Raw genomic sequence first — 56,365 nt, 5'->3', positions numbered from 1 at the left:
TGGACGCACGCGCGCTGGAGCGTGAGGAGCGGGAGCGTTGCGCGGCGGCCTGACCCAGGCCGGGCCCTCACCGGCCCGAGGCACCATCCAGGCGGCGATCACGGCGATGACCGTGCTCGCCGCCCTCGCCCTTTTCGCCTCCGCCTGCGGCACCGGCGGCACCGGCGCCCGGGACGAGGGGCCGGCCCACGCCGACTCGGTGGTGGGCGCCACGGCCTCGCCCTCGGCCGCCCCCACCGGCACCCCCGGCCGGGCGGAGGCCGTGCGGATCGTCAAGAGCGACCCGGCGGTCTCGGCGGAGGTCAAGAGCGAGCTGAAGCCCTGCGCGGGCGACGAGTACCCGGTCGACGTGTCGTACGGGCATCTCACCGCCGGCTCCGGCGACGACCTCATCGTCAACGTGCTCACCTGCGGCGACTTCGTCGGCGTCGGCTCCTACGTCTACCGGGAGGACGGCGACGGCTACGCGAACGTGTTCAAGGCGGAGGAGCCGCCCGTCTACGCGGAGATAGACCGCGGCGACCTGGTGGTGACCAAGCAGGTGTACGAGAAGGGGGACCCGGTCTCCAGTCCCTCCGGGGAGAACGTGGTCACGTACCGCTGGGTCGCGGGCCGCTTCCGCAAGGAGTACAGCTGGCACAACGACTACAGCAGCGTGGTCGGAGACGAGCCGACACCGGCGCCCACCACCGGCTGACCTGCGCCGGAGCGGCCGGTCGAGGAAAGTCCGGGTCGGCGTGAACCGATCGGGCCCCTCGATCCGATCATCTGGTGAAGGGGCGGGAGCGGTCGAGGACGGGCCGGAAGTGAACGCTCGGGGCGCTCCGCGCGTCCCCCCAATAGGCGCCCTGACAGCAGCCGGACAGGAACCCGACAGACGGACCGACGAGCGACAGGCGCCAGGCCCGCCGACACGCTCACGAGCACGCAGCACCAGCACCAGCACCAGCACCAGCACGCATACGAGCACGCAACGAGAACTGAGAGCACCGGGATGGCAGACCAGACCCACGTTCTGTTCGTCGAGGACGACGACGTCATCCGCGAGGCCACCCAGCTCGCCCTGGAGCGGGACGGCTTCGCGGTGACCGCGATGCCCGACGGCCTGTCCGGCCTGGAGGCGTTCCGCGCCGACCGCCCCGACATCGCGCTGCTGGACGTCATGGTCCCGGGCCTGGACGGCGTGAGCCTGTGCCGGCGCATCCGGGACGAGTCCACCGTGCCGGTGATCATGCTGTCCGCGCGTGCCGACTCCATCGACGTCGTCCTGGGGCTGGAGGCCGGCGCCGACGACTACGTCACCAAGCCGTTCGACGGCGCCGTCCTGGTCGCCAGGATCCGGGCCGTGCTGCGCCGGTTCGGCCACGCCGGCGGCGGCGACCGCGCCGAGCCCGACGACGCCCCGGCCGGCGGTGTGCTGACCTTCGGCGACCTGGAGGTCGACACGGAGGGCATGGAGGTGCGGCGGGCCGGGCAGCCGGTGGCGCTGACCCCGACCGAGATGCGCCTGCTGCTGGAGTTCTCCTCTGCTCCGGGCACCGTCCTGTCGCGCGACAAACTGCTGGAGCGGGTGTGGGACTACGGCTGGGGCGGCGACACGAGGGTCGTGGACGTCCATGTGCAGCGGCTGCGCACGAAGATCGGCCAGGACCGCATCGAGACGGTCCGCGGCTTCGGCTACAAGTTGAAGGCCTGAGCGGGGCGGGGACTGACGTATGCGGGGGATGATCCGGCACCTGGGTCCGGGGCGCGTGGAGGGCATGGGCCTGCGCACCGGGCTGCGGTGGAAGCTGAGCGCGGCGATCGCGCTGGTCGGCGCGCTGGTGGCCATCGCGCTCAGCCTGGTGGTGCACAACGCCGCGCGTGTCTCCATGCTGGACAACGCGCGCGACCTGGCCGACGAGCGCGTCCGGATCGCCCAGACCAACTACGAGAAGCTGGGACGGCCGAACTTCCCCAACATCAAGATCGACGACTCCGGCCTGCCGGACGCGCTGCGCGAGAAGGTCAGCGAGGGCCGCCGGGCGACGTTCGTCTCCGACCGCAGGGGCGGCGTGCCGGACATCTGGGCGGCCGTGCCGGTCAAGGGCGGGCACGTGCTGTCCCTGCACACCGGGTTCACCGACCGCAGCACGGACATCCTCAAGGACCTCGACCAGGCCCTGGTGATCGGCTCCATCGCGGTCGTCCTCGGCGGAAGCGCGGTCGGTGTGCTCATCGGCGGTCAGATGTCGCGCCGGCTGCGCAAGGCGGCGGCCGCGGCGAACCAGGTCGCCAGAGGCGAGGCGAACGTCCGCGTCCGTGACGCGATAGGCGGGGTCGTGCGGGACGAGACCGACGACCTGGCGAGCGCGGTCGACGCCATGGCGGACACCCTTCAGGAGCGGCTGGAGGCCGAGCGGCGGGTCACCGCGGACATCGCGCACGAACTGCGCACCCCGGTGACGGGGCTGCTGACGGCGGCCGAGCTGCTGCCGCCCGGCCGGCCGACCGAGCTGGTGCTGGACCGGGCCAAGGCCATGCGCACCCTCGTCGAGGACGTGCTGGAGGTGGCCCGTCTCGACGGCGCCTCGGAGCGGGCCGAACTACAGGACATCGTGCTCGGCGAGTTCGTGTCCCGCCGGGTGGCGGCCAAGGACCCGGACGTCGAGGTGCGGGTGGTGCACGAGTCGATGGTCACGACCGACCCGCGCCGCCTGGAGCGGGTGCTGTTCAACCTGCTGGCCAACGCGGCCCGGCACGGGAAGCCGCCCATCCAGGTCACCGTCGAGGGCCGGGTCATCCGGGTCCGCGACCACGGCCCCGGGTTCCCCGAGGACCTGCTCGCCGAGGGACCCAGCCGCTTCCGCACGGGCAGCCTCGACCGGGCGGGACACGGACACGGTCTCGGGCTCACCATCGCGGCCGGTCAGGCCCGCGTCCTGGGCGCCCGGCTCACCTTCCGCAACGTGCGGCCCGCGGGAGCACCGGAGCACATACCGTCCGAGGGCGCCGTGGCCGTCCTGTGGCTGCCCGAGCACGCCCCGACCAACACCGGAAGCTATCCGACGATGCCGTGACGGCCGTCGCCCCGGCGGTCCGCGCGGCCCCCGCGGCCCCCTGTCGTCACCGGTGACGCAGCGCCGGCGCCACCGCTGCCCGAGCCGCCACCGGCCCGCGGCCGCCCGAGTCGTCGGCGCCCGCGCCACCGCCCGAACCGCGGTGGATGCGGTCGGCGGCCTGGGCGGGGCGGAGCGGGAGGCGGCCGCCCGGCATGAGGAAGGCCCCCGGGGCGGACACCGCCGGAGGCCTTCGTTCAGGGCGAGGTCAGACCGCCTCGGCCATGGGCGGCGGGGCGACGGCCGGCCCGTCGGTGGCGTCGTCCGCCTTCTGCGGGCCCGCTCCCTTCAGCGGGACCTCCTTCACGAACACCGCCGCCGCCAGCGCGGCGATGGCCACCACGGCGCCCAGCAGGAACGCCGTGTGGGTGCCGGCCGACACCGCGTGCTGGTAGGCCTCCCGGGCGGCCGCGGGCAGCTTGGCCAGGCTGGCCGCGTCCAGCTGCGCGGACCGTTCGGTGATCTTCGAGCCCAGGGCGCCGGCCCGCTCGGACATCACGTCCTGGACCCGGTTGTTGAACAGCGCACCCATGATCGCGACACCGAAGGAGGAGCCGAGGGTGCGGAAGAGGGTGGTGGACGAGGACGCGACGCCCATGTCCTTCATCTCGACGCTGTTCTGCGCGACCAGCATCGTGATCTGCATCAGGCAGCCCATGCCGAGGCCGACCACGGCCATGAAGACGCCGGAGGTGAGGCGGCTGGTCCCGGTGTCCATCGTCGACAGCAGGTAGAGGCCGACCACCATCAGCACGCTGCCGACGACCGGGAAGATCTTGTACTTGCCGCTGTTCGTGGTCACCCGCCCGGCCACCATCGAGGTGACCAGCATCGCGCCGAGCATCGGCAGGAGCAGCAGCCCGGAGTTGGTCGCGGAGGCGCCCTGCACCGACTGCTGGTAGAGCGGCAGGAAGAGCGTGGCGCCGAACATCACGAAGCCGGTGATGAAGCCGATCAGCGACATCAGCGTGAAGTTGCGGCTGCGGAAGATGTGCAGCGGCACGATCGGTTCCGCGGCCCTGGTCTGCCAGAACACGAACCCGATGAGCGAGGCGACGCCGATGGCGACGAGTTCCATGATCCGCGCGGAGGTCCAGGCGTACTCCGAGCCGCCCCAGGTGGTGACGAGGACGATGGAGGTGATGCCGAGCGTCAGCAGACCGGCGCCCAGGTAGTCGATGCGCGCCTGCGACCGCTTGTTCGGCAGGTGCAGGACGACGCTGATCGCGGTCAGGGCCACCACGCCGAGCGGCAGGTTGATGTAGAAGGACCAGCGCCAGCCCCAGTTGTCGGTGATGGTGCCGCCGACCAGCGGTCCGCCGATCATCGCGAGCGCCATGACGCCGGCCATCATGCCCTGGTACTTGCCGCGCTCCCGCGGCGGGATCAGGTCGCCGATGATGGCCATGACGCCCACCATCAGACCGCCCGCGCCGAGGCCCTGGATCGCGCGGAACCCGATGAGCTCGCCCATGTTCTGGGCCATGCCGCTCAGCGCGGAGCCGATCAGGAAGATCACGATCGACGTCATGAAGGCGCCCTTGCGCCCGTACATGTCGCCGATCTTGCCCCAGATCGGGGTCGAGGCGGCGGTCGCCAGGGTGTACCCGGTCACCACCCACGAGAGGTGCTCGAGGCCGCCGAGTTCGCCGACGATCGTCGGCATCGCGGTGCCCACGATCATGTTGTCGAGCATCGCGAGCATCATCGTGATCATGAGTGCGAGCAGGACGACCCGCACGCTCTTCGGCTGTTTCTCCGCTTCGGTCTCTGGTGTCTTCGTGTCCGCCATCGTTCCCACTCCCCTGGGTCCCGCCCCGGCCGGCTACTTACTTGCCGCCCGGCTAGTTCACTACACTGGGAAGGTAGACCTGTCACTAGCCGGGCGTCAAGTAAGTTACGGGTGGAGAACTAGCCGGGCGGCAAGTAAGTTTTCGCGGGAGCCCTAGGAGTACGAGGATGGACCACACCATGGACGGCACCAAGCAGCAGCGTCGCGGCAACACCCGCCAGCGCATCCAGGACGTGGCCCTCGAACTCTTCGCCGAGCAGGGGTACGAGAAGACGTCCCTCCGCGAGATCGCGGAGCGCCTGGATGTCACCAAGGCCGCTCTGTACTACCACTTCAAGACCAAGGAAGAGATCATCGTCGGCATCTTCACGGATCTGACGAAGCCGATCGAGGACCTGATCGACTGGGGCAAGGAGCAGCCGCACACCCTGGAGACCAAGCACGAACTGGTGCGGCGCTACAGCAAGGCCCTCTCCGAGGCGGCGCCGCTCTTCCGCTTCATGCAGGAGAACCAGGCGACGGTGCGCGAACTCCAGATCGGCGACTCGTTCAAGGACCGCATGCGCGCCCTGCGCGACATCATCATGGATCCCGAGGCCCCCCTCACCGACCAGGTCCGCTGCGTGAGCGCCATCTTCACGCTGCACGCCGGGATGTTCTTCCTGAACGACCTCGACGGCGACCCCGAGGACAAGCGGGCAGCAGTCCTGGAGGTCGCCGTCGATCTGGTGACGCAGGCGCATCACGGCGGCTGATCGCGTCACGGGGGCGGACCGGCCGCGACGGCCGGTCGGTCGCGGGGGCCCGGGGGCGCGGCGCCGGGGCCGGTCGCCGGCCCGGGTCACGCCGCGCGGTCACCCGGGGGTCAGACCTTCACGCCCTTGGCGTGCAGGAAGGTGACCGGGTTGATCGCCGAACCGTAGTTGGGGGTCGTGCGGATCTCGAAGTGCAGGTGCGGACCGCTGGAGTTGCCGGTGTTGCCGGAGCGCGCGATCTCCTGGCCGGTCTTGACGACCTGGCCGACCTTCACCTCGATGCGCGAGAGGTGGGCGTACTGCGAGTACACACCGTTGGCGTGCTTGATCACGACGGCGTTGCCGTAGGCCGGGCCGTCGCCGGCGCCGTTGCCGCCGGTCTTGACCACGGTGCCGCCGTGCGCGGCCATGACCTTGGTGCCGCTCGGCACGGCGAAGTCCTGACCGCTGTGGGTGGACTGCCACATCTTGCCGGCCTGGGCGAACCCGGCGGACAGCGTGTACTTCTTCACCGGGTCTATCCAGGAGGCCGCGGAGACGGCCTTCTTGGCGGCGGCGGCGGGCGCCGCGGCGGGGGCGGCGGCGGACGCCACTCCGGTCCCCAGCACGACCGAGGCGCCCACTGCGGCGGCCCCGACGGCCACGCGGGTGCGGAGCTGGGACGTACGGGAAGAACGGAACGTGACGCGCTGGAACATCGAAGACCTCATGGGGACGGGGACATCGGAAACCACCTGGCGGGAAACCTCCGCCGAGGTGGCCATCCCTTGGTAACCCCGAGGTCCGCGGACCCCCAAACGTGTGATCTACGACGGAAGCTAGTACTTCACCGCAAAACTTCCCAGTCCTTGACAGAACGCCCGTTCCGGACACTTTCGACATCGGCCCGTGACGCCAGGCCTCCGCGAGCCCAGACCTCGGACCGTGGGTCCGATTTGCCCAAATATGGGCTGTGACTATCTCGCCTAGTAGAGCCCGAACCGCCTGTGCGGCATGTCACCGGCCGCCCCCTTCAAGGGACTTCGGAATGTGACGGCGGCTACTCCCGTATCCCGCAAGGGACTTGTGACCCCCGTCACGTCGCGTGCACGGGTCTGTGACCGGCCTCTCATCCCCCTCTACCGTCCAGTAACCCGCTGGTTCCCCTCAGGCCACCCTCAACGATGAGCATGCCCACGACACCGGCAGCGCAAGGACGCGAGAGGACCCCCACCCATGACCAGAGGCACCTGGACGCGCCGCACCGCCCTCACCGCCGTGACGGCCGCGGCCGTCACGGCGCTGGCCGTCCCGGCCGGCGCCCAGGCCGCGACGGCCACCGGCGCCACCGCCGTCTCCACCTCCACCACGGCCACCGCCTCCACGGCGGCCGCGAAGGACGTCGACTACGCCACCTGGCAGCAGGACTGCCAGGCCGTGATGAACCAGGCGCTGCCGGCCCTGAAGCAGCGCATCGCCGCGGCCCGGCCGGGCGAGAAGCAGGCGATCGTCTTCGACGTCGACAACACCACCCTGGAGACCGACTTCGGCTTCAGCTTCCCGCAGCCGGCCAACAAGCCCGTCCTGGACGTCGCGAAGTACGCCCAGGACCACGGCGTCTCCCTGTTCTTCGTCACCGCCCGCCCGGGCATCATCTCCGGGGTGACCGACTACAACCTCAAGAACGTCGGCTACAAGGTCTCCGGGCTCTACGTGCGCGGCTTCCTCGACCTCTTCAAGGACGTCGCCGCCTACAAGACCGCCCAGCGCGTGACCATCGAGTCCAAGGGCTACACGATCATCGCGAACGTCGGCAACAGCGCCACGGACCTCTCGGGCGGCCACGCCGAGACGACGTACAAGCTGCCGGACTACGACGGTCAGCTCTCCTGAGCCACCAGGGCATGCGAAAGGGGCCGGTGCTGGAAAGCACCGGCCCCTTTCTTCGGCTCGCCCCCGGGAGGGTCAGGCCTCCTTGCTCAGGTTCGGTCCGGCTCCGCCGGCGGCCTGCTCGATCGGCGGGACGTCGGGCAGTGCCGCCTTCTCCTCGCCGCGGAAGGTGAACGTCTGGGCGTCGCCCTCGCCCTCCGTGTCCACGACCACGATGTGGCCGGGGCGCAGCTCGCCGAAGAGGATCTTCTCCGAGAGCGAGTCCTCGACCTCGCGCTGGATGGTGCGACGCAGCGGACGCGCACCCAGCACCGGGTCGTAACCCTTCTTGGACAGCAGCTCCTTGGCGGACTGGGAGAGCTCGATGCCCATGTCCCGGTCCTTCAGACGCTCGTCCACCTTGCCGATCATCAGGTCGACGATCCGCAGGATGTCCGCCTGCGTGAGCTGCGGGAAGACGACCACGTCGTCGACCCGGTTGAGGAACTCGGGGCGGAAGTGCTGCTTGAGCTCGTCCGACACCTTGTTCTTCATGCGCTCGTAGTTGGTCTTCGAGTCGCCCGAGGCCGCGAAGCCCAGGTTGAAGCCCTTGGAGATGTCCCGGGTGCCGAGGTTGGTCGTCATGATGATGACCGTGTTCTTGAAGTCCACGACCCGGCCCTGGGAGTCGGTCAGGCGACCGTCCTCCAGGATCTGGAGCAGCGAGTTGAAGATGTCCGGGTGGGCCTTCTCGACCTCGTCGAAGAGGACGACGGAGAACGGCTTGCGACGGACCTTCTCGGTCAGCTGGCCGCCCTCTTCGTAGCCCACGTATCCGGGGGGCGAACCGAAGAGACGCGACACCGTGTGCTTCTCGCTGAACTCCGACATGTCGAGGGAGATCAGCGCGTCCTCGTCACCGAAGAGGAACTCGGCGAGCGCCTTGGACAGCTCGGTCTTACCGACACCGGACGGGCCGGCGAAGATGAACGAACCACCGGGACGCTTCGGGTCCTTGAGGCCCGCGCGCGTACGACGGATCGCCTTCGACAGCGCCTTGACGGCGTCGACCTGGCCGATGACCCGCTTGTGGAGCTCGTCCTCCATGCGCAGCAGACGCGAGGACTCCTCCTCGGTCAGCTTGAAGACCGGGATGCCGGTGGCCGTGGCGAGGACCTCGGCGATCAGCTCGCCGTCGACCTCGGCGACGACGTCCATGTCGCCGGCCTTCCACTCCTTCTCCCGCTTGGCCTTGGCGGCCAGGAGCTGCTTCTCCTTGTCACGCAGGGAGGCGGCCTTCTCGAAGTCCTGCGAGTCGATCGCGGACTCCTTGTCGCGGCGCACGCCGGCGATCTTCTCGTCGAACTCGCGCAGGTCCGGCGGAGCGGTCATCCGGCGGATGCGCATCCGGGAACCGGCCTCGTCGATCAGGTCGATCGCCTTGTCCGGCAGGAAGCGGTCCGAGATGTACCGGTCGGCCAGGGTGGCGGCCTGGACCAGCGCCTCGTCGGTGATCGAGACGCGGTGGTGCGCCTCGTACCGGTCGCGCAGACCCTTGAGGATCTCGATGGTGTGCGGCAGCGACGGCTCCGCGACCTGGATCGGCTGGAAGCGGCGCTCGAGGGCCGCGTCCTTCTCCAGGTGCTTGCGGTACTCGTCCAGCGTGGTGGCGCCGATGGTCTGGAGCTCACCGCGGGCCAGCATCGGCTTCAGGATCGAGGCGGCGTCGATCGCGCCCTCGGCGGCGCCCGCACCGACCAGCGTGTGGAGCTCGTCGATGAACAGGATGATGTCGCCGCGGGTGCGGATCTCCTTGAGGACCTTCTTCAGGCGCTCCTCGAAGTCACCGCGGTAGCGGGAGCCGGCGACCAGCGCGCCGAGGTCCAGGGTGTAGAGGTGCTTGTCCTTGAGGGTCTCGGGCACCTCGCCCTTGACGATGGCCTGGGCGAGGCCCTCGACGACGGCGGTCTTGCCGACGCCGGGCTCACCGATGAGCACCGGGTTGTTCTTGGTGCGGCGGGACAGCACCTGCATGACCCGCTCGATCTCCTTCTCGCGCCCGATGACCGGGTCGAGCTTGGACTCACGAGCGGCCTGGGTGAGGTTCCGGCCGAACTGGTCGAGGACCAGGGACGTCGAGGGCGTGCCCTCGGCAGGCCCGCCGGCGGTGGCGGTCTCCTTGCCCTGGTAACCGGAGAGCAGCTGGATGACCTGCTGCCGCACCCGGTTCAGATCTGCGCCCAGCTTGACCAGGACCTGGGCGGCGACGCCCTCGCCCTCGCGGATCAGGCCGAGCAGGATGTGCTCCGTGCCGATGTAGTTGTGGCCCAGCTGAAGGGCCTCGCGGAGCGACAGCTCCAGGACCTTCTTGGCACGGGGGGTGAAGGGGATGTGCCCGGACGGGGCCTGCTGCCCCTGCCCGATGATCTCCTCCACCTGCTGGCGGACCGCCTCGAGCGAAATCCCGAGGCTCTCAAGGGCCTTGGCGGCGACACCCTCACCCTCGTGGATCAGGCCCAGGAGGATGTGCTCGGTGCCGATGTAGTTGTGGTTGAGCATCCGGGCTTCTTCCTGAGCCAGGACGACAACCCGCCGCGCGCGGTCGGTGAACCTCTCGAACATCGTTAATCGCTCCTCAGAGCGGTCAGGCAGTGGGGGGAACTTCCCCTCCCTGTCCTTCCGCAGCTTAGTCCCGCAAGCGGGGACCGCTCATTCCAACTGCCGACACCGTCGATGGCCTCCTGACCCCGAACGCCGACATCTGCTCCAACCCGATGGTGCGAGACGATGTTCCCGCAGGCCAGGCAGATACCCCAGTCGCCAGTACGCCGATGGCGAACGTGAGACGGCCTTTCCTGCGTGTCGCCCCCTCCCACTAGGGATGTCTTACCCGCCGGGACTGACACTCCATGCCGTACGCCCCCGTTCCCTCCGCTACGGGCGAACAACCTTGCGTCTCCCCGCGCCCACACCCGGCCCCCCTGCCGGAACACCGTGCAGTCACAGGAACACCCAGCGTAACTTGCGGGCCTTTTCCGCGGTTGGACTTGGCATGGTTGGCTCAGTTCCCCCGGTCGCCCGCCCGGCCGCCGCCGCGATCACCGCGGTCCCCCTCCCCCGACGGCCGCCCGGACCGGAGGACGCGGCCCACCCGACCCGCTCGTCCGGCTCGTCCGGCTCGTCCGTTCCGGCCGGTTCCGACGACCGGATCCGCGGCTGGTACGAGAACGAACTGAGCTGGACGACCGTGCCCGGGTCGCCGGTACGACTTTCGGTGGGCGAACGCTTCGACGTGCTCGACGTGCCGGCCGAGGCCGGCTCCGCCGCCCTGCGGCGCCTGGCGCCGGGCTCGCCGGTGGCCGTGCGGGGCGACCGGATGCTGCTGCTGGTGGCGGCGGGCGGCGCGGACGAGGTGCCGGGAATCCTGCGCTGGCTGGAGTGGGGCGCGCTGCCGCTGGACCTGACGGCGATCGGCGCGGGCGGGACCGTCGAGGCGCCGCTGCCTCCCGCTCGTCCGCCGGGCCGTCCCCCGCGGCGCGTCGCGGGGCCGCGCCGCAGCGGGCCGGTGCAGGGGGCCGCTGTCTGGCTGCGGCCCCCCGTGGCAGGGCACGAGGTCGAGGCCTCGCTGCCGACGATGTCGGCGGTGGGGGGCGTTGGGGGCGCCCCCGATCTCGTACGGCTGGTGGACACGCTGGCGACGCATTGCCACCGTGTCCGGCTGCGGCACGCGTGCCCTCAGCCGTTGGCCTTCTCGTAGGCCTCGCGAATGGTCGCCGGAACACGGCCGCGGTCATTGACCTCGAAACCGTTCTCCTTGGCCCACGCGCGGATCTGTGCGGTGTCCTGGCTGCCGCCGGAAGCGGGGCGCGCCTTTCCGCGCCCGCCGGAAGCACGTCCGCCGGTACGACGGCCGCCCTTCACGTAGGGCTCGAGAAGTCCACGCAGCTTGTCGGCATTGGTGGTCGTGAGATCGATCTCGTACGTCTTGCCGTCCAGCGCGAACGTCACGGTCTCGTCCGCCTCGCCGCCGTCGAGGTCGTCGACAAGAAGGACCTGAACCTTCTGTGCCACCGGATTTCCTTTCATCGAAAACGTGAGGGCCGGGGGTCCGCGGCGTCCGCCGTTTAGCCGCACCCTGTTATATGCAGTACTGCACTACGTCGGAAAGCAAACCGCTTTTGCTGGGAAAACACAAACCCCTGGCAGAGACCCGCAGCCCGCTCCCCGCCCGGAAACGTGCGCGTTTCGGACATAGGGCACCCGGGCAAGGCGGGTCGGCCGGAATGGGCGGCGACGATCACAGATGCAGAAGCATCCGACTGTTGCCCAAGGTGTTCGGTTTCACTCGTTCGAGTCCGAGGAACTCGGCGACGCCCTCGTCATAGGAACGCAGGAGCTCGGCGTAGACATCGGTGTCGACCGGCGTCTCGCCGATCTCCACGAAGCCGTGCTTGGCGAAGAAGTCCACTTCGAAGGTCAGACAGAAAACACGGCGAACGCCGAGCCAGCGCGCGGTGTGGAGCAACTTCTCCAACAACTGGTGGCCCACGCCGGCGCCCTTGAGCCCGGGCTTCACGGCGAGAGTGCGCACTTCGGCCAGGTCTTCCCACATGACGTGCAGGGCGCCGCACCCGACCACCTCGGCGTTGTCGTCGCGTTCGGCGACCCAGAACTCCTGGATGTCCTCGTAAAGAGTCACCGTCGCTTTGTCGAGCAGGATGCCGCCGCGGACGTAGGCGTCAAGGAGACGGCGCACGGCGTCGACATCGCCGGTCCGGGCCCGCCGGACGGTGATGGCTTTAGCGGTGACTTCGACGTTCTCGGCCGATCGACTCTCTGCTGACATGTGCGGACGCTATCGCCCGCCGCCCTCCGATGCCGAGGCGGGGTTCTCCCCGGCGCCGCCGGTACTCGCCCCGCTCCCCCCGCGCGCGTCAGGCGCGGCAGCGGCGGGTTCGACGGGTTCGGGTTCGACGGGTTCGGGTTCGGGGCGTTCCGGTTCGGGTTCCCGGGCGCGTTCGGGTTCGGGTTCGCGTACGGGTTCGGCGGATTCCGGACCTTGGACGATGCGCACGGCGTCACGCAGCGCGCCGCGCTGTTCCTCGCTCATCATCCCGAAGAAGGCGACGAGAGCGGCGGCCGGGTTGTCGCTCTGGGACCAGGCGTCGTTCATCAGGGCGGCGGCGTAGGCGGCACGGGTGGAGACCGCCTCATATCGATAGGCCCGGCCTTCCGCTTCACGGCGCACCCAGCCCTTCTGATGGAGATTGTCCAAAACGGTCATCACCGTGGTGTACGCGATGGACCGTTCCTGCTGAAGGTCTTCCAGGACTTCTCGAACGGTCACCGGGCGGTTCCACTTCCACACCCGCGTCATGACCGTGTCTTCGAGTTCTCCCAATGGGCGAGGCACAGCTCAGAACAATAGTGGGAGATCCCGTCAATCGCGTCCCGGACGTGCACCATCGTCAGCAAACGCGAACAAAAAGGGCGTGCGGCTCCGAAAGGAGACGCACGCCCCGGGAGGCGGTGCCGGTGCGGCGGGCCGTCAGGCGTCCGGGCCGGCGGGAGCCTGACGGGCGCCCTCCGCCCGCGCGAGCGCGGCGTCGACGGCCGCGTCCTCCTTGGCCTTGTTGGCTCCGCCCTGGGTCTTCACGATCACCCTGATCAGGCCGACGAAGAACACGGCCATGACGACGGGAGGCACGAGCGCGGAGACGTAGTCCATGGATCCAGGGTAGCCAGCCGGGAGGCGGATCTTCGGCCGGGGTGCGGCCGGAGCGGCGGGGTCAGCCGACGGCCAGCGGCCGCTGACGGGAGTCGGCGGGCGGCGGGGTCGGCCTGCGTCGCGGGAAGACCTCGCCCGGCGTGGGAACCGGGCGTCGGGTCGGCTCGGGCCCGGGCTTGACGGGCACGGGCCCGGGGCCGGGCGCGGCCGGCTTCTCGGCGGGTTCCTTCCGCGGCCCGGGACCCGGCTTCTTCGCCGGCTCCCCGGTTCCCTCCCCCTCGGTCCCCGCGTCCGCGCCGACGGCCCTCCCGCCGGCCTTCTCGGCGGCGACGGCCGGGGCCGGGCCGCGGCGCGCGCCGGAGAGGCCCCCGGGAAGGGCCTGGAGGTGCGTACGGGACGCCGGGACGGTGGGGACGGCCGGGGCGGCCCGGCGGGCCGCGCGGCTCGCCAGACGGGCGCGTACGTCCCGCTCGGCGAGAATCTGGCAGCGCTCCAGGAGGGCGGCGGCCGTGGGGTTGCCGCGCAGGGCGCGCAGCGCGGCGAGGTCGTCCGGTTCGGGCAGGTGGCCGGTGGCCAGCACCTCCTCCAGGAGCGTCAGGTATCCGGCGACGGTGCCGGGGAGGGCTGCGCGGTAGCGGCCGAGGTCGGCCACCAGGAACGCCCGCAGCCGGGCGGCCTCGCCCATCGCCTCGTCGAGCGACTCGGCGAGGCGATGGCAGTCCTGGACGTCCTCGGCGGTGACGGGGCCGGGGTGGAGGGCGATGGCAAGGGCGCGGCGGAGCACACGCAGCTCCTCCGCGCCGAACGCCAGGCCGCCGCGGGATCCGTATGGCGTGGGCATGCGGCGACGATACGCGCTAATCAGACAAATAAGACATCGAGGTCGTGCGCGGCGCGCCCGGATCCGCCCTGGTGGCCCACCGCTCACCCCCTGATGGCCCACCGGCCGCCGCCCGCCCCGCGCGCGAACGGGCGCGCCGCCCGTCGGGGCGGCGCCCCGGCTCACATGCGCGAGACGTTGCGCTCGTACACCAGGCGCAGGCCGATCAGCGTCAGCCACGGCTCGTGCTCGTCGATCACCGAGGACTCGCCCAGCACCATCGGCGCCAGCCCGCCCGTCGCGATCACCGTGACCTCGTCGGGGTCGTCCGCCAGCTCGCGGGCCATCCGGGTCACCACGCCGTCGACCTGGCCGGCGAACCCGTAGACGATCCCGGACTGCATGGCCTCGACCGTGTTCTTGCCGATCACGCTCCGGGGCCGGGCCACCTCGATCTTGCGCAGCTGCGCGGCCTTGACGCCGAGCGCCTCCACGGAGATCTCGATGCCGGGGGCGATGACGCCGCCGACGTACTCCCCGCGCGCGCTGACCGCGTCGAACGTGGTGGCCGTGCCGAAGTCGACGACGATCGCCGGGCCGCCGTACAGCTCGTTCGCAGCCACGGCGTTGATGATGCGGTCGGCGCCGACCTCCTTGGGGTTGTCGAACAGGATCGGCACGCCCGTCTTCACGCCGGGCTCGACGAGGACGGCGGGCACGTCGCCGTAGTACCGGCGCGTCACCTCGCGCAGTTCGTGCAGCACCGAGGGGACGGTCGCGCAGATCGCGATCCCGTCGATGCCGTCGCCCAGCTCGTCCCCGAGCAGCGGGTGCATGCCCATCAGGCCCTGGAGGAGCACGGCGAGTTCGTCCGCGGTACGGCGCGGGTCGGTGGAGATGCGCCAGTGCTCGACGATGTCCTCACCGTCGAACAGGCCCAGCACGGTGTGCGTGTTGCCCACGTCGATCGTCAGCAGCATGGCCGGTTCCCGTTCCTACTCAGCCGCTCGCAGATCCAGACCGATGTCCAGGATCGGCGAGGAGTGCGTCAGCGCCCCGACGGCGAGGAAGTCCACGCCGGTGTCGGCGTACGCCTTGGCGTTGTCCAGGGTCAGCCGCCCCGACGCCTCCAGCAGGGCGCGCCCGCCGACGACGGCCACGGCCTCCTCGCACTCGCCGGGGGTGAAGTTGTCCAGCAGGATCAGGTCGGCGCCGGCGTCGATCACCTCGCGCAGCTGGTGCAGGGTGTCGACCTCGACCTCGATCGGCACGTCCGGGAAGGCCTCCCGGACGGCCTCGAAGGCCCGCGCGACGCCGCCCGCGGCGACCACGTGGTTGTCCTTGACCAGGGCCGCGTCGGACAGCGACATCCGGTGGTTGACGCCGCCGCCGCAGCGGACGGCGAACTTCTCCAGGGAGCGCAGGCCCGGGGTCGTCTTGCGGGTGTCGCGCACGCGTGCCCGGGTGCCCTCCAGGACGTCCGCCCACGCACGCGTGGCGGTGGCGATGCCGGAGAGCCGGCACAGCAGGTTGAGCGCGCTGCGCTCGGCGGTGAGGAGGTCACGCGTGCGCGTGGTGACCGACAGCAGCGGCTGCCCTGCCTCCACGCGGTCGCCGTCCTCGACGTGCCGCTCGACCTCGAACTCGTCGGTGCAGACGACCGAGACGACGGCCTCGGCGATCCTGAGGCCCGCGACGACGCCCGCCTCGCGCGCGGTGAAGTCGGCGGTGGCGACCGCCTCCTCGGGGATGGTCGCCACGGTCGTCACGTCGACGCCGTGCGCCAGGTCCTCGCCGATCGCGACGTTGGCGATGTCCTCCACCTCGACCGGGTCGAGGCCGGCGTCGGTCAGGAGCTGGGCGAGCGCGGGATCGAGCCCGCACTCCAGGTAGGCGTCGTGTCCCTCTCCGGTGGGTTCGGCGTCCGCGTCGGCGCCGCAGGCACAGCCGTCGCCGCAGCCGCCGCTCGGGACGAGGGGAAGGTCGGGGGTGCTCACGTCTGTCACTGCTCCTGGTGGTGCTGCCGGGTAGGGGGGAAGTCTGCGGTATCGGTGGTGTGTACGGCGAGCGTGCGGTCCGGATTCAGTCGTACGACGATGTGCCGGCGCCAGTTCGCGTCGTCGCGGTCGGCGTGGTCCTCGCGCCAGTGGCAGCCGCGGGTCTCCTCGCGCTGCCGGGCGGCGGCGACCAGGACGCGCGCGACGCACAGGAGGTTGGTGGCCTCCCAGGTGTCGACCCCGGGCTCGGCCGTCTTGCCGTTCTCGTCCAGGGCGTCGCGGGCCTCGGCGTGCAGCCGCTGGAGCTGTTCGGCGGCCTGGTGCAGGGACTCGGCGGAGCGCAGCACGCCCGCGCCGTCGGTCATGGCGCGCTGGATGGCGAACCGGGCCTCGGGGCCGAGCAGCGGGTGCGCCGGCGTCTCGGGGTGCTCGACGGGTGCGGGCACCCGCGCGCGGAGCGCGTCGTCCGCCCGGCTCGCGACGATGTCGGTCACGATGCGCTCGGCGTAGACGAGACCCTCCAGCAGGGAGTTCGACGCGAGCCGGTTCGCGCCGTGCACACCGGTGCAGGCGACCTCCCCACACGCGTAGAGCCCCGGCACGGTCGTCCGGCCGTGGGAGTCGGTGCGCACGCCTCCGGACGCGTAGTGGGCGGCGGGGGCGACCGGGACGGGTTCGGTGACCGGGTCGATGCCGTGGGCGCGGCAGGCGGCGAGGATCGTGGGGAAGCGGTGCTCCCACATGGCGGCGCCGAAGTGCCGGGCGTCGAGGAACATGTGCTCGGCGTCCTGCTCCTGCATGCGCCGCATGATGCCCTTGGCGACGATGTCCCGCGGCGCGAGTTCGGCGAGCTCGTGCTGTCCGACCATGAAGCGCACGCCGTCCGCGTCGACCAGGTGGGCGCCTTCGCCGCGCACGGCCTCGGAGACGAGGGGCTGCTGGCCCTCCGCGTCCGCGCCGAGGAACAGCACCGTCGGGTGGAACTGGACGAACTCCAGGTCGGAGACCTCCGCGCCCGCCCGCAGGGCGAGCGCCACCCCGTCGCCGGTGGACACCGACGGGTTGGTGGTGGCGGAGAACACCTGGCCCATGCCGCCGGTCGCGAGGACGACCGCGGGGGCGTGCACGGCCCCCACGCCGTCGTGCTGGCCCTCGCCCATGACGTGCAGGGTCACACCGGCCGTGCGGCCGTCGGCGTCCGTGAGGAGGTCCAGGACGAGCGCGTTCTCGATCGTGCGCATCCCCCGCGCGCGGACCGCCTCGACGAGCGCGCGGGAGATCTCCGCGCCGGTCGCGTCGCCGCCCGCGTGCGCGATGCGACGACGGTGGTGACCGCCCTCGCGGGTGAGCTCCAGGCCGCCTTCCTCGGACTCGTCGAAGTGGGCGCCGGTCGCGATCAGCCGGCGCACCGCGTCGGGGCCCTCGGTGACCAGGATGCGCACGGCGTCCTCGTCGCACAGGCCCGCGCCCGCCACCAGCGTGTCGTCCAGGTGCTGTTCGGGCGTGTCGCCGTCGCCCAGCGCCGCGGCGATGCCGCCCTGCGCCCAGCGCGTGGAGCCGTCGTCGAGGCGGGCCTTGGTGACGACGACCGTCGTCAGGCCCGCGGCCTCGCAGCGCAGGGCCGCGGTGAGACCGGCCACACCGGAGCCGACGACGACGACGTCGGCGTCGATGTTCCACCCGGGCGCGGGCGCGTGCAGTCGTATGCCTGTGCTGGTCACGAGGCGGCTCCGAAGGTGAGGGGGAGGTTGTCGATCAGCCGGGTCGAGCCGACCCGGGCGGCGACGGCGAGGACGGCCTCGCCGGTGAAGCCGTCCTCGATCTCGGTGAAGTCGGACGGGTCGACGAGCGCGAGGTAGTCCAGTCGCAGCGGCGGGACGAGCCGGGCCGCCTCGTCGAGGACCGTGCGGGCGGCCGCGCGGACGCCCGCGGGGTCGCCGGGAGCGGCCTTCGCGACGGCGTGCGCGTCGGCGGCCGCGCGGGACTCCCCGAGGGCGCTGAGCGCCTCGGCGCGCGCGTGGGAGGCGGGCACCTCACGCGCGCGGGCCCGCAGGGCCTCCTGCGCGGCGTGCCGGTCGCGGCCCGCGAACAGCGCCCGGGACAGGGCGAGCGCGGTGCGCCGCTCCTCGGCGGACAGGTAGCGGTTGCGGCTCGACAGAGCCAGCCCGTCCTCCTCGCGCACGGTCGGCACCGCGACGATCTCCACGCCGAAGTTCAGGTCCCTCACCATGCGGCGGATCAGGGCGAGCTGCTGGGCGTCCTTCTGCCCGAACAGCGCGGTGTCGGGGCGGGTGAGGTGCAGCAGCTTCGCGACGACCGTGAGCATGCCGTCGAAGTGGCCGGGGCGGGAGCCGCCTTCCAGGCGCTCGCCCATCGGCCCCGCGGTGATGCGGACCTGGGGCTCCCCGCCGGGGTAGACCTCGTCCACGGAGGGGGCGAACACGACGTCCGCGCCCGCCAGTTCGGCGATCTTCAGGTCGGCGTCGAGGGTGCGCGGGTAGCGGTCGAGGTCCTCGCCCTGGCCGAACTGGAGCGGGTTGACGAAGACCGTGACGACGACCTCGCCGTCCGGCCCGGCGAGGTCACGGGCGGTGCGCACGAGAGTGGCGTGTCCCTCGTGCAGGGCGCCCATCGTCATCACGACGGTCCGCCGGCCGCCACGCGCGCGGGCGCGCAGTTCGTCGGCGGTGCGCAGCAGGGCGGTGGTCATCCCGCTTCTCCTTCGGTGCCGTCCGTGCTGTCGGGGCCGTACGTGCCGTCGGGGCCGTGGGGGCCGTCCGTGCCGGTCGCGCCCGGCGCGCGGGGGGCACGGTGGGACGCCTCGGCGAGCACTTCCAGGAGGTCCTCGGCCAGTTCGGGCTTGAGCAGTCCGTGGGCGAGCGCGCGGTCGGCGGTCGCGCGGGCCATCGCCAGGTATCCGGCGACGGCCTGCGGCGCGTGCGCGCGCAGTTCCGCGACGTGCGCGGCGACCGTGCCGGCGTCCCCGCGCGCCACGGGGCCGGTGAGCGCGCCGTCGCCGGAGCGCAGGGCGTTGTCCAGGGCGGCTCCGAGGAGCGGGCCGAGCATGCGGTCGGGGGCCTCGACGCCGGCGACCCGCAGCAGCTCCATGGACTGGGCGACCAGGGTGACCAGGTGGTTGGCGCCCAGGGCGAGCGCCGCGTGATAGAGCGGGCGGCTCTCCTCGGCGATCCACTCCGGCTCGCCGCCCATCTCGATCACGAGTGCTTCGGCCGCCAGCCGCAGCTCCTCGGGGGCCGTGACGCCGAAGGAGCAGCCGGCCAGCCGCTGGACGTCCACCGGGGTGCCCGTGAACGTCATCGCCGGGTGCAGGGCCAGCGGGAGCGCACCCGCGCGCAGGGCGGGGTCGAGGACTTTCGCGCCGAAGCGCCCGGAGGTGTGCGCGAGGAGCTGGCCCGGCCGTACCGCCCCGGTCTCGGCGAGGCCCTCCACGAGCCCGGGCAGGGCGTCGTCGGGGACGGTGAGCAGCACCAGGTCCGCCCGCTGGAGGACTTCGGCGGGCGGCACCAGGGGCACGTCGGGCAGCAGGAGCGCGGCCCGCCGCCGGGAGGCGTCGGAGACGCCCGAGACGGCGACCGGCCGGTGCCCGGCGAGTTGCAGCGACGCGGCCAGGGCGGGCCCGACCCGGCCCGCGCCGACGACGCCGACGGCGAGCCGCGCGGGGCGGTCCCTGGGGTCTGGCTGTTGGGGTGTACTCACTCGACGGCGGCCTTCCGTTCCAGTCCGCTCCGGGTACCGGACGATTTCTCGTCATGTTAACGCGATCTGTTCCGGCGGAGCCCGGTTGTCCACAGGCTGTGGGTTTTCCCACCCGTTTCGACCGCCTTCCCCGACGGGCGCGCAGGCGGTGGGCGGCACACGCGTGTGCCCGCACCCCCGGGCACGGCATCATCCGGGGCATGACGAACACGTCGGAGCACAGCGAGGAACAGTCGGCACGGCAGCGCCTGCGCGAGCGCCGGGCGCTCGCCCACCGGAAGGCGGAGCGCGTGCTGTCGCGCGCCGGGTTCCAGTCCAGCCTGCGCGAGCGGCTCTCGGCGCTCCAGGAGGCCGCCCCGGAGGTCCACGACCTGGACGAACCGGCGGACGTCTACGGGGACGGGGTCGTGGAGGCCCTGGAGCGCAGGGTCGCCGGGCTGCTGGGGACGGAGGCCGCCGCGTTCTTCCCCACGGGCACGATGGCCCAGCAGGTCGCCCTGCGCTGCTGGGCGGGCCGCACCGGCGACCCGACCGTCGCGCTGCACGCGCTGGGCCATCCCGAGGTGTGGGAGCGGGGCGCTTTCGGCGTCGTGAGCGGCCTGCGCACGGTGCGGGTGACGCGCGAGCCCCGGCTGCCCACGGCCGAGGAGATACGCGCCTTCGACGAGCCCTTCGGCGCGCTCATGCTGGAGCTGCCCCTCAGGGAGGCCGGTTTCGTGCTCCCCACGTGGGAGGAGCTGACCGAGGTCGTGGAGGCGGCGCGCGAGCGCGACGCGGTGGTGCACTTCGACGGGGCGCGCCTGTGGGAGACCACCCACCACTTCGGCCGCACCCTGCGGGAGATCGCGGACCTGGCGGACAGCGTCTACGTGTCGTTCTACAAGTCCCTCGGCGGCTTCGGCGGCGCCGCCCTCGCGGGCCCGAAGACCCTGGCGGAGGAGGCGAAAGCCTGGCGGCACCGGTACGGCGGCGCCGTCTTCCAGCAGTTCCCCACCGCGCTGTCGGCCCTCGTCGGCCTGGAGCGCGAGCTCCCCCGGCTTCCGGAGTACGTGATCCACGCGCGGGAGGTGGCCGCCGCCCTGCGCGAGGGCCTCGCCGGAACGGACGTCCCCTGGGCGCGCGTGCACCCCGAGGTCCCGCACACGCACCAGTTCCAGGTCTGGCTGCCGTACGAGGCGGACGTGGCGGCCGAAGCGGCCGTCTCGCAGGCCGAGGAGACGCGGACGGCGCTGTTCGCCGGCGCCTGGGCCCACGGCGGGCCGGGGCTGTCCTTCACCGAGGTCACCGTCGGCGCCGCCGCCCTGAGCTGGACGGCGGACGACGTCAGGGCGGCCGCCGCGGACTTCGCGGCCCGGGTGGCCCGAGAGGCCCGGGCGCGCGGGGCCCGGTGACCGACCCGGGCCCCCGTAGCCGAGCGGTGGCGGCGGGGACGGTGTCCGTGGGGGCGGCGACGCGGACGGCGTTGTCGGTGGCCAGGTGCACCATGGGGGCATGAGTCTGAGCATCGACATCGCGGGGCTGCGGCCGGAGAGGGTCGCCGTCGTGCCCTCCCCCCTGGCCGAGCTCGGCATGGCGTTGCACGCGCTGGCCGAGCCGGGGCACCACCCCGGCCTACAGGGCTGGGTCACCTCCGTCACCGCCCGGCTCGACTCGCACCTGGCCGACCGGATGTGCGAGGCCGACTTCCTGTGGCGGACGACGTTCTCGGACCTCTTCCTGCCCTACGCGGGCGTCCCCGGCGGCACGCTCCCCGGAGCCACGCTCGCCGAGGAGCTCGACCTGCTGGACAAGCTGACGGACGAACAGTTCGTCGACTCCGCGCTGGAGTTCACCTGCGCTCCCGGCTACGACCTGCCGGGCCCCGCCCTGCTCTCCCACCCGGAGCTGTGCCGCCGCGCGCTCGACCTGGCCGCCACCCGCGGGCCGCGGCAGGTGCGGTTCACCCGGCGGCTGCTGGAGGACCCGCCACGCGTGCGTGGCTGGCTGCGGCAGTTCCTGGAGGACTGCGACGAGGCGTTCTTCGTCGACGTCTGGGCCCGGGTGCGCCCGCCGCTGGCCGCCGACGCCCGCCACAAGACGGATCTCCTGCGCCACAAGGGGCTGGCCGAGACGCTGGCCTCGGTGTCCTCGGCCGTGACCCTCGACGAGAGCGGCACCCGGATCGTCGTGGACAAACTGGTCCAGGGCCGCAGCTCCACCGGCGACGGCGGCCTGCTGCTCGTGCCGACGAGTCTGGGCTGGCCGCATCTCATGGTGCTGCACCGCTACGGCTGGCAGCCGGTGCTGCACTACCCGGTGGGCTCGCCCGAGCTGGCCTCGCCCCCGTCGGTGGAGCAGCTGACCCTGCGGATGACGGCCCTGTCCCACCCCGTCCGGATGCGCATCTGCCGACTGCTGGCCCGCAGCGCGTACACCACGACCGAGCTCGCCCAGGTGCACGGCAGGACGGCCCCCGAGATATCCCGGCACCTCGCCGTCCTGAAGAAGGCCGGCCTGGTCACCACGCGCCGGCGCGGCCGGTACGTCCTGCACCAGCTCGACGTGACGGTGGTGGCCCGGCTGGGCAGCGACTTCCTGGAAGGAATACTCCGCTGAGGCACGGCCGTCTCCCGGCCTCAGTCGAACCGGATGTGCCGTAGGCCCACGCCGGCCTGGCGCAGCCGTGTCCGCAGCGCGCCCTCCGTGTGGGGGCTCAGCGTCAGCCCCGCGAGGACGGCGATGCGGTCGGCCGTCCTCGGCACGGTCGTGTGGTCCGTCCACAGATGCTCGGCGAACTCCGGCTCCCGCAGCCGCTCCAGGCAGTGGTCGAGCCGCCGGACGGCCCAGGTCTCCCGGCGCAGGCCCCTCTTCCTGCCCACGGTGAACCCGAGGAGGTGCCCGAGGCCGCGCTCACGGAGCCTCCGCAGGACCGTCTCGCGTTCGGCCAGGAGAGTGAAGTGGCGCACGTCGTGGCCGAGTTCGCGCAGCCGGCCGACGGTCTCGTCGAAGTACCGGGGATCGGTGACGGTCATGGGGGCGATGACCACGCCCTCGTGGGCGCCGAGGGCCAGGTCGAGGACCTCGACGACGCCCTGCCGCCAGGCCGCCAGGTCCTGGAAGTCGCCGCGCAGGTCGGGCGGCAGCATCCGGCGCAGCCCGAACCCGGCGTGCTCGGGGTCGCAGACGACGCTGCCCGGCAGCCGGCGTCGTATCTCGTGTGCGGTCTGTGTCTTGCCGCCCCCGAAGGGGCCGTTGATCCACAGGAGCATGCGCAGACCCTAGTGGCCGCCGCTCCCGCGGGAGGCCCCTTCACGCCGGTTCACAGACCGCCCGCGCGGACGAGACCCGTCTCGTACGCCAGGACCACGACCTGGACCCGGTCGCGCAGTCCCAGCTTGGTCAGGATGCGCCCCACGTGGGTCTTCACGGTGGCTTCGGACAGCACCAGCCGGGCCGCGATCTCTCCGTTGGACAGCCCCTGGGCGACGAGCACCATGACCTCGCGTTCGCGCTCCGTCAGCCGCTCCAGCTCCTTGTGCCGGGGCTCCTTGCCGGTACTCGGCAGCATCGGCGCGAACCGGTCCAGCAGACGGCGGGTGGTGGACGGGGCGACCACCGCGTCGCCGCTGTGCACGGACCGGATGGCGGTGAGCAGCTCGCCCGGCGGGACGTCCTTGAGCATGAACCCGGAGGCGCCCGCCTTCAGCCCGGAGAACGCGTACTCGTCCAGGTCGAAGGTGGTCAGGATCAGCACCTTGGGCGCGTCGGGCTCGGCGCAGATGCGCCGGGTGGCCTCCACGCCGTCCAGCTTCGGCATGCGGACGTCCATCAGCACGACGTCGACCGCCGTGGAGCGCACCACCTGTAGGGCCTCGACGCCGTCGCCCGCCTCGGCCACGACCTCCATGTCCGGCTGGGCGGCGAGCACCATCCGGAACCCGGTGCGCAGCAGCACCTGGTCGTCGACGAGCATCACGCGGATCGTCATCGAGTCCTCTTCCGTTTGCTTCTGATCGTTGGCAGGGGTCGGGGGTCGGGGCCAGGGCGCGTGACAGGTGTCACCTGCGAGCGGGCGCGGGCGTCAGTGCGCCGGTTTGAGCGGCAGCAGGGCGCTGATGCGGAATCCTCCGCCGGGCCGCGGTCCCGCGTCCAGGGTGCCGCCCACCATGCCGACCCGTTCGCGCATGCCGATGAGACCGTGGCCCGCGCCGTCGACGCCGCCCTCCTCGTACAGCTCGTGCGGGGCGCCCTTGCCGTCGTCCTCCACGAGCAGGCCGAGACCGTCGTCGAAGTAGACGAGACGCACGCTCGCCCCGGCGTTCGGTCCGCCGTGCTTGCGGGTGTTCGTCAGCGCCTCCTGCACGATGCGGTACGCCGTCAGCTCGACGCCGCTGGGCAGGGGACGCGCGGTGCCCTCGACCTTGAAGTCCACCGGCAGACCCGAGCCCCGGCACTGCTCGACGAGGTCCTCGATCTGCTCGACGTCCGGCTGCGGCACGTACTCGCCGCTCTCCTGGTGTTCACCGGTGCGCAGCACGCCGAGCAGGCGGCGCATCTCGGCCAGCGCCTGACGGCCGGTGGAGGAGATCGTCTCCAGCGCCTTCCGCGCCTGGTCGGGCGCGGCGTCGAGGACGTAGGCGGCGCCGTCGGCCTGCACCACCATCACGGACACGTTGTGCGCGACGACGTCGTGCAGCTCGCGCGCGATCCGGGCGCGCTCGGCGGCGACCGCGACCTTCGACTGCGCCTCGCGCTCCTTCTCCAGGCGGGCCGCGCGCTCCTCCAACTGGGCGAAGTAGGCGCGACGGGTGCGCATGGAGTCGCCGAGCACCCAGGCCAGGGCGAACGGCACCGTCTGGAAGACGATGACCGCCACCTGGCCCGGCACGCTCGCGTTCTCGTGCGGCCAGCGCAGCTGCGCCAGGGTGGCCGCGCTCAACGCCATGACCAGGGCAAGGCGGGAGGCCCAGCGGGCGCCCGTCGCCGCGACCGTGTAGACGATCACCAGCAGCGCGAAGTCCGCCGCCGTCACGCCGACGTTCAGCACCAGCTGCGCCGTGCCGAGCACCGCGGCGAGCACGAGCATCTGCTCGGGCAGGCGCCGCCGCAACGCGATGACCAGGCACAGCAGGAAGACCACCGGCACCAGCAGCGCCATGGAGTCGGTGCCGCCCCGATCCTGCCCGGCTGTTCCGGCAGCGGCGGAGATCCCGAACAGGACGAGGGCCCAGAAGCCGTCGACCCTGGTCGGGTGTCTGCGGAGGAAGTCATAGAGGCGCTGCACGTGACCCAGCGTAGGGAAGCCCGATGCGTGCAGGGGTCAACCGGAGGGCCGATCCGGTCCCGGCGGGCGTACTCCGCAAGGTGGATGCCGTGATCACCTGTACGCCTAGTCTGACCGGATGGTGAGTCGACGGGCGGTGGACGACGTGACCGGAACGGGCCCGTGGCGTGGCTGGCGGGCGGCCATGCAGGACGCCCTGTACGGCCCGGAGCCGCGGACCGGCCGGGGGACGCGGAGCGGCGGCGGGGACTCGTCGCGCGGCCCTGAGGCACGGACGGGCGGGGGCTCGTGGAGCGGCGCGGAGGCGCCGGGCGAGGGCGGAGCTCGCGAGCGGGGCGGTTTCTACCGGCGGCCCGAGGGCCCGGCCGGGCACTTCCGTACGTCCGTGCACGCGTCGCCGCTGTTCGCCGGGGCCGTGGCACGCCTGCTCTGCCGGGTCGACGAGGCGCTGGGGAGGCCCCCGTCGCTCGACTTCGTCGACATGGCCGCCGGCCGGGGCGAGCTGGTCGCGGGCGTGCTGGCGGCGCTCCCCGCCGACGTCGCCGCCCGCACGCGCGCGTACGCCGTCGAGATCGCCGATCGCCCCGAGGGCCTCGCCCGCCGGATCGCGTGGCTGCCCGAGCCGCCTCGGGAGATCACCGGGCTGCTCTTCGCCAACGAGTGGCTGGACAACGTCCCCCTCGACGTCGCGCAGGTGGACCCCGCGGGCGTGCCACGTCTGGTGCTCGTCCGCGACGACGGGTCGGAGCGGCTCGGGGAGCCGGTCTCCGGCGCGCAGGCGCGGTGGCTCGCGCGGTGGTGGCCGCTGCCGGGCGAGGAAGGGCTGCGGGCGGAGATCGGGCTCCCGCGGGACACGGCGTGGGCGTCCGCGGTGGCGTGCGTCGTACGGGGGCTCGCGGTGGCCGTGGACTACGCGCATCGCGCCGACGCGCGGCCGCCGTTCGGGACGCTCACCGGCTTCCGGGAGGGGCGCGAGACGGCGCCCGTCCCGGACGGTTCCCGCGACATCACCGCCCACGTCGCCCTGGACGCGTGCGCGGCGGCGGGAGAGGCGTCCGCCGCGTCCCGCGCGCGGGTGCTCGGCCAACGCGACGCGCTGCGCGCCCTGGGCGTCAGCGGAGCGCGGCCCCCGCTCGCGCTCGCCGCCACGGACCCCTCGGGGTACCTGCGCGCCCTCGCGGGCGCCACGCAGGCCTCGGAGCTCACCGCGCGGGGTGGACTGGGCGACTTCGGCTGGCTGCTCCAGCCGGTGGGGATCGCGGACCCGCTCGACGCGGAACGCGACCAGGAGCCCGCCGCGGACCGGCCGCCCACGGACCGGCCTTCGCGGGACCGGCCGCCCGCGGACTGACGGCTACTTGTCGATGTCCCCCACCACGAAGAACATCGATCCCAGGATCGCCACCATGTCCGCGACCAGGGTGCCCGGGAGCAGCTCGGTGAGCGCCTGGATGTTGTTGTACGACGCCGAGCGCAGCTTCAGCCGGTACGGGGTCTTCTCGCCCTTGCTGACGAGGTAGTAGCCGTTGATGCCGAGAGGGTTCTCCGTCCACGCGTACGTGTGTCCCTCGGGCGCCTTGAGGACCTTCGGGAGCCGCTGGTTGATCGGGCCCGGCGGCAGGTCGACGAGTCGGTCCAGGCAGGCGTCCGCGAGGTCGAGCGCGTTGTGCGTCTGCTCCAGCAGGCACTCGAAACGCGCGAGGCAGTCGCCCTCGGTCCGGGTCACCACCTTCAGCGTGTCCCGCAGCTCCCCGTAGGCCAGGTACGGCTCGTCCCTGCGCAGGTCGAAGTCGACGCCCGAACCGCGCGCGATGGGACCGCTCACGCCGTACGCGTGCACGTGCTCCGGCGCCAGGACGCCCACGCCACGGGTGCGCCCGCGGAAGATCTCGTTGCCGAGCACCAGGTCGTCGTACACGTCCATCCGGGAGCGCACGGCGGCGACGGCCTCCCGCGCGCGGGACGTCCAGCCGGCCGGCAGGTCCTCCTTGAGGCCGCCGACGCGGTTGAACATGTAGTGCATGCGGCCGCCGGAGACCTCCTCCATGACGTTCTGGAGCACCTCGCGCTCGCGGAAGGCGTAGAAGACCGGCGTGATGCCGCCCAGCTCCAGGGGGTAGGACCCGAGGAACATCAGGTGGTTGAGCACCCTGTTCAGCTCGGCGAGCAGCGTGCGCGTCCACACGGCCCGCTCGGGGACCTCCATGCCGAGCATCCGCTCCACCGCGAGGACCACGCCCAGCTCGTTGGAGAACGCCGACAGCCAGTCGTGGCGGTTGGCCAGCATCACGATCTGGCGGTAGTCGCGTGCCTCGAACAGCTTCTCCGCGCCGCGGTGCATGTAGCCGATCACCGGCTCCGCGTGCCGGATGCGCTCGCCGTCCAGGACGAGCCGCAGCCGCAGCACGCCGTGCGTGGAGGGATGCTGGGGGCCGATGTTGAGCACCATGTCGGTGCTCTCCGCGGCACCGCCGATCCCGACCGTGGTCTCCGTCGTAGGAGTCATGGCGACAGTCTCCCCTACGTACGCTGACCCCATGGAGACGGGGAGCCCGGTCGGCCCGGGGAGCGGGGAGGCGACGGCGGTCGCACCGGTGTGGAGCGGACTGCCGCCTGGCCTGCTGCGGATGCGGCGGCTGTTGCTGGTGGTGTGGCTGGGGCTGGCGGCCGTCGCGGTGGGGCTGCCGCTGGGGCTGCTCGTCGGTCCCGCGTGGGCGGCGTTCGCGCTGCTGCCGCTGGCGGGAGTCGCCTGGGGCTGGGTGCTGCTCGGCCGCAACTGGCGCTCCTGGCGGTACGCCGAACGGGCCGACGACCTGCTGATCACTCGCGGGGTGCTCTGGCGCGAGGAGACCGTGGTGCCCTACGGGCGCATGCAGCTCGTCGAGGTCACCTCCGGGCCCCTCCAGCGGTACTTCGGGCTGGCCGGCGTCCAGCTGCACACCGCGGCCGCCGCGACCGACGCGGTCATCCCCGGCCTGGACCCGGCCGAGGCGGAACGCCTCCGCGACCGGCTCACCGCCCTCGGCGAGGCCCGATCGGCGGGCCTGTGACGACCCCGGACCTCGACGACGGCATACCGGAGGGCCCGGACGGGCCGGGCGGATCGGACGGACCGGGTGGCCTGGGCGATCCGCAACCGTCGGCGCTCCGTGAGCCGGGCGGACCCGGTGGCGCCGAGGTGACCGGTGGGGTCGAGGTGGCGCGTGAGAGTGAAGTGACGCGTGAGGGTGAGGTGCCAGGTGAGTCGGAGGTGGCCCAGGGGGTGCAGGTGACCGAGGGGGTCGAGGCGTCCGGGGACGCCGGCCCGGGACGGCCCGTCCTCGAGCGGCGGCTGCATCCCGTCACCCCCTTCCGGCGGGCCTGGGCGCCGATCGCGGTCCTCGTCGGCTGGGCGGTGCACGACCCGAACCAGGCGCAGGAGCAGCTGACCCGGCTGACCACGACCATGCTGCTGATCGCGCTGGCCGTCCTCGTTCCCGCGGCCTCCCTGTACGGCTTCCTGTCCTGGTGGTTCACCCACTTCGCGGTGACGGACAGCGAACTGCGCATCCGCACGGGCCTGCTGTTCCGGCGCGCCGCCCACATCCGGCTGGAACGCATCCAGGCGATCGACGTCGGCCGGCCGCTGCTGGCCCGGATCGCGGGCGTCGCGAAGCTCCGGCTCGACGTCGTCGGCGCCGAGAAGAAGGACGAACTGGCCTTCCTCGGCGAGGAGGAGGCCCGCGCGCTGCGGGCGGAGCTGCTCGCGCGGGCCGCCGGATTCGCGCCGGAGACCGCGCCCGAAGTGGGCGAGGCGCCCGCGCGCGAGCTGTTGCGGGTGCCGCCGCGCAAGCTCGCGGTCGCGTTGGCGCTGACCGGCGCGACCTGGGGAGCGCTGGCCGCCGCGCTGGTGGTGCCGCCGGTGCTGTGGCTGGCCACCCACAGCGTGTGGACGGTTCTGGCGACCGGCGTGCCGCTGCTCGGCGCGGCGGGCGCGACCAGCGCGGGCCGGTTCGCCGGGGAGTACGACTGGACGGTCGGCGAGTCGCCGGACGGCCTGCGCATCGACCGCGGGCTCCTGGACCGTACGCACGAGACGGTGCCGCCCGGGCGGGTGCAGACCGTGCGCATCGTCCAGCCGCTGCTGTGGCGGCGGCTCGGCTGGGTGCGCGTCGAGCTGGACGTGGCCGGCTCCGCCAACTCGGTGCTCGTGCCGGTCGCTCCGCGCGAGGCGGCGGAAGCCGTCGTCGCGCACGTGCTGCCGGGGGTGAGCGTCCCGGCCGAGGGCGCGCTGGTGCGGCCGCCGCGCCGGGCCGGACGATGCGCGCCCGTGTGGTGGCGGGGCTACGGGACCGCCGTCACCGACGCGGTGTTCGCCACCCGGCACGGGCTGCTGCGCCGGCGGCTCGCGCTCGTGCCGCACGCCAAGGTCCAGAGCGTGCGACTGACTCAGGGGCCCTGGCAGCGCCTCTGGGGGCTCGCGGACGTCCACGTGGACACGGGGGCCGGCAAGACCGTCACAGCCCGCCTGAGGGACGCACGGCAGGCGGCCGCGCTGCTCGCGGGCCAGGCCGAACGATCACGGACCGGACGCCTCGACGCCCGGCCCGACCGGTGGATGACCTGACCGGCTCCCGGCGGCCCGCGGAAGCGGTCAGGAGACGGCGCTGCGCAGGCTCTTGAGGTCGATGTGCTCCGTCTCGTCGTGCGCGGTCAGGTCGATCACCTGGCCCACTCCGCGCGCCGCCTCGTCCGCCGGCTTGAACTCCGCCTCGGACTCGGCCTTGTGCAGGGCGAGGGCCTCCTGGCCGACGACGTCGGCGAGGTCCTCGTTCTGCACCGCCTCCAGCGCGTCGGGCTCCGCGTCGCTCTTCGTGCCGAAGAAGTCGAAGCCGCCCTCGGCGGTCGGACGACGCACCGGCTCGGCGGCCGGGACGACGGCCACGGCGGTCGGCACGGCGAAGTGCCCGGAGGGACGCTGCACCGGAGCGGCGGGGCGCCGGACGACGGCGCCCGCCTCGGCGGCGGCAGGGGTCTCGACGGCGTGGGCGAGCCCGCGACCGGGGCCCGGGCCGGGATCGGGGTCCGGGTCGGGATCACGGTCGGGGTCGACGTCCGGGGCCGGCTCGGGGCGCGTGGCCGGGGCGCCGTCCGCCGCCGGAGCGGCCGCGCTCTCCAGCGGCCGGGCGGCGCGACCGGCCTCGTCCGGGGCCGCCCCGTCCTCGGGGAGCACCGCCTTCGCGGCCGGCTGCGTCGACGTCACGTCCGTCGAGGACGCCTCGTCGGCCGCAGGGTCCTCGTCCGACGGACGCGCGCCCTGCGACGCCTCACCGCCGTGGCTCTCGTCGGCCTCGGCCTCGACGTTCTCGGCGTCCGTGTCGGCGTCGTCCTGGGCGACCGGGCTGGGGGCGGCCACGCGCGTGTGCTCGTCGACCGCCTCGGGCTTCCCCTGCGCCTCGTCCTCCTGCGCGGCCTCCGTGGAGGACGTCCGCGCGGTCCCCTGGTCGGCGCCGCCCTCCGCGAGCCCGTCCTCGGGGCGGTCGCCGGGCTCCTCGTGGGACGGCTCCACGCCGTCGGCGTCCAGGCGCGCGAGGGCCGCCTGCGCCCGCAGGAACAGCTGGGAGCCCGCCGGCGAGAACACCGCCGACGTCCGCGCCGACTCCTGACCGGACTCACCGGACTCACCGGACTCACCGGACCCGGCGGAGTCGACGAGCGCAGAGGGCTTGGAGGACTCGGCGGACTCGGCAGGGCGGGAGGCCTCGGCGGACTCGGCCGACGCGCCGGAGCCGGACGCCTCGGAGACCGCGGCCGCCTCGGACGTCTCCGTCCTCCCGGTGGGCTCCGCGTCCTGCGGCCCGCGCGCGGCGGGCAGCGCGGGCGTCGGAGCCGCCTCTATCTCCAGCAGGCGGCGGCCCTCCAGGGCGCTGGCCCGCTCGGTCTCCGCGGTGGCGTAGCGGCGCAGCAGCGCCGCGTGCTCGTTGCGCAGACCGGCCAGTTCGGCTCGCTTGGACCGCAGCCGCTGCTCCAGCTTGACCCGGAGCTCACGCGACTCCTCGAGGTCGCTCTCCAACTCGGCGACACGTTCCTCGAAGCGCCACTCGTCACCGGCACGCGCGCGCGTGAGGTCGGCGACCTGCTTGCCGGCCTGCACGTCCCAATGGCGCATCACGACCGCGCCGACGACGGCCGTCGCCGCGGCGGCCGCCGCCAGCACGCGCAGTGCCGTCGCCTGCGTGAACACCCAGGGGCCGAGGGCGCAGACGAGGGAGACGCCTGCGATCGCCGAGGGGGGCAGCAGCCTGTGCAAAGGAGGGGAATGGCGGTGACGTCCTCGTGGCATGGCCAGAAACTTACCGCGCGTAGGCGATTGTTGGCGCGCCGCCCCACAAAAACACAGCCATAACGAAGCCTTCACATGGCATCAGGAATCAGGGTGGTCACCGAATTCGACAAGAAGCAAGATCATTCATCGTTCGGGGACGCGCCTCCGGAGCGCCCGGCGCCCCCGTTCGGGGCCGGGGAGGCGCGGCCGCCCTGGACCGACGGCCCCCGCCCCGAGCAGGGGATTGCTCCGCCCCTCCGCCGCCTCGCCGCCGGTCCGCCCGGCTCAACGGCCGCTCAGCCGACCGCTGATCCACTGCAGGGTCGGCGGAATCTCGCGCCGCCAGGTGTTGAAGTTGTGCCCGCCGCTATCCAGGATGATCGACGAGACCCGGGTCCGGCCGTTCGCCTTCGCCAGCCCTATGAACTTCTGCGTGGCCTTGTAGTTCGATTCTCCGACCTTGCTGCTGGTGACCAGCAGGGAGGTGGCGGGAGCGGAACGATTCTTCAGAAACCAGAGCAGATCCGACTCCTTGCGCAGGGTCTTGTCCCCGTGGAAGAGGTCTCCGGTGGTCGGGTCGATCGGCGCCTTGTAGTACGCCGACAGGCCCGCGGCCGCCGCATAGGCGTCGGGATGGTGCATCGCCAGCTTCAGCGCGCAGTACCCGCCCGTGGAGTCGCCGATGATGCCCCAACTGCCCGCCTTCTTCCCCACCCTGTAGTGGGCCGCCACGGCCTCCGGCAGGTCCTTGGCGAAGAACGTTTCGGTCTGCGGACCCCCCGGGATGTCCACGCACTCCGTGTCCCTCGGCGGCGCCACCGTGGGACGCAGCATCACCAGGATCATCGGCTGCATGCTGCCGTCCCTGGCCAGCTGCCGCGCGGTGCGCGGGTAGTGCAGCTTGTCCACGAGCGCCGCCGCCGTCCCCGGGTACCCCGTGAGGACCACGGCCGCGGGGAACGTCCGCGTGCGGTAGGCCGGCTCGAAGTACTCCGGCGGCAGGTACACGTACGCGGGCGTGGCGATGCGCGTCGTGCGCCCGCTGATGGCGACCTTCTGGACCTGCCCGGCGATCTGCGGCCGCGCACCGCTCCCGGCGTCCACCCGCCGCGTGTCGACGACCCTCAGCGGTCCCGCCGCGCCACCGCCCGCGGAGTGGTCGACGACCACGCCCGGCTCCGTCTCCTGACCGAACAGGTCCGCCCAGCTGGCGTAGAAACCGAACGCCTGATTGGCGGAGAGGCCGATGGACGCGAAGAGGGCCAATTGCGTGGCGAGCAGGAGCCCGACCCGCCCGCCGACGGCCTGCCAGCTCCGCCTGGCCAGCCGCGGCCACAGCCAGACGGTGCCGACGAACAGCAGTAAGGCGAACAGCACTGACAGCAGCAGCACTTTGTTGCTCGTGAGACCCATGCGGTGGTTTCCTGCCTGCTCTCCGTCCGGGACCACACCCGCTCCCCCCGACTCCTTCGCGAGGGCTTGTCCCGGATTTTCCTTCGCCTTTTCAGTGGCTTTGGAGAGACGAGTGAACCTCTCTCCTCAAGACACCGTCCTAGAGGGCGCAATGTCGCCGGATGCCCGAATAGGCGCCGGGTCCAAGGTCTCTCGCGGAACTACGGGATGCGATGTCTGTCACGGAAGATGCGGAAATGTCGGGCGGGGTTCCGCGCCGAACGAGCCGGGTGCGGCGGATAGTGCGAGGTCCGCGCCCTGAGGCCGTTCCCGCCCTCGTCGCCAGGGCCTGCGCCCTCGTGGGCCTGCTGGACGTCGCCGGGGGCGTCTTCCCGCGGTTCCGTCACAGCCGTATGCACACCTTCGCCGAGGTCCTCCCCGGCTCCTTCGGGCCGTTCGCCGCCGCGCTGTCGCTCAGCGCCGGCGTTCTCCTGCTGCTGCTGGCCCACGGCCTCAGGCGCGGCAAGCGGCGCGCCTGGCGGGCCGCCGTCGTGCTGCTGCCGGCCGGCGCGGTCGCCCAGTTCGTGTACCGCCACTCGATCCTGGGCGCGCTCATCTCGATCGCGCTGCTGGTGCCGTTGCTGCTGCACCGCGACCAGTTCGCGGCGCTGCCCGACCCGCGCAGCCGCTGGCGCGCGCTCGCCAACTTCATCCTCATGGGCGCCGGATCCCTCGGTCTGGGGCTGGTCATCGTCAGCGTCCACCCCAACCGCCTGATCGGCGACCCGAGCCTGGCCGACCGCATCACGCACGTCCTGTACGGCCTCTTCGGCTTCGAGGGACCGGTGGACTACCAGGGCAACACCTCCTGGACCGTCGCCTTCTCCCTGGGCGCGCTCGGCTGGATCACCGCGGTCACCACGATCTACCTCGCCTTCCGCCCCGAGCACCCGGCCGCCCGCCTCACCGAGGAGGACGAGACCCGGCTGCGGGCCCTGCTGGACAAGCACGGCCGCCGCGACTCCCTCGGCCACTTCGCGCTGCGCCGCGACAAGGCCGTCGTGTTCTCCCCCAGCGGCAAGGCCGCCGTCACCTACCGCGTGGTCTCCGGCGTGATGCTCGCCAGCGGCGACCCCATCGGCGACGTCGAGGCCTGGCCCGGCGCGATCGAGCGCTTCATGGACGAGGCCAAGGCCCACTCCTGGACCCCGGCCGTCATGGGCTGCTCGGAGACCGGCGGCGAGGTGTGGACCCGCGAGACCGGTCTGGACGCGCTCGAACTGGGCGACGAGGCGGTGGTGGACGTGGCGGATTTCTCCCTGGCCGGCCGCGCGATGCGCAACGTGCGCCAAATGGTCAAGCGCATCGAACGCGCCGGTTACGAAACCCGGGTCCGGCGCGTGGGTGACCTCGGCGAGGCCGAACTGGAGCGCGTCCGACGCGCCGCCGAGGACTGGCGCGGCACCGACACCGAGCGCGGCTTCTCCATGGCCCTGGGCCGCATCGGCGACCCGGGCGACGGCGACTGTCTGATCGCCACGGCCCACAAGAGCGACGAGGCGCCCGGCGAGTACGGCGACCTCAAGGCGATCCTGCACTTCGTGCCCTGGGGCCCGGACGGCGCCTCGCTGGACCTGATGCGCCGCGACCGCTCGGCCGACCCCGGCATGAACGAACTGCTGATCGTCGCCGCCCTCCAGGCGGCGCCCAAGTTCGGCATCACGCGCGTGTCGCTGAACTTCGCCATGTTCCGCTCGGCCCTGGCCCGCGGCGAGAAGATCGGCGCCGGCCCGGTGCTGCGCGCCTGGCGCGGTCTGCTGGTGTTCCTCTCCCGCTGGTTCCAGATCGAGTCGCTGTACAAGTTCAACGCCAAGTTCCAGCCCCGCTGGGAGCCCCGCTTCGTCGTCTACCGGGCCTCCGCCGACCTTCCCCGCATCGGCTTCGCCGCCATGCAGGCCGAGGGCTTCGTCACTCTCGCCCTCCCCCTGCCGCGCTTCCTGCGCCGTCGCTCCGCTCCGGCACGCGCGTGCACGCACGCGGTGGGGGACAGAGACGTGCGGGCCGCGTAACCGCGACCGTGCCGGTCCGCCGCCGACCGGGCCCGGGCCGCCGACACCGGCCCGGGCGGGGACCCCGCAGCACCGCCCCGCGGTGCGGCCCCGGGCCGCACCGCGGCACGGCTCCCTCCTGGGCCTACGCTGAACGCATGAGCAAGCAGAGCGGACGCGGGCGCGTCGCCGGACTTCCCGCATGGGACCGCTGCGCGGTCATGGGAGTCGTCAACGTGACCCCCGACTCCTTCTCCGACGGCGGCCGCTGGTTCGACACGACCGCCGCCGTCAAACACGGTCTGCAGCTCGTCGCCGAGGGCGCGGACCTGGTCGACGTCGGCGGCGAGTCCACCCGCCCGGGCGCCACCCGCGTCGATGAGGCCGAGGAGCTCCGCCGGGTCGTCCCCGTCGTCCGGGGCCTGGCCTCCGAGGGCGTCGTCGTCTCCGTCGACACCATGCGCGCCACCGTCGCCGCCCAGGCCCTCGAGGCCGGCGCCGCCCTCGTGAACGACGTCAGCGGCGGCCTGGCGGACCCGGCGATGATCCCGGCCGTGGCGGACTCGGGCGCCCCCTTCGTCGTCATGCACTGGCGGGGCTTCCTCGAGGGCGGCAACGTCAAGGGCGTGTACGCCGACGTCGTCGCCGACGTCGTGGACGAGCTCCGCGCGCGCGTGGACGCCGTCCTGGCGGGCGGCGTCGCCCCCGACCGCGTCGTCGTCGACCCGGGCCTCGGCTTCTCCAAGGAGGCCGACCAGGACCTGACGCTCCTCGCCCACCTCGACCGGCTGCACACGCTCGGGCACCCGCTGCTGGTCGCCGCCTCCCGCAAACGGTTCCTCGGCCGCGTCCTGGCCGGTCCGCAGGGCGCTCCGCCGCCCGCGCGCGAGCGGGACGCCGCCACCGCCGCCGTCTCGGCCCTCGCGGCGCAGGCCGGGGCCTGGGCGGTCCGGGTGCACGAGGTCCGCGCCACGGCGGACGCGGTGCGGGTCGCCCGGGCCGTGGAGGGGGCGCGCGAAGACAAGGACACGCCGGGCGCAGGCGCGTCCGGCCCGGCGCGTGCGGCGGCCGACCCACCCGGCGCGGGAAGCACACCCGAAGCGCGGCCCCAGTCCGCCACGCCCCGTGCAGAGGGAGCCCGGTGAGCGCCCCCCACACCGACGTCGAGCAGGTCGAAGCCGCCAACGCCGCGTTCTACGAGGCGCTCGAGCAGGGCGACTTCGAACGGGTCTCCTCCTCCTGGCTCACCCCCGCCGACCTGGGCGTGGACGAGACGTACCACGACCCCGCGGACGTCGGCGTCGTCTCCTGCGTGCACCCCGGCTGGCCGGTGCTCACCGGCCGGGGGGAGGTCCTCAGGTCCTACGCGCTGATCATGGCGAACACCGACTACATCCAGTTCTTCCTCACCGACGTGCACGTCTCGGTCACCGGCGACACCGCCCTGGTGACCTGCACGGAGAACATCCTCAGCGGCGGCCCCGCGCCCGAGGAGGGCGAGGAGCTCGGGCCGCTCGTCGGCCAGCTGGTCGTCGCCACCAACGTCTTCCGCCGCACCCCGGACGGCTGGAAGCTGTGGTCGCACCACGCCTCTCCGGTCCTGGCCGAGAACGACGACGCCGACGGCTCCGCGGACGCCGAGACCCCCGAGCGCCTCGACGGCCCCGGGATCCCGGACGACCCCGGGGACCCCGGGATCGAGGGCACCCCTTCCTGAGCGGATGGACGCCCGGAGACGGGGCAGCAGCCCCTCAGGCCGACCGTCGCGGCGAGGGAGTGGTGGGAATCACGAACCCGTGGGTAGGGGCGACACCGGCCCGTGAGCCGCCGGGTTCCCCAGGGGAAACACCCGGTGAAGACTTCCGGCGCCGGTCCGCGCCACCGCGGCCGGAGCCCGGGACTGTCGGTGCTCGCAGGTAGATTCGTTCGAGGCCGGGCGGCCGCCCGCACCCGGTACGCACCGGCCCCAACCGACGATTGCAGGAGTGATTCGCGTGGATCGTGTCGCGCTGCGCGGCCTGAAGGCCCGCGGGTACCACGGCGTGTTCCCCAAGGAACGCGAAGAGGGCCAGACCTTCATCGTGGACCTCGTGCTGGGCCTGGACACCCGACCGGCCGCGGCCGACGACGACCTGGCGAAGACCGTGCACTACGGCATCGTGGCGGAGGAGGCCGTGGCCGTCGTCCAGGGCGAGGCCGTCGACCTCATCGAGACGCTCGCCGAGCGCATCGCCCAGGCCTGTCTGAAGCACGAGGGGGTCCAGGAGGTCGAGGTCTGCGTCCACAAGCCGGACGCGCCGATCACCGTCCCCTTCGACGACGTGACCGTCACCATCACCCGGAGCCGAGCATGACCGCGTTCTTCACCGAGGGCCAGAGCGACCCGACCGTACAGCCGGTACCCGCCTCCGTCGTCGAGCAGGTCGACGCCGCCGACACCACGCTGCACAACCCCAAACGGGCCGTGATCTCCCTCGGCTCGAACCTGGGCAACCGTCTGGAGACCCTCCAGGGGGCCGTGGACGCCCTGGAGGACACCCCCGGCGTCCGCGTGAAGGCCGTCTCCCCCGTGTACGAGACGGAGCCGTGGGGCGTCGAGCCCGGCAGCCAGCCGTCGTACTACAACGCGGTGATCCTGCTGAAGACGACCCTTCCCCCGTCGTCCCTCCTGGAGCGCGCGCACGCGGTCGAGGAGGCCTTCCACCGGGTGCGGGACGAGCGCTGGGGCGCCCGCACGCTGGACGTCGACATCGTCGCGTACGCCGACGTCGTGGACGACGACCCCCACCTCACGCTCCCGCACCCCCGAGCCCACCAACGCGCCTTCGTGCTGGCCCCCTGGCACGACGTCGAGCCCGAGGCCCAGTTGCCCGGCCTCGGCACGGTCGCCGATCTTCTCGGCGCGCTCCCCCGGGAGGGCGTGGAAGCCCGCGAGGACCTGGAACTCCACCTGCCCGACTAGTCGTTAAGGTCAAGCAGAGAGGTCAACGAGACCACTGCCCGCCCGATCTTCGTGCCGCGGGCGCGGGGGAGCTGAAGGGACACCGTGAGAGAGCTGCGCATCAGGGTGCTGGCCGGCGTGTTCGCCGTGGCGGCGATCCTGTCCTGGGCGGGCGCCCGCCTGTGGAACTCGATCGGGACCCTGCCCAGCGTCCCCCTGGCCGCCCCCATCGTCCTCGCCCTGATCGCCGTCGTGCTGACGGCCACGGCGCTCTCGCTGCGCGCCCGCCTCAAGGCCCAGCGCGAGCGCCGCCCCGAGGCCAAGGGCGTCGACCCCCTGATGGCGGCGCGCGCGGTGGTCTTCGGCCAGTCCAGCGCACTGGTCGCCGCTCTCGTCGCCGGGATGTACGGGGGCACCGGTGTCTTCCTGCTGGAGTCCCTCGACATCCCCGCCCGGCGTGACCAGGCCATCTACGCCGGCTTCTCGGTCCTGGCCGGCATCGCGGTCATAGCGGCGGCCCTCTTCCTGGAGCGCGTGTGCCGGCTCCCGGAGGACGACGACCACGAGAACGGCGCGGCCACGGCGGCCTGACGCCGTCCACAGCCCCGCCGTCGCCCCGGCCCTGCCCGCCCTCACCTGGGCGGATCCCGCCGTCAGCGGCGGGTGGCCGTGCGTCAGCGCGCCAGTATCAGGCTCATCGCCTCGGCACGGGTCGTGGCGTCCCTGAGCTGGCCGCGCACCGCGGACGTCGTGGTCTTGGCGCCGGGCTTACGGATCCCGCGCACCGACATGCACATGTGCTCGGCCTCGACGACGACGATGACGCCACGCGCTTCGAGGATCCGCATCAGGGAGTCCGCCACCTGGGTGGTGAGACGTTCCTGCACCTGGAGGCGGCGCGCGAACACCTCGACCAGCCGGGCCAGCTTGGACAGACCCGTGATCTTGCCGGACTCCGCGGGGATGTAGCCCACGTGCGCGACGCCGTGGAACGGCAGCATGTGGTGCTCGCACAGGGAGACGATCTCGATGTCCTTGACCAGCACCATCTCGTCGTGGCCAAGATCGAACGTCGTCGTCAGGACCTCCTCGGGCGTCTGGGTGAGGCCCGCGAGCAGCTCCCGGTAGGCCCGCGCCACCCGCGCCGGCGTCTCCCGCAGGCCCTCGCGCTCCGGGTCCTCGCCGACCGCGATCAGCAGTTCGCGCACGGCGTTCTCGGCACGCTTCTCGTCGAACTCGCCGATGGAGCCGTCGCCGTCCAGCGTGACGGGGTCGGTCATGGGGGCCTCGTTCCTGTGCGGGTCGCTCGGGTGGGTACGCACCTCATCTGCGAGCCTACGAAATCGGTCATACGGACAATGCCGCGCCCCCCAGGCTAGAACCTGGGGGGCGCGGCATCCATTCCGGGCCCGGTGGGCCTGCGGGAGCCGGGATCAGCTCTCGGGGCGGTCCTCCGGGCTGGGCTCGGCCACGGGGCCGGTCTCCACCGCGGTGGACTTCGCGGTCGAGATCGCCTGCGTCGCGCCGTTGGCGCCGTTCGTCAGTGCCAGCTCCCGGGGGGAGAGCACCGGCGGACGGGTGGACGGCGTGCGCCGCGAGGAACCGGTCCAGGCGGGCCGCGCGGGACGCTTGACGATCGCGGAGAAGATCTCGGCGATCTCCTCCTTGTTCAGCGTCTCCTTCTCCAGCAGCCGCAGCACGAGGTTGTCGAGGACGTCGCGGTTCTCGACCAGGATCTCCCAGGCCTCGTTGTGCGCGTTCTCGATCAGCTTCTTGACTTCCTCGTCCACCAGGGCGGCGACCTCTTCCGAGTAGTCGCGCTGGTGAGCCATCTCACGGCCGAGGAAGGGCTCGGTGTTGTCGCCGCCGAACTTGATGGCACCCAGCCGCTCGGTCATGCCGTACTGGGTGACCATCGCCCGGGCGGTGGCCGTGGCCTTCTCGATGTCGTTCGCCGCGCCCGTGGTGGGGTCGTGGAAAACGAGCTCCTCCGCCGCGCGCCCGCCCAGCATGTAGGCCAGCTGGTCGAGCATCTCGTTGCGGGTGGTGGAGTACTTGTCCTCGTCGGGGAGGACCATCGTGTAGCCCAGGGCACGGCCTCGGGAGAGGATCGTGATCTTGTGGACCGGGTCGGAGTTCGGTGAGGCCGCCGCGACCAGGGCGTGTCCGCCCTCGTGGTACGCGGTGATCTTCTTCTCCTTGTCCGACATGATCCGGGTCCGCTTCTGCGGGCCCGCGACCACGCGGTCGATCGCCTCGTCCAGCATGTGGTTGTCGATCAGCTTCCGGTCCGAACGGGCCGTCAGCAGAGCGGCCTCGTTCAGCACGTTGGAGAGATCGGCGCCCGTGAAGCCGGGGGTGCGGCGGGCGACTGCGGCCAGGTCGACGTCGGGCGCGACCGGCTTGCCCTTCTGGTGAACCTTGAGGATCTCCAGACGCCCCTGCATGTCCGGACGGTCGACCGCGATCTGGCGGTCGAAGCGGCCGGGACGCAGCAGCGCGGGGTCGAGGATGTCGGGCCGGTTCGTGGCGGCGATGAGGATCACGCCGCCCTTCACGTCGAAGCCGTCCATCTCGACGAGCAGCTGGTTCAGGGTCTGCTCGCGTTCGTCGTGACCGCCGCCGAGGCCGGCGCCGCGGTGGCGGCCGACCGCGTCGATCTCGTCGACGAAGACGATCGCCGGGGCGTTCGCCTTGGCCTGCTCGAAGAGGTCACGCACCCGGGAGGCGCCGACGCCGACGAACATCTCGACGAAGTCGGAACCGGAGATCGAGTAGAAGGGGACGCCCGCCTCGCCGGCGACGGCGCGTGCGAGCAGGGTCTTGCCCGTGCCGGGCGGCCCGTACAGGAGCACGCCCTTGGGGATCTTGGCGCCGACGGCCTGGAACTTCGCCGGCTCCTGGAGGAACTCCTTGATCTCGTGGAGCTCCTCGACGGCCTCGTCCGAGCCGGCGACGTCGGCGAACGTCGTCTTCGGGGTGTCCTTGGTGATGAGCTTGGCCTTGGACTTCCCGAAGTTCATGACTCGGGAGCCGCCGCCCTGCATCTGGTTCATCAGGAACAGGAACACGACCACGATGAGGACGAAGGGGAGCAGGGACAGCAGGATCCCGACGAAAGCGTTCTGCTTCGTCGGCGAGACCGTGTACCCGTCCGGAATCTGCTTGTCCTGGTACTTGGTCTGCAGCGTGTTGGCGATCGTCACGCCCTGATCGCCGATGTAGCTCGCCTGGATCTTCGAGCTGTCCTTGACCTTCACGCCGTCCTTGAGCGTGACCTTGATGGTCTGCTCGTCACCGGTGGTGAGCTTGGCCGACTCGACCTTGTTGTCGTTGATCGCTGCAATGACCTGGCCGGTGTCCACCGTCTTGTAGCCGCCGGACGAGCCGACGACCTGCATCAACACGACCACGGCAAGGACGGCCAGCACGATCCACATGACCGGCCCACGGAAGTATCGCTTCACGTCCATCCATACGGAGCGGTGTCGCCCCGTCCCTCCTGCCATAGTGAGTTTGATAAGACAGTTCTTCTGACGGTACCCCAGCTTCGTCACGCAAAGCCGCACGGAACGGCTGGCGCACCCGTCTGCATGCTCCAACGGCGCGAGGGCCGCCGGGGTTCCCGATCTTCCCGAGGGGCTTGCGCCCTTCGGGTCTCAGCCGCCGTAGACGTGGGGCGCGAGCGTCCCCACGAACGGGAGGTTGCGGTACTTCTCGGCGTAGTCCAGGCCGTAGCCGACGACGAACTCGTTGGGGATGTCGAACCCGACCCACTCGACGTCGATGGCGACCTTCGCGGCCTCGGGCTTGCGCAGCAGCGTGCACACCTTCAGGGAGGCGGGCTCGCGCGAGCCGAGGTTGGACAGCAGCCACGACAGGGTCAGGCCGGAGTCGATGATGTCCTCGACGATCAGGACGTGCCTGCCCTTGATGTCGGTGTCGAGGTCCTTCAGGATCCGCACCACACCGGAGGACTGGGTGCCCGCGCCGTAGGACGACACGGCCATCCAGTCCATGGTGACGGGGGTGGACAAGGCCCGGGCGAGGTCCGCCATGACCATCACCGCGCCCTTGAGGACGCCGACGATGAGCAGGTCCTTGCCCGCGTACTCCGCGTCGATCTTCGCGGCCAGACCTGCCAGCTTCGCGTCGATCTCTTCCTTGGTGATGAGCACCTCTTTGAGGTCGGTGCCCATGTCTTTCGCGTCCACCCGCATCACTTTCGGTCGTCCCACCGGCCACCGGAACCGCCCACGACCACGTAAGCGGTCCTGCCGGAGGGCCCGGATTCAGCCTTGCCGAATCACCAGTCTGCCACCCTGACGCTGAGCGACGACTTTGCCCGGGAGATTGATGACCCCCTGGCCGCGCCATCCGGTGATCAGCCGGTCGATCTCCTCGATGTGCCGGGCGAACAGCGAACCGGCGGGAGCGCCCGCCTCGATCGCCGCGCGGCGCAGGATCCGGCGGCGTACCGCGGGCGGCAGGGCGTAGAGCTTGGCGCACTCCAGGAGGCCGGCCGCGTCGCGTACGGAGGACTCGGCCTGACCGGCCCAGGCGTCGAGCGCGTCGGCGTCGTCGCGGGAGAGCTGGGCCGTGCGGGCCAGGGCTTCGACGACGCCCTTGCCGAGGGCCTTCTCCAGGGCGGGCAGGCCCTCGTGGCGGAGCCGGGAACGGGTGTAGGCCGGGTCGGCGTTGTGCGGGTCGTCCCAGACGGGCAGGGACTGGACCATGCAGGCCTTGCGGACGGTCTGCCGGTCCAGCTGGAGGAAGGGGCGCCGGTAGCGGCGGACGGCCCCAGGACGCCCGGAGACCGCGGCCATGCCGGACAGGGAGCGGATGCCGGAGCCGCGGGCGAGGCCGAGCAGGACGGTCTCGGCCTGGTCGTCACGGGTGTGGCCGAGCAGGACGGCGGTGGCGCCGTGGGCGTCGGCGGCGGCGTCGAGGGCGGCGTAGCGCGCGTCGCGGGCGGCGGCCTCGGGGCCGCCTTCGCGGCCGACGGCGACGGCGGTGGACTCGACGGGGTCGAGGCCGAGTTCGCGCAGTCGCAGGACCACTTCCGCGGCCCGCAGGTCGGAGCCGGGCTGGAGGCCGTGGTCGACGGTGACGCCGCCGGCGCGGACGCCGAGCCGGGGGGCCTCGAAGGCGAGGGCGGAGGCGAGCGCCATCGAGTCGGCGCCGCCGGAGCACGCCACGAGCACGAGCGGCGGGTTCGGGCGCTCGTGCGGGTCGGCTTCGGGGGCGGGGTGGTCGTTGAGGATGTCGTGGAGTACGCGGCGGACCGCCAGGCGTATCGCCGCGACCGCAGGATGGGGACCCATTGTCCGGTTCCCTTCATGAAGTTGTCGGGGGTTAGCCCGAGGTTCGGTCACTCAGAGTGTGTAGATGGTGACAGAACCGGGCCGTTCCCTGAGCATCGCACGCCTACTCAGGCCCCACGGTCCCTCGGACGGGTGATTGCGGAGGCGTTCTCCTGCCGGCGGCCGGAATCGGTTCCCGCCCCTGTCCGCGGCTCACGACTCGGCCTTGCGGTGGACGCGCGCGACCCACTCCGCCGGTTTGGCGATCTCGGCCTTGGTCGGAAGTGTGTTCGGGGAGGTCCACACCCGGTTGAAGCCGTCCATGCCGACCTCGTCCACGACGGCCCTCACGAAGCGTTCGCCGTCCCGGTACTGCTTGAGCTTGGCGTCCAGGCCGAGCAGCCGGCGCAGCGCGATGTCGAGCCGGGAGGCCCCCTTGGCGCGGCGCTGCTGGAACTTCTCGCGGATCTCCGCGACGGTCGCCACGACGTCGGGGCCGACGCCGTCCATGACGAAGTCGGCGTGGCCCTCCAGCAGGGACATCACGGCGGTGAGGCGGGCGAGGATCTCGCGCTGGGCGGGCGTCTGGACGAGTTCGACCAGGGAGCGGCCGCCGTCGTCCTCCTCGCCCTCCGGGCGGCCCCCGGCGAGGGACTGGGCGGCTTCCCGGACGCGTTCCAGGAAGGTCATGGGGTCGACGTCGGTCTCGCCCAGGAACGACTGGATCTCGCCCTCTAGGTGGTCGCGCAGCCAGGGAACCGCCGAGAACTGCGTGCGGTGCGTCTCCTCGTGCAGGCACACCCACAGCCGGAAGTCGTGCGGGTCCACGTCGAGTTCGCGTTCCACGTGGACGATGTTCGGCGCGACGAGCAGCAGGCGGCCGCCGCCCTCGGCGCCGGCCGGGAGTTCGCGGGTGGCGGGGGCGAACGTCTCGTACTGGCCGAGCACACGGGACGACAGGAACGACAGCAGCATGCCGAGTTCGACGCCGGTGACCTTGCCGCCGACCGCGCCGAGGACCGCGCCGCCGGGCGTGTTGCCCCGGCGCTCCTGCATCTTCTCCAGCAGGGGCTTGAGGATCTCCCGGAAGCCCGCGACGTTCGCCCGCACCCAGCCCGGGCGGTCGACGACGAGGATCGGCGTGTCGTGGATGCCGTCGGTGGCCATCCGGGTGAAGGCGCGCACGTGCTGCTCCGAGGCCTTGGCGTGTCGGCGCAGTTCCGCGACGACGGCCCGCGCCTCGTCGCGGCTGACCTCCGGTCCCGGCCGCACGAGCCGGGTCGCGGTCGCCACCGCGAGATTCCAGTCGACCGTCCCTGATGAGGCAGCGCCGCCGATGCTCGTCATGCGTCAACCGTACGTGAGCGCCGCCGGGGAGGGCAGGCCGCGGCAGACCGGTCAGGGAGATGTCAGGGTCGGGGCCCGGGCCGCCCCGGGGCGACCCCCGACGACCCCGGGTTCAGCGGCAGCCGCACCCGGCCAGCGCCGTCGCCGCCCTGTCCAGCGCCGTCTGGGCCGCCGCCGGGTCGGTCGTGCCGGCGGCCATGAGGGCGAAGGCGAGGAGCCGGCCGTCCCGGTCGACGACGGTTCCGGCGAGGGTGTTGACCCCGGTCAGGGTGCCGGTCTTGGCGCGGACGACGCCGGCCGCGCCGTCGGTGTAGCGGCTGGTGAGGGTGCCGGTGAAGCCCGCGACCGGGAGGCCGGTGAGGACGGGGCGCAGGTCGGGGCGGCGCGGGTCGCCCGCCGCGACCAGAAGGGCCGTCAGCAGGTCCGCGGTGAGGCGGTCCTGGCGGTCCAGGCCGCTGCCGTCCCGGAAGCGGGCGCCGGCCACGGGCAGTCCGAGCTTCTTCAACTGGGCGTGGACCGCTCTGCCGGCGCCGGCGAAGTCGGCGCGCACGCCGGTGGCGACGGCGGTCTGACGGGCGAGGGCCTCGGCGATGTCGTTGTCGCTGTTGGTGAGCATCCGCTCGACGAGGGCGGACAGCGGGGGCGAGGCGACGGTCGCGAGGCTCTGCGCGCGGGTGGTGGCCTTGGAGGGGCCGGGGGACGTCGTCGTGACGCCGGCGGTCCTCAGCAGCGCCGCGAAGGTGGCCGTCGCGTCGGCCGCCGGGTCGCCGACGCGGGCCGTCGGGCCGCTGTCGGAGTCGTCGGTGCGGCCCTCGTCGGCGCTCAGCGCGGTGACGGGGGCGAGGTTGGGGTTGACCCCGATGGGGTGAATCCGCGAACCGGCGTACAGGGTCGTGTCGTAGGACAGCGTCACCTTGGTGAGGCCGCGCTTCTTCAGGGCGGCGGCGGTGGAGGCGGCGAGGGTGCGCAGACTCGCCCAGCCGCCGGCGTCCGCGCGGGCGGTGAGGGTGGGGTCGCCGCCGCCGACGAGGACGAGTTCCCGGGTGTCGGGCTCGAGCACCGCGCGCGTGGTGAAGCGGTGCTCGCCGCCCATCGCGGAGAGCGCGGCGACCGCGGTGGCGATCTTCGTGGTGGACGCCGGGGTGAGCGCCCGGCCCGCTCCGGCGTCGTAGAGGCGTCTGCCGGTGGCGACGTCCACGACCGCGGCGGTGTGCCGGGCGCCGAGGGCCGGGTCGCCCAGGAGCGGGCCCAGGACGCCCGTGAGGCCCGTGCCGGTCGGCAGGGCGTCGGGGGCGGACTTCACCGTGGTCCCGGCCTGTGCCGCGCCGCCGAGGGCGGTGAGGACGGTCGCCGCGCTGGGAGCGGGCCGGGGCGCGCCGGCCGCCCTGTCGGACGTACGGGACGAATCGTCCGGGCGTGCGTGATCTGTGCCACCCGTCCGTTCCAGGGCGGCGACCCGGTCCCGCTCGGCCGTACGCTGACCGCTGGAGTCCCAGGGCCCGGCGGCGGTCACCACGACGGCGGTCAGCGCCAGCCCGGCGGTCGCCGCACCCGCGGTGTACCGCCAGGAACCGGCCGGCGGACCGGCCTTCGTGATCCGCGCGAGCTGCGGCCGCGCCGCCCGTGCCAGCCGCGCGGCCTGCGGCTTCGCGGTCGCGGCCACGTGCGCGAGGCGGGGCCGTACGATTCCTGCGGCCCGTGCCAGACGCGGTCGTACGGCGTTCGCGACCCGCACCACGTGCGGTCTCGCGGTCCGCCAAGGCCTCAGCTCTGGCACGAACACCAGCCCCTTTCGCGATCACACACCTGCGTGAGGGACACTTAACCACCAGAACTATGTGTTGATCATGGAGGAGCCACCGGTGGAGTTCGACGTCACGATCGAGATTCCGAAGGGTTCGCGGAACAAGTACGAGGTGGACCACGAGACCGGTCGGATCCGCCTGGACCGTCGACTCTTCACCTCGACCGCCTACCCGACCGACTACGGCTTCGTCGAGAACACTCTCGGCGAGGACGGCGACCCGCTGGACGCGCTGGTCATCCTGGACGAGCCGACCTTCCCGGGCTGCCTCATCCGCTGCCGCGCGATCGGCATGTTCCGGATGACCGACGAGGCCGGCGGCGACGACAAGCTGCTCTGCGTCCCGTCGACCGACCCGCGCGTGGAGCACCTGCGCGACATCCACCACGTGTCGGAGTTCGACCGCCTGGAGATCCAGCACTTCTTCGAGGTCTACAAGGACCTGGAGCCCGGCAAGTCCGTCGAGGGCGCCGACTGGGTCGGCCGCACCGACGCCGAGGCCGAGATCGAGCGGTCCTACAAGCGCTTCAAGGACCAGGGCGGTCACTGAGCGATTCGCGGTGTGAAACGCCGGCGCGGAGGTAGGTGAAGGGCTGCACGCGTGCGCGTGCGGCCCTTTCGCGCGTCTGTGCGCATACTGGGGCCAACGGAAGGTGTCGTTCCAGGGAGCGTTGCTGAGTGTCGGAGGCGGAGGACCGCAAGCCGCAGTCGGACGAGGCGAGGAGTGGCTTCGACCCCGAGATCACGTCCGAGTTCGCGATCCCGGCGGGGCTGGCCGTCGCCAGACCCGGGGGCGAGCCGGAGACCACGTCGGAGTTCGCCGTCCCGGCGGGGCTGGACGTGTCGCAGCCGTCCGCCGCCGAGGGCGAGGGGTCGGCGTTCAGCCCGCCGAGCACGTACAGCGCCCGGCAGGCCCCGGTCGCCTTCACACCGGCCGCCGGCGTCCCGGTCGTGAGCCTGATCAAGGACCTGCCGTGGCAGGACCGGATGCGCACGATGCTGCGGATGCCGGTGGCCGAACGGCCCGCGCCCGAGGCCGGCCCGAAGGCGGCGGAGGAGGGACCGGCCGTCCCCAGGGTGCTCGACCTGACGCTGCGCATCGGCGAGTTGCTGCTGGCGGGCGGGGAGGGCGCCGAGGACGTCGAAGCCGCCATGTTCGCGGTGTGCCGCTCCTACGGGCTCGACCGCTGCGAGCCGAACGTCACCTTCACGCTGCTGTCGATCTCGTACCAGCCGTCCCTGGTGGAGGACCCGGTGACGGCGTCGCGCACGGTGCGCCGCCGGGGCACCGACTACACGCGCCTGGCGGCCGTCTTCCGGCTCGTGGACGACCTGAGCGACCCGGAGAGCCATCTCTCGCTGGAGGAGGCCTACCGGCGGCTCGCGGAGATGCGCCGCAACCGCCACCCCTACCCGACCTGGGTGCTGACCTCCGCGAGCGGGCTGCTCGCGGGCGCGGCCTCGGTGCTGGTCGGCGGTGACCTGGTCGTGTTCGTGGCGGCGATGCTCGGCGCGATGCTCGGCGACCGGCTGGCGTGGCTGTGCGCGGGGCGCGGGCTGCCGGAGTTCTACCAGTTCCTGGTCGCGGCGATGCCCCCGGCCGCGATCGGCATCGCGCTGACGCTGTCCCACGTCGACGTGAAGGCGTCCGCGGTCATCACCGGTGGGCTGTTCGCGCTGCTGCCCGGGCGGGCGCTGGTGGCGGGCGTCCAGGACGGTCTGACCGGCTTCTACATCACCGCGGCCGCGCGTCTGCTGGAGGTCATGTACTTCTTCGTGGGCATCGTGGCGGGGGTGCTGGTGATGCTGTACGTCGGAGTGCAGCTCGGCGCGCATCTCAACCCCGACGCGGCCCTCGGCGTCTCGAAGCGGCCGTTGTGGCAGATCGGCGCGTCGATGCTGCTGTCGCTGACGTTCGCGGTGCTGCTGCAACAGGAACGGTCGACGGTGATCGCGGTGACCCTCAACGGCGGTGTCGCCTGGTCGGTGTACGGGGCGATGCGCTACACCGGCGAGATCTCGCCCGTCGCGTCCACGGCCGTCGCGGCGGGCGTGGTCGGCTTGTTCGGGCAGTTGCTGGCACGCTACCGGTTCGCCTCCGCCCTGCCGTACACGACGGCGGCGATCGGGCCCCTGCTGCCGGGTTCGGCGACCTACTTCGGGCTGCTGGCCATCGCGCAGAGCAAGGTGGACGCCGGGCTGGTGTCGATCACCAAGGCGGCGGCGCTGGCGATGGCCATCGCGATCGGGGTGAACCTCGGGTCCGAGGTGTCCCGGATGTTCCTGCGGATCGGCTCCCAGGAGAAGCGGCGGGCCGCCAAGCGGACGAGGGGCTTCTGAACCCCGCGGCCCTCCGGCCCGGCTTCTAGTAACCCTGGCTGTCGTAGGGGTACTGGCCGTTGTGGCCGTTGTGCTGGGCTCCGTACGGCTGTTCCTGCTGCTGCGGCTGCTGCTGCGGCCAGTCGTCCTGCGCGTGCCGCTGCCGCTGGGGATACGGCTGCTGCTGCGGGTACTGCTGCGCGCCGTAGTAGTCGTCCTGCCGGCCCTGGTTCCCGTAGTCCTGGCCGTGGTTCCCGTAGTCCTGGCCGTGGCTGTGCTGGCCGTGGTTCTGCTGCCCGGGGTTCCGCTGCCCGTAGTCCTGCTGTCCGTGGTGCTGCTGCCCCTGGTGGGGCTGCCCGTGGTGCTGGCGGCCCTGGTCGCCGTACGGGTGCTGCCCGTCGTGCCGGTCGTCCCCGTCGATCCGGCGCAGCTGCGTGGTCGCGTCGTCCATGACCGGGAACTGCTGCTCGGGCCGGTGCTGCCCGGGGTCCTGCGCCGGGGTCCGCGCGGCGCCCTTGCCGGACTTGGAGCGGGCCCTCATGAACTCGATGACGATCGGGACCACGGAGAGCAGCACGATCAGGATGAGCATCGCTTCGATGTTCTTCTTGACGAAGTCGATGTTGCCCAGCCAGGAGCCGAGCAGGGTGACGCCCGCGCCCCACAGGACGCCGCCGATGACGTTGAAGGTCAGGAAGGAGCGGTACCGCATGCCGCTGACGCCGGCGATGATCGGCGTGAAGGTGCGCACGATGGGCACGAAGCGGGCCAGGATCAGGGACTTCGGCCCGTGCTTCTCGAAGAACTCGTGCGCCTTGGTGACGTTCTCCTGTTTGAAGAGCTTGGAGTCCGGCCGGTTGAAGAGCGACGGCCCGACCTTCTTGCCGAACATGTAGCCCGCCTGGTCGCCCAGGATCGCGGCGACGCAGATCAGGCCGACCGCGCCCCACAGGGGGAAGTCCAGCTGGTTGGACGTGATCAGCAGACCGGCGGTGAACAGCAGCGAGTCACCGGGCAGGAAGAACCCGATCAGCAGGCCGGACTCGGCGAAGACGATCAGCAACAGGCCCCAGATGCCGAAGGTGTCGAGCAGGTAGTCGGGGTCCAGCCAGCTCGGTCCGAGGGCGATCGTCGTCACGCTTCCGGGCTCCTGACAGGTGGGGGAACGTACAGCGTCCGTGGTGCAGCCGCACAAAGCTATCAACGGACCGCCCCGCCCCCAGGTTCCACGGGCGTCTCCGGGATGCGCTGTGCGCCCGCCGGGGCCAAGCTGTGAGCCATGGGAATCGACGATTACGGCGGCGGACAGGGTCCCCAGTCGGACGTGCTGGTCGTCACGACGAACGACGTGCCCGGGTTCCGGGTGCAGCAGGTCATCGGCGAGGTCTTCGGGCTGACGGTGCGCTCACGGCACCTGGGCAGCCAGATCGGCGCCGGCCTGAAGTCGATGATCGGCGGTGAGCTCAAGGGTCTGACCAAGACCCTGGTGGAGACCCGCAACCAGGCGATGGAACGGCTGGTGGAGCAGGCACGCGCGCGGGGGGCCAACGGCGTGCTGATGTTCCGCTTCGACGTGACGGAGGCGGCCGACATGGGCACCGAGGTGTGCGCCTACGGGACCGCCGTGGTCCTGGCCCGGGAGTAGCCCCGGACCACGACCACGAGCGGAGTCGGGACGGGCGCGGCCGGGCCCTGGCTCACCCCGAGTGCCGGGCCGCGTTCGCCAGGATCGCCTCCCTGAGGTGTTCGGCGAGGCCCGGGTGCATGGCGTCGTAGAACGCCTTGAAGCGCTCGTCGGAGACGTACATCTCACCCAGGCAGCGGTGCATCTCGTGCGGGCAGTCGTAGTACCAGACGCCGATGTGCCGGCGGTGCTCCTCGGCCAGCTCCATGGCCGCCTCGCCGGTCGCCGGCTCACCGGCGGCCACCAGGGCGGCGTAGCGCTCGCTCCAGGCGTCGACCTCGGCATGCAGGCGCTTCCAGTCGTCCTTGGTGTAGCGGGCGACGCGGCGCTGCGACTCGGCGTACGCCTGCGTGCCGCCCCAGCGCTGTTCCGCCTCCTCGGCGTACTGCTCGGGGTCCTTGTCGCCGAAGACCTCGAACCGTTCCTCGGGTGTGAGGTTGATGCCCATCGTGCGTGCCTCCATGGCGTGTTCCACGGCCGCGGCCATCTTCCGCAGCCTTTCGATCCGGTCGGTCAGCAGCTCGTGCTGTCGGCGCAGGTGCGCCCGCGGGTCGGCCGCCGGATCGTCGAGCAGGGCCGCGACCTCCTCGAGCGGGAAGCCGAGCTCGCGGTAGAACAGGATCTGTTGCAGTCGGTCGAGGTCGGCCTCGTCGTAGCGCCGGTGGCCCGCGTGGCTGCGCCCGCCGGGGACGAGCAGGCCGATGTCGTCGTAGTGGTGCAGCGTGCGCACCGTGACACCGGCGAACCCGGCGACCTGTCCTACGGAGTAGCTCACTTCGTCCGCTCCCTTCTCGGTACGCGCTCCACGGTGCGGCCTCACGCCGCGTGAGGTGCAAGCGGGATTCCCCGGAGGCGTCCCGTCCGGATGTCATGTCCGTTTCGTCCGCTTATCGTGAGCGCGTGGCCCAGGACACCTCGCAGCGCGCGCCCGCCCCTCCGGCGACGCCGGCCCGCGCCCTGCTTCCGTCGATCCTGCCCGCCGTGCTGGTCGGGGTGCTGGCCGCCCTGCTGCTCCTGCTGGTGGAAGGGCTGGCCGGGCGGCTGGAACACGTGCTGTGGGCCACGCTGCCGGACGCGCTGGACGTGGGCCGCTACTCGGTGCTGTGGATGCTCGTCGTCCTGACCGGGACCGGCGTGGCGGTGGGGCTGGTGGTGTGGAAGGCGCCGGGGCACGCGGGGGCCGATCCGGCCACGATGGGCCTGGACGCGCCCGTGCTGGCCCCGGTGGTGGTGCCGGGGCTGCTGCTGGCGACGGCGCTGATGCTGGCGGGCGGCCCGAGCCTGGGACCGGAGAACCCGGTCATCGCCGTCAACGTGGCGCTGGCGGTCTGGCTGGGCCGCCGGGCGCTGCCGCGGTCGCCGGGCGCGTTGTGGGTGGTGCTCGCGGAGGCGGCGACCATCGGCGCGCTGTTCGGCACGCCCGTGGCGGCGGCGCTGCTGATCTCCGAGGCGCTGGCCGGGCGGCAGAGCGAGGGGCCGCTGTGGGACAACGTGTTCCCGCCGCTGGTCGCCGCGTCGGCCGGTTCGATGACCACCACCCTGGTGGCTCATCCCGTCTTCGACCTCGGCCTGCCCGGGCTCGACCGGCCGGGGTGGGGCGATCTGCTGGCGTCTCTCGTGATCGCCTCGGCGGGCGCGCTGCTGACCCTGTGCGCCGTCCGCGCCTTCCCGTACGTCCACGGCGCGTGCGCGCGGCTGCGGCACCCGATGCTGATGCTGCCGCTCGGCGGGGTCGTCCTGGGCCTGCTGGGGGCCCTGGGCGGCCGTCTGACGCTCTTCAAGGGGCTGGACGAGATCGGGGAGCTCGCGGCCGATCCGGAGGGCTGGTCGGCCGGCCAGTTCGCCACCATGACGGTCGTGAAGCTGGCCGCCCTGCTCGTCGCCGCCTCGTGCGGGTTCCGCGGCGGCCGGATCTTCCCGGCCGTGTTCGTGGGCACCGCGTTCGGTCTCACCGCCCACGCGCTCGTCTCCGGCGTCCACCCTTCCGTGGGTGTGGCGTCCGGGGTGCTGGGCGTGCTCCTGGCCATCACCCGGCAGGGCTGGGTGAGTCTCTTCGTCGCCGCCGTCCTGGTGGCCTCGGCGTCGATCATCGCCCTGCTCTGCGTCGCCACGCTGCCGGCCTGGCTGCTGGTGACGGGACGGCCGCAGATGCAGTTGCGCGCGGACGGAACTTCGGTCCGCTGACCCCCGTTCGATCCTTCAGGAGGCATTCCATGCCGTTGCACAAAGGTCCCCAGAAGCCCGACGAGCGCCCGCTGTCCGTCAACCCCTTCTACGGCGAGGCGGATCCGGTCGGCGGCATGATCGAGGCGCCGCCCAAGCACCGGCTGCCGGCCGGCCCGACGCCCCCGTCCACGGCGTACCAGCTGGTGCGCGACGAACTCATGCTGGACGGCAACGCGCGCCTGAACCTGGCCACCTTCGTCACCACGTGGATGGAGCCGCAGGCCGGCGTCCTGATGGCGGAGTGCCGCGACAAGAACATGATCGACAAGGACGAGTACCCGCGCACCGCCGAGCTGGAGCGGCGCTGTGTGGCGATGCTCGCCGACCTGTGGAACGCGCCCGACCCGTCGGCGGCCGTGGGCTGTTCGACGACCGGGTCGAGCGAGGCGTGCATGCTCGCCGGGATGGCGCTGAAGCGGCGGTGGGCGCAGCGCAACGCCGACCGCTACCCGGGCGCGCGCCCGAACCTCGTCATGGGCATCAACGTCCAGGTCTGCTGGGAGAAGTTCTGCAACTTCTGGGAGGTGGAGGCCCGGCTGGTCCCCATGGAGGGGGAGCGCTTCCACCTGGACCCGCAGCGCGCGGCCGAGCTGTGCGACGAGAACACGATCGGGGTCGTCGGCATCCTCGGGTCCACCTTCGACGGCTCCTACGAGCCGATCGCCGAACTGTGCGCGGCGCTGGACTCGCTCCAGGAGCGCACCGGACTGGACGTGCCGGTGCACGTCGACGGCGCGTCCGGCGCGATGATCGCCCCCTTCCTCGACGAGGACCTGGTGTGGGACTTCCGCCTCCCGCGCGTGGCGTCCATCAACACCTCGGGGCACAAGTACGGGCTGGTGTACCCGGGCGTCGGCTGGGCGCTGTGGCGCGACAAGGAGGCCCTGCCGGAGGAGCTCGTGTTCCGTGTGAACTACCTGGGCGGCGACATGCCCACGTTCGCGCTCAACTTCTCCCGCCCGGGCGCCCAGGTCGTCGCGCAGTACTACACGCTGCTGCGGCTCGGCCGGCAGGGCTTCCGGGCGGTCCAGCAGACCACCCGGGACGTGGCCGGGCGCCTCGCCGGACAGGTGGAGGCGCTGGGCGACTTCCGGCTCCTCACCCGGGGCGACGAGCTGCCGGTGTTCGCCTTCACCACGGCGCAGGGCGTGGAGGCGTACGACGTGTTCGACGTCTCCCGGCGGATGCGCGAGAACGGCTGGCTGGTGCCCGCGTACACCTTCCCGGCGAACCGGGAGGACCTGTCCGTGCTGCGGGTGGTGTGCAGGAACGGCTTCTCGGAGGACCTCGCCGAGCTGTTCGTGGAGGACCTGACCCGACTGCTGCCGGAACTGCGACGGCAGTCGGGCCCGGCGACGCGGGACAAGGGCGCCGCGACGAGCTTCCATCACTAGGTGCATTGACCACGAGCGTTGTTGACGGGGGCCGGGCTCGAGCTCAGGCCGTCAGCGGCTCATGCGGGCGAACTTCCGCACCGCCAGCGGGAAGAAGACCGCCAGCAGGGCCAGCGGCCAGCCGACCGCCGCCGCCACGTGCCCGGGGTCGGCTCCCGGCCCCGCCAGCAGGTCGCGTACCGCCGTCGCCGTGCGGGACAGGGGGTTCCACTCGACGGCCGTCCCCAGCCAGTCGGGCATCGCCCCGGGGGCGGCCAGGGCGTTGGAGAGGAAGCCGACCGGCCAGACCAGGATCTGCACGGCCTGCACCATCTCGGGCCGGCCGGCGACCAGCGCCAGATGGATGCCGATCCACAGCATCGCGAACCGGAAGAGGAGGAGCAGGGCCGCCGCGCCGAGGAAGGCGTCCGGCGTGCCCTGCGGCCGCCAGCCGAGGGCGAGGCCGACGGCGGTGAGCACGGCCAGGCTCACGGCCGACTGGAGCATGTCGGCGGCCGCCCGGCCCACCAGGACCGCGCCGTCGGCCATCGGCAGCGCGCGGAAGCGGTCGACGACGCCCTTGTCCAGGTCCTGGGTGACGGCGAGCATGGTTCCCTCCAGGCCGAAGGCCATGGTCAGCGCGAGCATGCCCGGCATGAGGTAGTCCAGGTAGTCGCCGCTCACCCCCCGGCCGCCGCCCACCAGGTAGCCGAACATCAGCAGCAGCATCACCGGGAAGACCAGCCCGACGACCACCCGGCCGGGCCGGCGTGCCCAGTGGGCGAGTTCACGGCGGGTCATGGTCCAGCAGTCGGTCAGCGCCCAGACGTTCACACGGTCTCCCTCGTGTCCGTACGGTCGTGCTCGTCCCGGCCGGTGAGGTGCAGGAAGACCTCGTCCAGCGTGGGGCGGCGCAGGGCCACGTCTTCCGCCTCGACGCCGGCCGCCTCCAGCGCGCGGACGACGCCGGACAGGGCGGCCATGCGGTCGGTGACCGGCGCGCTGAGCAGCCGGCGGTCGGCGTCGACGGTGACGTCCTCCTTCGGCAGGGGCAGCGCGGCGACGGCCGCGCCCAGCAGGCCCGGATCGCGCAGGACGACGTCGATGCGGTCGCCGCCGGTCAGCGCCTTGAGCTCGTCGGCGGTGCCGTCGGCGATCACCCGGCCGCGGTCCACGACGCCGATGCGGTCGGCGAGCCGGTCGGCCTCCTCCAGGTACTGGGTGGTGAGCACGACCGTCGTCCCGCCGCCCGCCAGGGAACGGACCGCGGACCAGACCTCGGCGCGCCCGCGCGGGTCGAGGCCCGTGGTGGGCTCGTCGAGGAAGAGGACCTCGGGGTCGACGCCGCCGCGGCCGCCGATGAGGGAGGCCGCCAGGTCGAGACGGCGCCGCATGCCCCCGCTGTAGACGCGCACCGGTGTGCGTCCGGTGGCGGCGAGGTCGAAGCGCTCCAGGAGCTCACCGGCGCGCACCCGCGCGGCACGGCCGCCCAGCCGGTGCAGGCGCCCGAACAGCTCCAGGTTCTGCCGTCCGCTCAACTCCTCGTCCAGGGCCGCGTACTGGCCGAGCAGGCCGATGCGCAGCCGGACCTCGCGGGCCTCGCGGACCACGTCGTGCCCGGCCACCTCGACGCGCCCGGCGTCCGGTCGCAGCAGCGTGGCCAGGATCCTCACCAGGGTGGTCTTGCCGGCGCCGTTCGGTCCGAGCACGCCGTGCACGGCGCCCCGGGCCACCGTGAGGTCGAGCCCGTCCAGCGCCTGTGTGCCGCCGTACCTCTTGCGCGCGCCCTCGACGGCGATCGCGTGTGCCGCACCGGTCATGACATCCCCCCGCTCCCGTTCAGGGTAGTCAAACTTGACTACAGGCTCAAAAATAACTCCGCCGATCCCACTCGTCAAACTTGATCAGTGAGCGTCCCCGGGATGCCGTTCCCCGGTCGCGTACGGGTTGTCCTCGCCCTCCCGCAGGACGCCGACGAACGGCTCGCCCTCCCCCGCGAAGGTGTAGGCCCCGCCCTCGATACGGGCGATCAGCCCGCGGGTCCACTCGGCCTCGCCGTCGGCCGTGTGGATCCACAGGTTCATGATCTCGCCGATGTGGCCCAACTGCTCCGGGCCCTCCTCGGGGAGGTAGTGCGCGGTGACCGCGGACCGCCAGGTCTCGATGCCGCGGATGCGCTCCTCCAGCAGCGACACCGCCTCCGCGCGCGGGAGGTCGAGCATGAACCCGATGGCCGCCGACTTCACGTCGGTCTTCTGGTCGTACGAGGTCAGCGCGTCGCGCAGCAGCCGGAAGTACTCCTCGGCGCCGGCCTCGGTGATCTCGTACTCGGTGCGCGGCGGGCCGCCCGCCGTGGACGGGGCCGTCTCGTGCTCACGCAGCAGTCCCTGCTTCGCCATCTGCTTCAGGGCGTGGTAGATCGAGCCCGGCTTGGCGTTGGACCACTCGTGGGCGCCCCAGTACTCCAGGTCGCCGCGCACCTGGTAGCCGTGGGCCCGCCCGTGCTGACGCACGGCCCCCAGGACGAGAAGACGGATCGCTGACATGGGCCCAGGTTAGGGCGTGGCGGGCCGGCGCCCGCAGGCCGCCCGGCACGCCGGGACGGG

General features: G+C 72.3%; 53 protein-coding genes (1 of these 53 cut by a window edge). 23 read left to right on the top strand and 30 right to left on the bottom strand.

All coding sequences use genetic code 11. The features are described from left to right. The 4 genes from KMS84_RS14995 to cseC all read left to right on the top strand — a co-directional run. Positions 1-53, top strand: the end of a protein-coding gene (locus tag KMS84_RS14995) for a SigE family RNA polymerase sigma factor (protein ID WP_256916714.1). Its footprint begins 490 nt before the window's first position; the window shows 53 of its 543 coding nt (coding positions 491-543); its start codon lies off the left edge, out of view; it ends in the stop codon at positions 51-53. Further along, positions 38-697, top strand: coding sequence for a hypothetical protein (locus KMS84_RS14990; RefSeq protein WP_256916713.1), 660 nt, complete (start codon positions 38-40; stop codon positions 695-697). The genes KMS84_RS14995 and KMS84_RS14990 overlap by 16 nt, the downstream gene beginning before the upstream one ends. A gap of 297 nt (positions 698-994) precedes the next feature. Then, on the top strand, positions 995-1,696 hold the full coding sequence (gene cseB / locus KMS84_RS14985) for a two-component system response regulator CseB (RefSeq protein WP_256916712.1): 702 nt from the start codon (positions 995-997) through the stop codon (positions 1,694-1,696). A 19-nt stretch (positions 1,697-1,715) separates the two neighbouring features. Then, positions 1,716-3,059 (top strand): two-component system sensor histidine kinase CseC, encoded by a 1,344-nt coding sequence (gene cseC, locus KMS84_RS14980; RefSeq protein WP_256916711.1) that lies wholly within the window; start codon positions 1,716-1,718, stop codon positions 3,057-3,059. A gap of 247 nt (positions 3,060-3,306) precedes the next feature. Here cseC and KMS84_RS14975 read toward each other — a convergent pair whose 3' ends face one another. Beyond that, on the bottom strand, positions 3,307-4,890 hold the full coding sequence (locus KMS84_RS14975) for an MDR family MFS transporter (RefSeq protein WP_256916710.1): 1,584 nt from the start codon (positions 4,888-4,890) through the stop codon (positions 3,307-3,309). Positions 4,891-5,057: 167 nt separating this feature from the next. Between KMS84_RS14975 and KMS84_RS14970 the strand changes: the two genes are divergently transcribed. After that, positions 5,058-5,645, top strand: a complete 588-nt coding sequence (locus tag KMS84_RS14970; protein ID WP_256916709.1) for a TetR/AcrR family transcriptional regulator — start codon at positions 5,058-5,060, stop codon at positions 5,643-5,645. Between the two features lie 110 nt (positions 5,646-5,755). Here KMS84_RS14970 and KMS84_RS14965 read toward each other — a convergent pair whose 3' ends face one another. Next, positions 5,756-6,343: a M23 family metallopeptidase gene (locus tag KMS84_RS14965; protein WP_256916708.1), complete on the bottom strand. Its 588-nt coding sequence runs from the start codon at positions 6,341-6,343 to the stop codon at positions 5,756-5,758. Between the two features lie 517 nt (positions 6,344-6,860). Here KMS84_RS14965 and KMS84_RS14960 point away from each other — a divergent pair. Continuing rightward, on the top strand, positions 6,861-7,517 hold the full coding sequence (locus tag KMS84_RS14960; protein WP_256916707.1) for an HAD family acid phosphatase: 657 nt from the start codon (positions 6,861-6,863) through the stop codon (positions 7,515-7,517). A gap of 72 nt (positions 7,518-7,589) precedes the next feature. Here KMS84_RS14960 and KMS84_RS14955 read toward each other — a convergent pair whose 3' ends face one another. Then, positions 7,590-10,115, bottom strand: coding sequence for an ATP-dependent Clp protease ATP-binding subunit (locus tag KMS84_RS14955; protein WP_256916706.1), 2,526 nt, complete (start codon positions 10,113-10,115; stop codon positions 7,590-7,592). Between the two features lie 430 nt (positions 10,116-10,545). Here KMS84_RS14955 and KMS84_RS14950 point away from each other — a divergent pair, with 430 nt between their 5' ends. Then, positions 10,546-11,250, top strand: a complete 705-nt coding sequence (locus KMS84_RS14950) for an SCO3374 family protein (protein ID WP_256916705.1) — start codon at positions 10,546-10,548, stop codon at positions 11,248-11,250. Here the strand turns inward: KMS84_RS14950 and KMS84_RS14945 are convergent. The 10 genes from KMS84_RS14945 to KMS84_RS14900 form a co-directional block, all read right to left on the bottom strand. After that, entirely contained in the window at positions 11,229-11,564 is a 336-nt protein-coding gene (locus KMS84_RS14945; protein ID WP_256916704.1) for a histone-like nucleoid-structuring protein Lsr2, read from the bottom strand. The two genes, KMS84_RS14950 and KMS84_RS14945, sit on opposite strands and share 22 nt — an antisense overlap. A gap of 226 nt (positions 11,565-11,790) precedes the next feature. Then, on the bottom strand, positions 11,791-12,339 hold the full coding sequence (locus tag KMS84_RS14940; protein WP_256916703.1) for an amino-acid N-acetyltransferase: 549 nt from the start codon (positions 12,337-12,339) through the stop codon (positions 11,791-11,793). A 9-nt stretch (positions 12,340-12,348) separates the two neighbouring features. Continuing rightward, positions 12,349-12,870, bottom strand: a complete 522-nt coding sequence (locus KMS84_RS14935; protein WP_438818939.1) for a BlaI/MecI/CopY family transcriptional regulator — start codon at positions 12,868-12,870, stop codon at positions 12,349-12,351. A 171-nt stretch (positions 12,871-13,041) separates the two neighbouring features. Further along, positions 13,042-13,221 (bottom strand): hypothetical protein, encoded by a 180-nt coding sequence (locus tag KMS84_RS14930; RefSeq protein ID WP_256916701.1) that lies wholly within the window; start codon positions 13,219-13,221, stop codon positions 13,042-13,044. 61 nt (positions 13,222-13,282) lie between these two features. Continuing rightward, on the bottom strand, positions 13,283-14,032 hold the full coding sequence (locus KMS84_RS14925; RefSeq protein WP_256916727.1) for a hypothetical protein: 750 nt from the start codon (positions 14,030-14,032) through the stop codon (positions 13,283-13,285). Between the two features lie 191 nt (positions 14,033-14,223). Next, positions 14,224-15,021, bottom strand: coding sequence for a type III pantothenate kinase (locus KMS84_RS14920; protein ID WP_069773142.1), 798 nt, complete (start codon positions 15,019-15,021; stop codon positions 14,224-14,226). Positions 15,022-15,036: 15 nt separating this feature from the next. Further along, positions 15,037-16,038: a carboxylating nicotinate-nucleotide diphosphorylase gene (gene nadC / locus KMS84_RS14915; RefSeq protein WP_256916700.1), complete on the bottom strand. Its 1,002-nt coding sequence runs from the start codon at positions 16,036-16,038 to the stop codon at positions 15,037-15,039. A gap of 5 nt (positions 16,039-16,043) precedes the next feature. Beyond that, positions 16,044-17,759, bottom strand: a complete 1,716-nt coding sequence (locus KMS84_RS14910) for an L-aspartate oxidase (protein WP_256916699.1) — start codon at positions 17,757-17,759, stop codon at positions 16,044-16,046. Beyond that, entirely contained in the window at positions 17,756-18,748 is a 993-nt protein-coding gene (gene panC, locus KMS84_RS14905; protein WP_256916698.1) for a pantoate--beta-alanine ligase, read from the bottom strand. Before panC ends, KMS84_RS14910 begins: the two co-directional genes overlap by 4 nt. Next, entirely contained in the window at positions 18,745-19,755 is a 1,011-nt protein-coding gene (locus tag KMS84_RS14900) for a Rossmann-like and DUF2520 domain-containing protein (RefSeq protein WP_256916697.1), read from the bottom strand. Before KMS84_RS14900 ends, panC begins: the two co-directional genes overlap by 4 nt. A 200-nt stretch (positions 19,756-19,955) precedes the next feature. Here KMS84_RS14900 and KMS84_RS14895 point away from each other — a divergent pair, with 200 nt between their 5' ends. After that, on the top strand, positions 19,956-21,146 hold the full coding sequence (locus tag KMS84_RS14895) for a threonine aldolase family protein (RefSeq protein ID WP_256916696.1): 1,191 nt from the start codon (positions 19,956-19,958) through the stop codon (positions 21,144-21,146). Positions 21,147-21,246: 100 nt separating this feature from the next. Further along, positions 21,247-22,350, top strand: a complete 1,104-nt coding sequence (locus tag KMS84_RS14890; protein ID WP_256916695.1) for a DUF5937 family protein — start codon at positions 21,247-21,249, stop codon at positions 22,348-22,350. 20 nt (positions 22,351-22,370) lie between these two features. On the opposite strand, the gene KMS84_RS14885 is transcribed toward KMS84_RS14890, so the two are convergent. The 3 genes from KMS84_RS14885 to KMS84_RS14875 form a co-directional block, all read right to left on the bottom strand. Beyond that, a complete protein-coding gene (locus KMS84_RS14885) occupies positions 22,371-23,003 on the bottom strand; it encodes an AAA family ATPase (protein WP_256916694.1) in 633 nt (210 codons plus the stop codon). Positions 23,004-23,053: 50 nt separating this feature from the next. After that, positions 23,054-23,722, bottom strand: a complete 669-nt coding sequence (locus KMS84_RS14880) for a response regulator transcription factor (protein WP_069773135.1) — start codon at positions 23,720-23,722, stop codon at positions 23,054-23,056. 93 nt (positions 23,723-23,815) lie between these two features. Next, positions 23,816-25,018 (bottom strand): sensor histidine kinase, encoded by a 1,203-nt coding sequence (locus KMS84_RS14875; RefSeq protein ID WP_256916693.1) that lies wholly within the window; start codon positions 25,016-25,018, stop codon positions 23,816-23,818. Positions 25,019-25,136: 118 nt separating this feature from the next. Here KMS84_RS14875 and KMS84_RS14870 point away from each other — a divergent pair, with 118 nt between their 5' ends. Beyond that, positions 25,137-26,369, top strand: coding sequence for an SAM-dependent methyltransferase (locus KMS84_RS14870; protein ID WP_256916692.1), 1,233 nt, complete (start codon positions 25,137-25,139; stop codon positions 26,367-26,369). 3 nt (positions 26,370-26,372) lie between these two features. On the opposite strand, the gene KMS84_RS14865 is transcribed toward KMS84_RS14870, so the two are convergent. Beyond that, positions 26,373-27,524, bottom strand: coding sequence for an NADH-quinone oxidoreductase subunit D (locus KMS84_RS14865; RefSeq protein WP_256916691.1), 1,152 nt, complete (start codon positions 27,522-27,524; stop codon positions 26,373-26,375). A 31-nt stretch (positions 27,525-27,555) separates the two neighbouring features. Here KMS84_RS14865 and KMS84_RS14860 point away from each other — a divergent pair, with 31 nt between their 5' ends. Together KMS84_RS14860 and KMS84_RS14855 are read left to right on the top strand one after the other, a co-directional pair. Continuing rightward, positions 27,556-28,068: a PH domain-containing protein gene (locus KMS84_RS14860; protein WP_256916690.1), complete on the top strand. Its 513-nt coding sequence runs from the start codon at positions 27,556-27,558 to the stop codon at positions 28,066-28,068. Between the two features lie 212 nt (positions 28,069-28,280). Next, complete coding sequence (locus tag KMS84_RS14855; RefSeq protein ID WP_438818938.1) at positions 28,281-29,624, top strand: PH domain-containing protein; 1,344 nt, start codon at positions 28,281-28,283, stop codon at positions 29,622-29,624. Positions 29,625-29,651: 27 nt separating this feature from the next. Here KMS84_RS14855 and KMS84_RS14850 read toward each other — a convergent pair whose 3' ends face one another. Then, entirely contained in the window at positions 29,652-31,340 is a 1,689-nt protein-coding gene (locus tag KMS84_RS14850; RefSeq protein WP_256916689.1) for a coiled-coil domain-containing protein, read from the bottom strand. Positions 31,341-31,607: 267 nt separating this feature from the next. Continuing rightward, complete coding sequence (locus tag KMS84_RS14845; RefSeq protein WP_256916688.1) at positions 31,608-32,735, bottom strand: alpha/beta hydrolase; 1,128 nt, start codon at positions 32,733-32,735, stop codon at positions 31,608-31,610. A 236-nt stretch (positions 32,736-32,971) separates the two neighbouring features. Between KMS84_RS14845 and KMS84_RS14840 the strand changes: the two genes are divergently transcribed. The 6 genes from KMS84_RS14840 to KMS84_RS14815 all read left to right on the top strand — a co-directional run bounded on the left by KMS84_RS14840 (position 32,972) and on the right by KMS84_RS14815 (position 38,294). Continuing rightward, a complete protein-coding gene (locus tag KMS84_RS14840; protein WP_256916687.1) occupies positions 32,972-34,783 on the top strand; it encodes a phosphatidylglycerol lysyltransferase domain-containing protein in 1,812 nt (603 codons plus the stop codon). Positions 34,784-34,920: 137 nt separating this feature from the next. Next, positions 34,921-35,907, top strand: coding sequence for a dihydropteroate synthase (gene folP, locus KMS84_RS14835; RefSeq protein WP_256916686.1), 987 nt, complete (start codon positions 34,921-34,923; stop codon positions 35,905-35,907). Beyond that, positions 35,904-36,479, top strand: a complete 576-nt coding sequence (locus KMS84_RS14830) for a nuclear transport factor 2 family protein (RefSeq protein ID WP_256916685.1) — start codon at positions 35,904-35,906, stop codon at positions 36,477-36,479. The genes folP and KMS84_RS14830 overlap by 4 nt, the downstream gene beginning before the upstream one ends. Before the next feature lie 277 nt (positions 36,480-36,756). Continuing rightward, on the top strand, positions 36,757-37,116 hold the full coding sequence (gene folB / locus KMS84_RS14825; RefSeq protein ID WP_256916684.1) for a dihydroneopterin aldolase: 360 nt from the start codon (positions 36,757-36,759) through the stop codon (positions 37,114-37,116). Beyond that, the gene (gene folK, locus KMS84_RS14820; protein ID WP_256916683.1) at positions 37,113-37,724 is read left to right on the top strand and encodes a 2-amino-4-hydroxy-6-hydroxymethyldihydropteridine diphosphokinase; all 612 of its coding nucleotides are present in this window, start codon (positions 37,113-37,115) and stop codon (positions 37,722-37,724) included. The genes folB and folK overlap by 4 nt, the downstream gene beginning before the upstream one ends. Before the next feature lie 84 nt (positions 37,725-37,808). Then, on the top strand, positions 37,809-38,294 hold the full coding sequence (locus KMS84_RS14815) for a DUF3180 domain-containing protein (RefSeq protein ID WP_256916682.1): 486 nt from the start codon (positions 37,809-37,811) through the stop codon (positions 38,292-38,294). A gap of 83 nt (positions 38,295-38,377) precedes the next feature. Here the strand turns inward: KMS84_RS14815 and folE are convergent, their stop codons facing one another. The 6 genes from folE to dacB form a co-directional block, all read right to left on the bottom strand. After that, a complete protein-coding gene (gene folE, locus KMS84_RS14810; protein ID WP_256916681.1) occupies positions 38,378-38,983 on the bottom strand; it encodes a GTP cyclohydrolase I FolE in 606 nt (201 codons plus the stop codon). A gap of 153 nt (positions 38,984-39,136) precedes the next feature. Then, on the bottom strand, positions 39,137-41,176 hold the full coding sequence (ftsH, locus tag KMS84_RS14805) for an ATP-dependent zinc metalloprotease FtsH (protein ID WP_256916680.1): 2,040 nt from the start codon (positions 41,174-41,176) through the stop codon (positions 39,137-39,139). A 186-nt stretch (positions 41,177-41,362) separates the two neighbouring features. After that, positions 41,363-41,923 (bottom strand): hypoxanthine phosphoribosyltransferase, encoded by a 561-nt coding sequence (gene hpt / locus KMS84_RS14800; RefSeq protein ID WP_256916725.1) that lies wholly within the window; start codon positions 41,921-41,923, stop codon positions 41,363-41,365. A 72-nt stretch (positions 41,924-41,995) separates the two neighbouring features. After that, positions 41,996-43,027, bottom strand: coding sequence for a tRNA lysidine(34) synthetase TilS (gene tilS / locus KMS84_RS14795; RefSeq protein WP_256916679.1), 1,032 nt, complete (start codon positions 43,025-43,027; stop codon positions 41,996-41,998). A gap of 192 nt (positions 43,028-43,219) precedes the next feature. Further along, entirely contained in the window at positions 43,220-44,353 is a 1,134-nt protein-coding gene (locus KMS84_RS14790; RefSeq protein WP_256916678.1) for a zinc-dependent metalloprotease, read from the bottom strand. A 112-nt stretch (positions 44,354-44,465) separates the two neighbouring features. Beyond that, complete coding sequence (dacB, locus tag KMS84_RS14785; RefSeq protein ID WP_438818936.1) at positions 44,466-46,136, bottom strand: D-alanyl-D-alanine carboxypeptidase/D-alanyl-D-alanine endopeptidase; 1,671 nt, start codon at positions 46,134-46,136, stop codon at positions 44,466-44,468. Between the two features lie 79 nt (positions 46,137-46,215). Between dacB and KMS84_RS14780 the strand changes: the two genes are divergently transcribed. Both KMS84_RS14780 and KMS84_RS14775 read left to right on the top strand, forming a co-directional pair. Further along, positions 46,216-46,707 (top strand): inorganic diphosphatase, encoded by a 492-nt coding sequence (locus tag KMS84_RS14780; protein ID WP_007452023.1) that lies wholly within the window; start codon positions 46,216-46,218, stop codon positions 46,705-46,707. 128 nt (positions 46,708-46,835) lie between these two features. Then, a complete protein-coding gene (locus KMS84_RS14775) occupies positions 46,836-48,497 on the top strand; it encodes a threonine/serine exporter family protein (protein ID WP_256916677.1) in 1,662 nt (553 codons plus the stop codon). A gap of 25 nt (positions 48,498-48,522) precedes the next feature. On the opposite strand, the gene KMS84_RS14770 is transcribed toward KMS84_RS14775, so the two are convergent. Then, the gene (locus tag KMS84_RS14770; protein ID WP_256916676.1) at positions 48,523-49,614 is read right to left on the bottom strand and encodes a DedA family protein; all 1,092 of its coding nucleotides are present in this window, start codon (positions 49,612-49,614) and stop codon (positions 48,523-48,525) included. Positions 49,615-49,755: 141 nt separating this feature from the next. On the opposite strand from KMS84_RS14770, the gene KMS84_RS14765 reads away from it, so the two are divergent. Then, positions 49,756-50,121, top strand: a complete 366-nt coding sequence (locus KMS84_RS14765; RefSeq protein ID WP_256916675.1) for a YbjQ family protein — start codon at positions 49,756-49,758, stop codon at positions 50,119-50,121. 52 nt (positions 50,122-50,173) lie between these two features. Here KMS84_RS14765 and KMS84_RS14760 read toward each other — a convergent pair whose 3' ends face one another. After that, positions 50,174-50,935: a MerR family transcriptional regulator gene (locus KMS84_RS14760; RefSeq protein ID WP_256916674.1), complete on the bottom strand. Its 762-nt coding sequence runs from the start codon at positions 50,933-50,935 to the stop codon at positions 50,174-50,176. A gap of 125 nt (positions 50,936-51,060) precedes the next feature. On the opposite strand from KMS84_RS14760, the gene KMS84_RS14755 reads away from it, so the two are divergent. Beyond that, entirely contained in the window at positions 51,061-52,344 is a 1,284-nt protein-coding gene (locus KMS84_RS14755) for an ion channel protein (RefSeq protein ID WP_256916673.1), read from the top strand. A 29-nt stretch (positions 52,345-52,373) separates the two neighbouring features. Then, on the top strand, positions 52,374-53,780 hold the full coding sequence (gene gad / locus KMS84_RS14750) for a glutamate decarboxylase (protein WP_256916672.1): 1,407 nt from the start codon (positions 52,374-52,376) through the stop codon (positions 53,778-53,780). Between the two features lie 51 nt (positions 53,781-53,831). Here gad and KMS84_RS14745 read toward each other — a convergent pair whose 3' ends face one another. The 3 genes from KMS84_RS14745 to KMS84_RS14735 form a co-directional block, all read right to left on the bottom strand. Then, positions 53,832-54,593, bottom strand: coding sequence for an ABC transporter permease (locus KMS84_RS14745; protein ID WP_256916671.1), 762 nt, complete (start codon positions 54,591-54,593; stop codon positions 53,832-53,834). Next, complete coding sequence (locus KMS84_RS14740; protein WP_256916670.1) at positions 54,590-55,579, bottom strand: ATP-binding cassette domain-containing protein; 990 nt, start codon at positions 55,577-55,579, stop codon at positions 54,590-54,592. The genes KMS84_RS14745 and KMS84_RS14740 overlap by 4 nt, the downstream gene beginning before the upstream one ends. Positions 55,580-55,663: 84 nt before the next feature. Further along, a complete protein-coding gene (locus KMS84_RS14735) occupies positions 55,664-56,305 on the bottom strand; it encodes a PadR family transcriptional regulator (RefSeq protein WP_256916669.1) in 642 nt (213 codons plus the stop codon). Positions 56,306-56,365: the final 60 nt, after the last annotated feature.

The organism is Streptomyces hilarionis, assembly GCF_024539675.1.
GTDB lineage: Bacteria > Actinomycetota > Actinomycetes > Streptomycetales > Streptomycetaceae > Streptomyces > Streptomyces hilarionis.
This window is presented reverse-complemented; position numbering and strand designations above follow the sequence as displayed.

Excerpts from the sequence above, each read along its gene's own strand:
- KMS84_RS14920 (WP_069773142.1), bottom strand. The coding sequence starts at position 15,021 with ATGCTGCTGACGATCGACGTGGGCAACACGCACACCGTGCTGGGCCTG.
- KMS84_RS14845 (WP_256916688.1), bottom strand. The coding sequence starts at position 32,735 with ATGGGTCTCACGAGCAACAAAGTGCTGCTGCTGTCAGTGCTGTTCGCC.
- KMS84_RS14765 (WP_256916675.1), top strand. The coding sequence starts at position 49,756 with ATGGGAATCGACGATTACGGCGGCGGACAGGGTCCCCAGTCGGACGTG.
- KMS84_RS14895 (WP_256916696.1), top strand. The coding sequence starts at position 19,956 with ATGACGAACACGTCGGAGCACAGCGAGGAACAGTCGGCACGGCAGCGC.
- KMS84_RS14975 (WP_256916710.1), bottom strand. The coding sequence starts at position 4,890 with ATGGCGGACACGAAGACACCAGAGACCGAAGCGGAGAAACAGCCGAAG.
- KMS84_RS14960 (WP_256916707.1), top strand. The coding sequence starts at position 6,861 with ATGACCAGAGGCACCTGGACGCGCCGCACCGCCCTCACCGCCGTGACG.
- KMS84_RS14790 (WP_256916678.1), bottom strand. The coding sequence starts at position 44,353 with ATGACGAGCATCGGCGGCGCTGCCTCATCAGGGACGGTCGACTGGAAT.
- KMS84_RS14735 (WP_256916669.1), bottom strand. The coding sequence starts at position 56,305 with ATGTCAGCGATCCGTCTTCTCGTCCTGGGGGCCGTGCGTCAGCACGGG.
- KMS84_RS14865 (WP_256916691.1), bottom strand. The coding sequence starts at position 27,524 with ATGACTCCTACGACGGAGACCACGGTCGGGATCGGCGGTGCCGCGGAG.
- KMS84_RS14965 (WP_256916708.1), bottom strand. The coding sequence starts at position 6,343 with ATGTTCCAGCGCGTCACGTTCCGTTCTTCCCGTACGTCCCAGCTCCGC.
- folK (WP_256916683.1), top strand. The coding sequence starts at position 37,113 with ATGACCGCGTTCTTCACCGAGGGCCAGAGCGACCCGACCGTACAGCCG.
- KMS84_RS14970 (WP_256916709.1), top strand. The coding sequence starts at position 5,058 with ATGGACCACACCATGGACGGCACCAAGCAGCAGCGTCGCGGCAACACC.
- KMS84_RS14885 (WP_256916694.1), bottom strand. The coding sequence starts at position 23,003 with ATGCTCCTGTGGATCAACGGCCCCTTCGGGGGCGGCAAGACACAGACC.
- KMS84_RS14850 (WP_256916689.1), bottom strand. The coding sequence starts at position 31,340 with ATGCCACGAGGACGTCACCGCCATTCCCCTCCTTTGCACAGGCTGCTG.
- KMS84_RS14880 (WP_069773135.1), bottom strand. The coding sequence starts at position 23,722 with ATGACGATCCGCGTGATGCTCGTCGACGACCAGGTGCTGCTGCGCACC.
- tilS (WP_256916679.1), bottom strand. The coding sequence starts at position 43,027 with ATGGGTCCCCATCCTGCGGTCGCGGCGATACGCCTGGCGGTCCGCCGC.
- gad (WP_256916672.1), top strand. The coding sequence starts at position 52,374 with ATGCCGTTGCACAAAGGTCCCCAGAAGCCCGACGAGCGCCCGCTGTCC.
- KMS84_RS14870 (WP_256916692.1), top strand. The coding sequence starts at position 25,137 with ATGGTGAGTCGACGGGCGGTGGACGACGTGACCGGAACGGGCCCGTGG.
- folE (WP_256916681.1), bottom strand. The coding sequence starts at position 38,983 with ATGACCGACCCCGTCACGCTGGACGGCGACGGCTCCATCGGCGAGTTC.
- KMS84_RS14950 (WP_256916705.1), top strand. The coding sequence starts at position 10,546 with ATGGTTGGCTCAGTTCCCCCGGTCGCCCGCCCGGCCGCCGCCGCGATC.
- KMS84_RS14940 (WP_256916703.1), bottom strand. The coding sequence starts at position 12,339 with ATGTCAGCAGAGAGTCGATCGGCCGAGAACGTCGAAGTCACCGCTAAA.
- panC (WP_256916698.1), bottom strand. The coding sequence starts at position 18,748 with ATGACCACCGCCCTGCTGCGCACCGCCGACGAACTGCGCGCCCGCGCG.
- KMS84_RS14890 (WP_256916695.1), top strand. The coding sequence starts at position 21,247 with ATGAGTCTGAGCATCGACATCGCGGGGCTGCGGCCGGAGAGGGTCGCC.
- ftsH (WP_256916680.1), bottom strand. The coding sequence starts at position 41,176 with ATGGACGTGAAGCGATACTTCCGTGGGCCGGTCATGTGGATCGTGCTG.
- KMS84_RS14935 (WP_438818939.1), bottom strand. The coding sequence starts at position 12,870 with ATGACGCGGGTGTGGAAGTGGAACCGCCCGGTGACCGTTCGAGAAGTC.
- KMS84_RS14840 (WP_256916687.1), top strand. The coding sequence starts at position 32,972 with ATGTCGGGCGGGGTTCCGCGCCGAACGAGCCGGGTGCGGCGGATAGTG.
- KMS84_RS14860 (WP_256916690.1), top strand. The coding sequence starts at position 27,556 with ATGGAGACGGGGAGCCCGGTCGGCCCGGGGAGCGGGGAGGCGACGGCG.
- KMS84_RS14955 (WP_256916706.1), bottom strand. The coding sequence starts at position 10,115 with ATGTTCGAGAGGTTCACCGACCGCGCGCGGCGGGTTGTCGTCCTGGCT.
- KMS84_RS14930 (WP_256916701.1), bottom strand. The coding sequence starts at position 13,221 with ATGGACTACGTCTCCGCGCTCGTGCCTCCCGTCGTCATGGCCGTGTTC.
- hpt (WP_256916725.1), bottom strand. The coding sequence starts at position 41,923 with ATGCGGGTGGACGCGAAAGACATGGGCACCGACCTCAAAGAGGTGCTC.
- folP (WP_256916686.1), top strand. The coding sequence starts at position 34,921 with ATGAGCAAGCAGAGCGGACGCGGGCGCGTCGCCGGACTTCCCGCATGG.
- cseC (WP_256916711.1), top strand. The coding sequence starts at position 1,716 with ATGCGGGGGATGATCCGGCACCTGGGTCCGGGGCGCGTGGAGGGCATG.
- KMS84_RS14740 (WP_256916670.1), bottom strand. The coding sequence starts at position 55,579 with ATGACCGGTGCGGCACACGCGATCGCCGTCGAGGGCGCGCGCAAGAGG.
- cseB (WP_256916712.1), top strand. The coding sequence starts at position 995 with ATGGCAGACCAGACCCACGTTCTGTTCGTCGAGGACGACGACGTCATC.